Annotated in this window: 30 protein-coding genes; 25 read left to right on the top strand and 5 right to left on the bottom strand. The window is 53.9% G+C overall.

Annotated elements, in window-relative coordinates:
* Nucleotides 1–135: 135 nt before the first annotated feature.
* On the top strand, nucleotides 136–1,401 hold the full coding sequence (locus DEP07_RS17470; RefSeq protein ID WP_280649250.1) for a class I SAM-dependent methyltransferase: 1,266 nt from the start codon (nucleotides 136–138) through the stop codon (nucleotides 1,399–1,401).
* Nucleotides 1,402–1,404: 3 nt separating this feature from the next.
* Complete coding sequence (locus tag DEP07_RS17465; RefSeq protein ID WP_287102802.1) at nucleotides 1,405–3,996, top strand: metallophosphoesterase; 2,592 nt, start codon at nucleotides 1,405–1,407, stop codon at nucleotides 3,994–3,996.
* Nucleotides 3,997–4,227: 231 nt separating this feature from the next.
* On the opposite strand, the gene DEP07_RS17460 is transcribed toward DEP07_RS17465, so the two are convergent.
* Together DEP07_RS17460 and DEP07_RS17455 are read right to left on the bottom strand one after the other, a co-directional pair.
* Nucleotides 4,228–5,655 carry an alanine/glycine:cation symporter family protein gene (locus DEP07_RS17460; RefSeq protein WP_122966408.1) on the bottom strand — a complete coding sequence of 476 codons (1,428 nt, stop codon included), beginning with the start codon at nucleotides 5,653–5,655 and terminating at the stop codon, nucleotides 4,228–4,230.
* A gap of 26 nt (nucleotides 5,656–5,681) precedes the next feature.
* On the bottom strand, nucleotides 5,682–6,626 hold the full coding sequence (locus DEP07_RS17455; protein ID WP_173599825.1) for a glutaminase: 945 nt from the start codon (nucleotides 6,624–6,626) through the stop codon (nucleotides 5,682–5,684).
* 298 nt (nucleotides 6,627–6,924) lie between these two features.
* On the opposite strand from DEP07_RS17455, the gene DEP07_RS17450 reads away from it, so the two are divergent.
* Complete coding sequence (locus DEP07_RS17450; protein WP_280649252.1) at nucleotides 6,925–8,253, top strand: sensor histidine kinase; 1,329 nt, start codon at nucleotides 6,925–6,927, stop codon at nucleotides 8,251–8,253.
* Nucleotides 8,231–9,163 carry a response regulator gene (locus DEP07_RS17445; protein WP_122966518.1) on the top strand — a complete coding sequence of 311 codons (933 nt, stop codon included), beginning with the start codon at nucleotides 8,231–8,233 and terminating at the stop codon, nucleotides 9,161–9,163. Before DEP07_RS17450 ends, DEP07_RS17445 begins: the two co-directional genes overlap by 23 nt.
* A 135-nt stretch (nucleotides 9,164–9,298) precedes the next feature.
* Here DEP07_RS17445 and DEP07_RS17440 read toward each other — a convergent pair whose 3' ends face one another.
* Nucleotides 9,299–11,173 (bottom strand): sigma-54-dependent Fis family transcriptional regulator, encoded by a 1,875-nt coding sequence (locus tag DEP07_RS17440; RefSeq protein WP_122966411.1) that lies wholly within the window; start codon nucleotides 11,171–11,173, stop codon nucleotides 9,299–9,301.
* A gap of 229 nt (nucleotides 11,174–11,402) precedes the next feature.
* On the opposite strand from DEP07_RS17440, the gene DEP07_RS17435 reads away from it, so the two are divergent.
* The 14 genes from DEP07_RS17435 (at nucleotide 11,403) to DEP07_RS17370 (ending at nucleotide 43,245) form a co-directional block, all read left to right on the top strand.
* A complete protein-coding gene (locus DEP07_RS17435) occupies nucleotides 11,403–12,905 on the top strand; it encodes an aldehyde dehydrogenase family protein (protein WP_173599808.1) in 1,503 nt (500 codons plus the stop codon).
* A 40-nt stretch (nucleotides 12,906–12,945) separates the two neighbouring features.
* Complete coding sequence (locus tag DEP07_RS17430) at nucleotides 12,946–13,998, top strand: zinc-dependent alcohol dehydrogenase family protein (RefSeq protein ID WP_173599809.1); 1,053 nt, start codon at nucleotides 12,946–12,948, stop codon at nucleotides 13,996–13,998.
* A gap of 168 nt (nucleotides 13,999–14,166) precedes the next feature.
* Nucleotides 14,167–17,049, top strand: a complete 2,883-nt coding sequence (locus DEP07_RS17425; protein ID WP_173599810.1) for a PAS domain S-box protein — start codon at nucleotides 14,167–14,169, stop codon at nucleotides 17,047–17,049.
* 206 nt (nucleotides 17,050–17,255) lie between these two features.
* On the top strand, nucleotides 17,256–18,272 hold the full coding sequence (locus tag DEP07_RS17420; RefSeq protein ID WP_307723381.1) for a LacI family DNA-binding transcriptional regulator: 1,017 nt from the start codon (nucleotides 17,256–17,258) through the stop codon (nucleotides 18,270–18,272).
* Nucleotides 18,273–18,328: 56 nt separating this feature from the next.
* Complete coding sequence (locus DEP07_RS17415) at nucleotides 18,329–19,297, top strand: sugar phosphate isomerase/epimerase family protein (protein ID WP_122966415.1); 969 nt, start codon at nucleotides 18,329–18,331, stop codon at nucleotides 19,295–19,297.
* Between the two features lie 15 nt (nucleotides 19,298–19,312).
* Nucleotides 19,313–20,365, top strand: a complete 1,053-nt coding sequence (locus tag DEP07_RS17410; RefSeq protein ID WP_217021047.1) for a Gfo/Idh/MocA family protein — start codon at nucleotides 19,313–19,315, stop codon at nucleotides 20,363–20,365.
* 64 nt (nucleotides 20,366–20,429) lie between these two features.
* A complete protein-coding gene (locus DEP07_RS17405; protein ID WP_173598071.1) occupies nucleotides 20,430–21,764 on the top strand; it encodes an ABC transporter substrate-binding protein in 1,335 nt (444 codons plus the stop codon).
* Between the two features lie 144 nt (nucleotides 21,765–21,908).
* Nucleotides 21,909–23,219: a carbohydrate ABC transporter permease gene (locus tag DEP07_RS17400; RefSeq protein ID WP_122966418.1), complete on the top strand. Its 1,311-nt coding sequence runs from the start codon at nucleotides 21,909–21,911 to the stop codon at nucleotides 23,217–23,219.
* A gap of 13 nt (nucleotides 23,220–23,232) precedes the next feature.
* Nucleotides 23,233–24,060 (top strand): carbohydrate ABC transporter permease, encoded by an 828-nt coding sequence (locus DEP07_RS17395; RefSeq protein WP_122966419.1) that lies wholly within the window; start codon nucleotides 23,233–23,235, stop codon nucleotides 24,058–24,060.
* Nucleotides 24,061–24,180: 120 nt separating this feature from the next.
* A complete protein-coding gene (locus DEP07_RS17390) occupies nucleotides 24,181–24,549 on the top strand; it encodes an acyl-CoA thioesterase (RefSeq protein WP_242771258.1) in 369 nt (122 codons plus the stop codon).
* Nucleotides 24,550–24,945: 396 nt separating this feature from the next.
* The gene (locus tag DEP07_RS17385) at nucleotides 24,946–32,211 is read left to right on the top strand and encodes a SpvB/TcaC N-terminal domain-containing protein (protein WP_287102800.1); all 7,266 of its coding nucleotides are present in this window, start codon (nucleotides 24,946–24,948) and stop codon (nucleotides 32,209–32,211) included.
* Between the two features lie 24 nt (nucleotides 32,212–32,235).
* Nucleotides 32,236–40,458, top strand: coding sequence for a neuraminidase-like domain-containing protein (locus DEP07_RS17380; protein WP_287102799.1), 8,223 nt, complete (start codon nucleotides 32,236–32,238; stop codon nucleotides 40,456–40,458).
* A gap of 48 nt (nucleotides 40,459–40,506) precedes the next feature.
* On the top strand, nucleotides 40,507–42,657 hold the full coding sequence (locus tag DEP07_RS17375; RefSeq protein WP_122966423.1) for a Hint domain-containing protein: 2,151 nt from the start codon (nucleotides 40,507–40,509) through the stop codon (nucleotides 42,655–42,657).
* A 39-nt stretch (nucleotides 42,658–42,696) separates the two neighbouring features.
* Nucleotides 42,697–43,245 (top strand): hypothetical protein, encoded by a 549-nt coding sequence (locus tag DEP07_RS17370; RefSeq protein ID WP_122966424.1) that lies wholly within the window; start codon nucleotides 42,697–42,699, stop codon nucleotides 43,243–43,245.
* 130 nt (nucleotides 43,246–43,375) lie between these two features.
* Here DEP07_RS17370 and DEP07_RS17365 read toward each other — a convergent pair whose 3' ends face one another.
* Nucleotides 43,376–44,302 (bottom strand): aldo/keto reductase, encoded by a 927-nt coding sequence (locus tag DEP07_RS17365; protein WP_173598067.1) that lies wholly within the window; start codon nucleotides 44,300–44,302, stop codon nucleotides 43,376–43,378.
* A 65-nt stretch (nucleotides 44,303–44,367) separates the two neighbouring features.
* Nucleotides 44,368–45,777 (bottom strand): sigma-54 interaction domain-containing protein, encoded by a 1,410-nt coding sequence (locus DEP07_RS17360; RefSeq protein WP_217021037.1) that lies wholly within the window; start codon nucleotides 45,775–45,777, stop codon nucleotides 44,368–44,370.
* A 194-nt stretch (nucleotides 45,778–45,971) separates the two neighbouring features.
* Here DEP07_RS17360 and pdhA point away from each other — a divergent pair, with 194 nt between their 5' ends.
* The 7 genes from pdhA to DEP07_RS17325 all read left to right on the top strand — a co-directional run bounded on the left by pdhA (nucleotide 45,972) and on the right by DEP07_RS17325 (nucleotide 54,664).
* A complete protein-coding gene (gene pdhA, locus DEP07_RS17355) occupies nucleotides 45,972–47,039 on the top strand; it encodes a pyruvate dehydrogenase (acetyl-transferring) E1 component subunit alpha (protein WP_287102798.1) in 1,068 nt (355 codons plus the stop codon).
* Complete coding sequence (locus DEP07_RS17350; protein ID WP_122966428.1) at nucleotides 47,036–48,019, top strand: alpha-ketoacid dehydrogenase subunit beta; 984 nt, start codon at nucleotides 47,036–47,038, stop codon at nucleotides 48,017–48,019. Before pdhA ends, DEP07_RS17350 begins: the two co-directional genes overlap by 4 nt.
* An 18-nt stretch (nucleotides 48,020–48,037) precedes the next feature.
* On the top strand, nucleotides 48,038–49,393 hold the full coding sequence (locus tag DEP07_RS17345) for a dihydrolipoamide acetyltransferase family protein (protein ID WP_287102797.1): 1,356 nt from the start codon (nucleotides 48,038–48,040) through the stop codon (nucleotides 49,391–49,393).
* The gene (lpdA, locus tag DEP07_RS17340) at nucleotides 49,394–50,821 is read left to right on the top strand and encodes a dihydrolipoyl dehydrogenase (RefSeq protein ID WP_280649257.1); all 1,428 of its coding nucleotides are present in this window, start codon (nucleotides 49,394–49,396) and stop codon (nucleotides 50,819–50,821) included.
* 217 nt (nucleotides 50,822–51,038) lie between these two features.
* Entirely contained in the window at nucleotides 51,039–52,454 is a 1,416-nt protein-coding gene (locus tag DEP07_RS17335; RefSeq protein ID WP_173599819.1) for an FMN-binding glutamate synthase family protein, read from the top strand.
* Nucleotides 52,455–52,562: 108 nt separating this feature from the next.
* Complete coding sequence (locus DEP07_RS17330; RefSeq protein WP_173599820.1) at nucleotides 52,563–52,856, top strand: hypothetical protein; 294 nt, start codon at nucleotides 52,563–52,565, stop codon at nucleotides 52,854–52,856.
* Nucleotides 52,857–53,026: 170 nt separating this feature from the next.
* Nucleotides 53,027–54,664: an AAA family ATPase gene (locus tag DEP07_RS17325; protein WP_173599821.1), complete on the top strand. Its 1,638-nt coding sequence runs from the start codon at nucleotides 53,027–53,029 to the stop codon at nucleotides 54,662–54,664.
* The last annotated feature ends 82 nt before the right edge of the window (nucleotides 54,665–54,746 follow it).

Below are 54,746 nucleotides of genomic sequence, written 5' to 3'. Positions count from 1 at the left end.
GTCGCCCCCTCCTACTCGATTGCCTATCGCTAAAAGGAAAGGTGAATCGTAATACTTCTGCCCTGTTCACGTCCAGCCAAATAGAAGAAGATGGAAATACAACAAAGCAAGCTTGGCTGGAAGGAGAGAGAACAGATGGCTATCGTATCATTGCAATCCACCAATCCGGATTTTTCGTTTCTGATCAAAAAAAATCCGGCGACCGGACTATCGCTGCGGTCGGTGCGCAAAGGAATCGCCTACGGGTGGTACTCGGATGCTTCCCGCTACCACGTTTATTTTAAAGATGCCGACAACGAAATATCCTATAAACAGTATGAACACGAGCATTTTGAATACTTGAACCTGTCGCGCTATAACACGCCTTTGTTTCCGCTTCATGCGATTGGCGAATATTTTTCGGCACCGTTAAAATCGCGGGATGAACGGGACGTTGCAGGCTACACGCATACTTTTTTCATCAACATGGTTCATATCGAGCTGGTGCGCTACATTGCCTTTTTTCAAAACCACGTCAAAGACTTTTCCTTCGAAATCGAGCACAGGGCCGACAAAAGCTACGCGTTGACCATTCGGACGCAAAAAAGCTTGCACGACCTGCTGCAAGTGACCAGCGTGCTCTGCCTGTTTTTGGCGACGTTCGGCAAAGAGCACCTCGATATTTCCGACAGCTTGCTCGACAAATACATCAAGAGCATCCAGGCGATGGACGCGCCTTTCTATATTCGCAGCCTGTTCTCGCGAAACTTTTTGCCCAAGCGGGAGCATTATCGCAAATACAAGGCTGCTCTCGAACAGACGGATCGTTACGAGATACATCTGGAGTATGGCAACACGGGCATGCAGCGCAGAAACTTTATTGCGGGACAGCTGCCCTTTTCGCGCCCGATTTTGGATGTCGGCTGCGGCGAAGGATTTTACGCCCTTGCTTTTGCCGGGAAGCTGGCGCATTGCTATTACGCGGTCGATATTGATGAAGAGCGGCTGGAACTGGTCAACCGGAAAGCCGTGGCGAAAGAGGTCGACAATATCGTCCTGTTTCCTTCCGTCGATTCGTTTTTGCTCGAATACAATGGCGAGCAGGTCGACATCATCTTGACCGAAGTGATCGAGCACATGAGCACGAAAGAGGCGAGAGCGCTGATTTTGCAGCTTTGCCGCGAGGTCGATTTTGCAAGCTTTATCATCACGACACCGAATGCGGATTTCAATCCGTACTACGAATTGTCCGGTTTTCGGCACGACGACCACAAATGGGAGATGGGCGAGCAAGCTTTCCAGACGTGGATGAACGAGATCATGCAAACGGCTGGTGTCGAGGGCGAGTTTGTCAAAATCGGCGATCAGGTCAACGGAATGCCGACGACACAAGGTGTCATTCTCAGAAAAAGGAGGGCGTAACCGATGCGTATATCGACGAACGTCCATACGATTTTCATGCTCGTCGGCCCGACCGAATGCGGGAAGACGACATTTGCCCAGCAAGTGCTGATCCCGCAGCTTGGAATCGCGGATGCGGGGAAACGGCTGCAAGCCAATGTGGCGTACATCTCTTCGGATCAATTGCGCCAGGAACTGCTCGGGTATGCGTACGACAAGTACGATCAGGTCATGCTGGAAGCGAGTGAACAAGCGTTTCGCCTCCTGTTCGAAAAGCTGCGGCTGGTCACGTCTTTCCCGATTAACGCGCCTTTCGTGGTCGTCGACACGACGGGCCTGGCCGAAGATTTTCGCGCGCGTGTCCGGGAGATCGCGAAGGAAAATCATTACAACGTGGAAGTCATCTTATTCGATTACCACAAGCGCGAGGATTATTACGCCTCCGAGCGGTCGAAAAAGCTGATTTCGAGCCACATCCTGCGGCTGAAAAAAGAAGTGCTGCGCGCCTTGTCCAAAGAAGGGTATGCCAAAATACACCGAATCCGGGCCAAAGATTTTGCTGCGGCAGAGCGCGGGACAAATGGCGCGACTTCCTATGAGGTGCACATCGAAAACAAGGCAGACTATTTGGCTACGATTCTTGCCCCAGACAAAAAGTACATCATCGTTGGCGATGTGCATGAGTGTGTCCAAGAACTGAAAAGGCTGCTTGTCGCCTACGGATACGAGCTGGAGGACAATCGGCTTGTTCCGACAGACAAAGTCCGCGACACGCAGGTGATACTCGCTGGCGACTGGATTGATAAAGGCAAGCAAACTCGCGAGATCATCGAATTTTTGTACGACAATCAGGAGCATTTTCTGTTCGTGCTGGGCAATCACGAGCATTTTGTCTACCACTTTTTGCAAGGAAAAATCAAGGGCGCGGAGCCGACGTTGTTGGAGACGTACTTCGACTCTGTCGCCGTATTGCGCGCCGATCCGCGATTGCACGAAAAGTTCAACCAGTTGTACGCGATTTCGCAGCCGTTTTACCGCGTCCAGTCGCTTGCAGGTCCGTCCTATTACGTGACACATGCGCCATGCGCAAACAAATACATCGGCAAGCTCGACACAATTGCCGCTCGCAATCAGCGCAACATCCGGATTGACCGGACGGATGCGCTCGAACAACAACTGACCTTTTTGGCCGAAGAAGCGGTGAGCAACCATCCGTATCACTTGTTCGGACACGTAGCGGCGAAGCAGGCGTTTCGTTTGAAAAACAAAATTCATCTCGACACGGGATGCGTGCACGGAAATGCGCTGACCTCCGTCATGATCACACACAGACCGCAGTACAAAACAGAGCGCTCCACACATGCGGCGATTGCCGAAGCATTGCCGACCTTGTTCCAGGCGAAGCGGGAGGTGTCACTTGCCGAGCTTGCCAGCGAAGAAGTTCGTCGACTCGAATACTGCCTGCAACATAAAATCAATTTCATTTCCGGGACGATGCCCCCGGCAGACAAGGACGAAGCGACAGGCGAGCTGGAGTCGCTGCAAGCGGGACTGCGCTATTTTGCCGAGCGCGGGGTAAAAGAAGTGGTGCTTCAGCCTAAATACATGGGCTCGCGCTGCAATGTGTATTTGCATCGGACGATGGAGCATTGCTTCGCGGTCAGCCGCAACGGCTACAAGATCAAGCAGGTGGATTTAACCCCGATTTATGAACAGCTGCTTGCCAAATTCGCAGCGTATATGGAAGAAAATCAGGTAGAGATGCTGCTGCTCGACGGCGAATTGCTGCCATGGAGGGCAATCGGCGAAGGGCTGATCGAAAAGCAGTTCAAACCGATCGGTGCCGCTCTGCAAAGCGAGCTGACTTACTTGCAGGAGCACGGTTTTGAACAGGCGCTCCACAAGCTGATCGGGGAATACGACGCCAGCGGATTTGCAAAAGAACAGTTTCATCTCCCGAAAAACGCGTTGGCAGCCCAGTACGGCCCGACGCTGTACCAAAACTACAAGCACGTCCGCGAAATCAAAGACAGCTTGGTTCCGCTCGATCAGCACCTGGCTGCCTATGCGACTTATGAAAAGCAGCTTGTCCTGTACGGAGAGTCTGGCGAGCTTGCCTTCAAGCCGTTTGCTGTGCTCAAGTTGATTGATGCCAATGGAGAAGAGCGGCTTCCCGATGGCCGAACTTCTGAGTGGTACCGCTTTGTCAGTGAAGATGCGTGCGCCGTGATTGATCTGGACGACGCAGACAGGGCGTATGAACAAGCCGCCCGTTTTTTCCAAACGACGACACTGGAGCAGCAAATGGAAGGGATCGTCATCAAGCCCGAGCTGCCGAACGGCAAGACAGTTCCGGCGATGAAGGTGCGAAATCCCGAATATTTGTCGATCATTTACGGCTACGATTACCGTTTCCCGCACAAGTATCGAAAGCTGGTGAAACAGAAGCACGTCGGGCAAAAACTGCGCACCGCCCAAAAAGAGCACGAGCTGGGCCAAAGCATGCTGCGCGTCAAGCTGGCGGATATTTCACCAGAGAACAAAGCGTACCAGCAAACCGTGGCGACGATGCTGTTTGAAGTCGCGCAGGAAAAAGAGATCGACCCTCGTCTGTAGGGGTAGGGCGCATACGAAAAGAAGCAAGTCCGCCTTTGAACAACGAAGGAGCGACCTCCATTTTGTGGCAACGACATGGCATGCGGGCGAATCACAGGGAGAGTTGGTTTTGCCCGTTTCGCGGATTTGCCTGAGCGGATACAAAGCTTGAACGAGAAAGAGCCGGACACATGAAAAAGAAGCCTGTCACATGATCAGGCTTCTTTTTGTTAGTGGAAAATGGAAAAGAGGTTAGCTCGCGTGCTCGTTTTTCTTAGCAACAGGAGCGGCTTCCCATGCGTCCGCATTTTCCAGACCAGGGATGCTGTCTTTGTAGAACACAGGGTCTTTGCCTGCTTTTTTCTGCTCCTGATAATCGCGCAAGGCGGCAAAGGCGACTTTGGAGAGCATGAAAATCGCAATCAGGTTGACCACGACCATCAGCCCCATGAACAAGTCAGCCAAGTCCCAAACGAGTTGCACTTTGGCGACCGCTCCGAACAAAACCATTGCCAATACGCTGACACGATAGAGCATGAGCCACAATTTGCTCGTTTTCAAAAACTCGATGTTCGTTTCACCGTAGTAGTAGTTCCCGATCAACGTACTGAAAGCGAACAGGAAGACCATGACAGCGAGAGTAGCCGACGCCCAATCGCCGAGATGGATGGACAGAGCCGCTTGGGAAAGCTCGATGCCGCTCAGATCGGACTGCTTGTACGCGCCGGAAAGCAAGATGATGAAAGCCGTGCTTGTGCAAATGATCAGCGTGTCTGTCAGAACGCCGAACGCCTGAATCAGACCTTGCTTGACAGGGTGGCTCGTCGTAGCCGTAGCTGCGGCGTTCGGTGCGCTACCCATACCTGCTTCGTTGGAGAACAAACCGCGTTTGACCCCGTGCATGAGCGCAGCTCCCAGCGTACCGCCAGCAACCTGCTCCAGGCCAAAGGCACTTTTCACAATCAGGGCAATCATTTCCGGCATTTTCGTAATGTTCATCATGACGATAAACAGGGCAACGCCAATGTACAAAATCGCAAGCACGATGACGATATACTCGGACATTTTCGCGATGCGCTTCACTCCGCCGAAAATGATCGCAGCAAAGGCGATGGTCATGATCAGGCCGATCGTCAGCCGATCTGTTCCGAACGAGTTTTCAAAAGCGAGCGTAATCGTGTTGGACTGCACCGCGTTGAACACCAGACCGAAAGACAAGGTGATCAATACCGCAAACAGGGCACCCATCCACCGCTTGTTCAGTCCTTTTTCCATGTAGTAGGCAGGACCGCCGCGGAAACCGTCTTTGTCTTTGATTTTATACACTTGCGCCAGCGTGCTTTCCACGAAGGCAGAGGCAGAACCGATGATCGCAATGACCCACATCCAGAAAACCGCGCCAGGACCGCCGAGCGCTACGGCGATGGCAATTCCCGTAATGTTTCCGGTACCGACACGCGCGGCCATACTGATACAGAAAGCTTGGAAAGGAGAGATGCTGTCGGCAGACCCTTTTTTCCCTTCGCGAATCGCTTGGAGCATGTCTTTGATCATGCGGACTTGCAGGAAACGGCCTTTGAACGAGAAGAACAGACCGAGCACAACCAGCATGACGATCAGAACATAAGACCAGAAAAAATCGTTGATGGACGCTGTTACATCTAACAGAAATTGTTGCATGTTGTCACCTCGATTGGATAGATGGATTAAAAAATGCTGATATCCCACTCATGCACGATCTGCTTCAACAGGGATACACCTGCCACGCTGTTTCCGCATGAGTCGATGGCCGGGCCAAAAATGCCGATGCCGCAGCCGCCGGGAAAAGGGGATTGTGATCTCAGGTTGGGAGGAACGAGTGTCATAATCCCGCCAGACACGCCGCTTTTGGCCGGAAGCCCCACATAGGCAGCAAATTTGCCGGAAGCGTCGTACATGCCGCAAGTGAGCATCAACGCTTTTGCCAAGCGCACGACTTCTTTGGGCAAAACTTGCTCGCCGCGCAACGGGTGATAGCCGTCCAGCGCCAAAACCAGGCCGATCAGCGCGATCTGCTCCGTATTGACCTGAATGGAGCACTGTTTTAAATACACTTCCAGCGCTTCCTCGACTTCGCAATCCAGATACCCTGTGTCTTTCAGGTAATGCGCCAGCGCACGGTTTCGGTGTGAATGCATCCACTCCGAGACGAACACTTCCTCGTTAATGACAGGAGCCGAATCTGTAATATTTTGGAAAATTGCGTATAAATAGTGCAGTTTTTGTTCCGGCGTACTTCCTGGCAAAAGCGAGGAGACGGTAATGGCGCCCGCATTGATCATCGGGTTGAACGGCTTGCCTGGCTTGTGCATCTCCAGACGGATAATCGAGTTGAACGCATCTCCCGTCGGCTCCACGTCCACGCGATCGAGCACGTAAGTCATGCCGTGGTGACAGCAAGCTGCGATAAAGCTGACGACCTTGGAAATGCTCTGCATGGTGAAAGGAACTTCCCAGTCACCAGCCGTCACTTTGTTTCCGGAAGGGCCGACCATGCAAATGCCGAGCTGTGTCGGGTCTGCTCGCCGCAAAGCGGGAATGTAACTGGCGCATGCACCCTCTGAAGCTTGCTCGCGATGGTAGGCGACCCACCGTTGCAGATGTTCTGTCACCTGCTGTGCTTCCCATTTGTTTGTCGATGTTGCTGTTTGAAACAAACCCCGTTCCCCCCAAATCCTGTACTGTAAGCCTGTTTGTCAAGGAGCGAAAGCGCTTCCACGCCACGCAAAAATCGTATATTGAACACTTTAAAACCAACCTACAAAATCAAACAAAAACCAACAAAAGCTTTCACGCATTTATATAAATATTTTTTCTATACTTGTCGTTTACGTGTTTTATGGATAAGAATAGTAAGGGGAAAAAAGTGACAAACCCTACAGCAATCCAACAGGGAGGGGAAAGTGGCGCATGCATTCCCCATTAAAAAAGGATGGCTACATCCTGGCACTCATGCTGATCACGGTTCCGCTGGCAGGCGAACTGAAATTTTATCCGGTCAACGAGACGTTTCGGATCAGCTTCGGCGCGCCGACCTTTTTCTTCTTCTTGCTTTTGTTCCAGCGGCTTCCGGCGGTGTTGCCCGGGTTTTTGACCGGACTGTCTGTCGTCGGCTTTCGCTTGCTGCTTGACTCGTACACGCACAGCCCGTTTCATTTGGCTACTTCGATGCAAGAGCACTATTCGAGCTTTTTTTTCTACTTTTCGTATTCGCTGCTTTTTTATGTGATCCGAATGGAGCGGTTCCGCGAGCGGACATTGATCATCGGCGGAATCGGGATGGTCATTGAGGTCGTTGCCGATCTGGTCGAGCTGCTATCGCAGTATGTGCTGTTTCACATCGTCGTGACCTGGAGTTCGCTGCAAGAGATGTTCGTGATTGCGCTCTCGCACAGCTTCGTCGTGCTCAGCTTTCTGAATATGATCCGACTGTACGAGACGCAAGCGCGGGAGAAGCAAACCCGCGCGCAGCACGAGCATATGTTGATGCTCATTTCCAATCTGTACGAAGAGTCGATTCATCTGAAAAAGACGCTGCAAAATGCCGAGAACATCACGGTCAAGTCGTTCGAGCTGTACCAGCGCCTGCAAGCGCAAAAAGACGGGCTTGAACAAGCTTCCGTCGACTCGTTTGCGCGACAGGCGCTGATTATTGCAGGAGAAGTGCATGAAATCAAAAAAGACAACCAGCGAATTTTTGCCGGGCTGCAAAAACTGATTACCCACGAAAACCGGACGGATTTTATGGATATTCATCAGTTGGCAGACATCATCGTGCGCTCCCAGCGGAAGTACGCGAGCCTGCTCGGGAAAAACATCGAGTTTACTTGCCTGATTTCTGGAGAACACCCGCCCTATCACGTGTTTACCTTGATGTCGTTGATCAACAACATCGTCGCCAATGCCGTCGAGGCGATCCAGAATACGGGAAGCATTTTGATCCAGGTGAACCGGGACAAAGAGTTTGTCGAGATCAAAATTGCCGACGACGGCCCGGGTGTTCCGCCCAGGCGCAAAAAGCTCCTGTTCAAGCCTGGATTCACGACCAAATACGACGACAAAGGAGCACCTTCTACGGGAATCGGTCTTTCTTATGTAAAAGAGATGGTGGACGAGCTGCAAGGAGAGTTGGTTGTCGGAGACGGCGCGGCGGGAAAAGGAACGGAATTTGTCATCCGCTTGCCGATCAATCTTGTGAGGGAGAAAGAGGGAGACGATGCACTTTTACTTAATCGATGACGATGAAGCTGTGCGCCTGATGCTGACAGAAATTATCGAGGATGAGAACTTGGGGGAAGTGGTCGGGGAGGCCGAGGACGGAGCGCTCGTTGACGGTCATATGCTGACGATGAAACATGTCGACATCGTCCTGATTGATCTGCTCATGCCCGAGCGTGACGGGATTGAAACGATTCGCCAAATTCGGCCTGTCTTCAAGGGCAAGATCGTGATGATCTCGCAGATGGAGTCAAAAGATTTGATCGCCCAGGCTTACTCGCTCGGCAGCGAATACTACATTATTAAGCCAGTCAACCGGATCGAAGTGGTGACGATATTGCAAAAAGTCATCGAAAAAATCCGGCTGGAAAAATCGATTCAGGATATCCAAAAATCGCTGCATTCGGTCTTGCAACTGGATCAAGGGCTTGGCAGCCAGAACCGGGCGAGCAAAAGCGGCAAACAGTTGCGCGAGGCGGGGCAATTCCTTTTGTCCGAGCTGGGGATTGCCGGAGAGAACGGCAGCAACGATTTGCTTGACATTCTCGACTACTTGAACGAATGGGAGCAGAAGCATACGCTGAAAAGCGGCTTTCCAGCGCTCAAAGAAATTTTTGTCGCGGTTGCCCAAGCCAGACTGGGAACTGCCGCGGATGAAACACAAGTCATGAAAGTCGTCAAAGCGTCCGAGCAGCGGGTCAGAAGAGCGATCTATCAGTCCTTGAATCATTTGGCATCGCTAGGCTTGTCCGATCTGTCGAACTGGAAATTTGAAAATTACGCTTCCCAGTTTTTCGATTTTACGTTTGTGTGGAAAAAAATGGCCGAGCTGAAAAATAAAACGGCCACTGCTTCGGACATTCGCATCAACATGAAAAAATTTATTCAAGTTCTTTATGCCGAAGCCAAACGAATCCAGGCAGAAGCATAGCAAGCGTAAAGACGCAAAGCGACGGCACAAGAAGCCGTACTTGCCGTGACATGTCACGCAAAAAGCCCTGACCACTCGATCAGGGCTTTTTGCTGTCGGACAACCGGACACGCGGACTCCCGTCTCGACTGACTCTTACGTCCCGTCCTTTTCCATCAGCTTTTTCAGCTTGCGGTAGACGGTATTTCTGCCAATTCCGAGAATGCGCGCCGTCTCGGAGATGTTGCCGCCCGTCTGCAAAAATACGTCGACCATGTCGCTCTTGCCAGATTGGGTTCGTTCTTTTTGAGCATCGCTTATTTGTCCCTCGGCGGGCTTGGCAGAAAAGCTGGACAAAATGTAGGCAGGGAAGCGCTCCCGCTCAATTTTGCCTCCCTCCGACAGAAAAGCCGCTTCGCGCAGGGCGGCCGCAAGCTGACGCACGTTTCCCGGCCAACTGTAGCTCTCGATCAGCTTTTTGGCACTGGTTCCAAGCGCAAGCGGCCCTGTGCCCAACTGGGCTTCGATGCCGTGCAGCAGCAACTGGGCGAGCTGTAGCCGATCTGCACGCTCCCGCAACGGCGGCAGTGTGACCTGAACGCCTTGCAGTCGGTAAAACAAGTCAGCGCGGAAGCTGCCTTCCTGCACTTTTTGCCACAAATCGGTGTGCGTAGCCGTAATGATCCGCACATCGACGTGAATCGGCTTCGTTCCGCCTACCCGATAGACGGTGAAATCTTGCAGCACGCGCAAAAGCGCCACTTGCATCTCGGACGGCATCTCGGCTATTTCGTCGAGGAACAGTGTCCCTTGGTGAGCTTGTTCGAATTTTCCCGGCTGTCCGGTCTGTTTGGCTCCGGTAAACGCTCCCGGCTCGTAGCCGAACAGCTCGCTTTCTAGCAAACTTTTCGGAATCGCCCCGCAGTTGATCGCGACAAAAGGCTTGTCCGCACGCTCGCTTGCCAGATGAATCGCCTGGCTGACGACGTCTTTGCCTGAGCCGCTTTCGCCAAACAGCATAACCGTATATTCCGTTTTGGCTGCCCGCTTGGCAAGCCGAATGGCCGCGAGAAAGGCATCGTCTGTGCCGTATAAGTCATCAAAAGAGGTGAGACCTGTCCGATTTGCCCGGAGCGGCCTCGCCTTCGGTTTGGAGGATGGAGGGCTTGCGGCGATCTGCGGTGGACGCGTATCAAGCAGAACGGAAGCCTGCCAGTGATGTTCTCCGCCCCCTTTTGTGAGCAAGGGGAGGGAACGGGGAGTGGAAATGTCTTTTTGCCTGCCTAGCAAAGACTCGATGTCTGCTACTAGCTCTGTCACATGCACCTGTCCCAGCCGCTGTCTGTTTCCGCGCAGCAGTTGGTGCGCTTCGCGGTTGCCGCCCGTGACGATTCCGTCCTGATTGACGGCCAGCAGCGCGTGGTGCTTGGCGTTTTTCTCCGGATAGAGCGAGATGACCATCTGCCGATCGGGACGATGGATAAGCAGCCAATCTTCCACTTTGCGCGCCATCACATCGACCATGCCTAGTAAGGAAGGGTGGTACATCGCCGCATGTCCGCTAATATCGAGCACAGCTACCAGCTCGCCCTGCGGTCCGAAAATCGGGGAGGCGGCGCAATACAACATATGGTTGGAGTCAAGATAGTGGTCTTTTCCGACGACAGCCAGCGGTTTTTGTTCCACAATGACTGTCCCCGCCGAGTTGGTTCCGCGCACCTGCTCAGACCAGCAGGCGCCGTGATGGACCTGGATTTTTTCCGTGTCCTTGAGGAAGACAGGATCGCCTTTGCTCTCCAGGATGTAGCCCGACGTATCGCAGAGGGCGACGATCGAGTAGGAGCTTTTCAGCCAATAAGCCAATCGCTCCATGGTTGGGTCCATCGTTCTCATAAACTCTTCTTTTTGTTCCCTGTATTGCCGAAACTGGGTTTCTTCCAGTATGGCATCCTTTGCTGTCAACGCATTAACCCCATTGATCCGGCTTCGCTCCCACGACTTTTTCAGCAACGCATTGGTGGGTTCCAGCAAACGATTTCCCCCTCTAGCAGAGAAAATAAGACCTTCCTTTCTATATTACCACAATTTTCAAACTACAATGGGCAATGGAGCAATTGTATCGCAAAAATGGAGCAACTGTTCCAACGCAAGATTGCTAGATTCATAGAAAAGCCGCTGTTTGTAAGCGTTTTCTATTTGGCACAAAACATGCTTCTAGTAAGGGACGAATGCACATAAGCGAAAATGAGGAGGGGCTTACGTGGCGCAAACGGCAAAAATCACATTGGACCCGCGTGTCGAAGCTTTCTTGGCAGGCGGTCCGAAAAAGCTGTTCATTGGTGGGGAGTTTGTAGCGTCAGCATCGGGAAAAACGTTTGACACGATTGATCCGGCTACTGGTGAAGCGATTACGTCTGTTTATGAAGCCGATGCGATCGATGTCGATCTCGCGGTGCAAGCCGCAGAAAAAGCTTTTGCGACAGATTGGGCCAAGGTGACGCCTAGCGAACGCGGGCGGATGCTCTGGAAGCTGGCTGATTTGATGGAAGAGCATGCAGAGGCGCTCGCGCAGCTGGAGACGATCGACAACGGCAAGCCGATCACCCACGCCCGTTTCGCTGACGTAGCATTGGCGATTGATCACTTCCGCTACTATGCAGGCTGGTCGACGAAGCTGGCTGGCGAAGTGATCAACAATTCTGCCGGGCGCAACATGCTGACTTACACGCGCCGCGAGCCGATTGGCGTGGTCGGGCAGATCATTCCGTGGAACTTCCCGCTCTTGTTGGCTGCGTGGAAGCTGGGCGCGGCACTCGCTACAGGCAACGTCGTGATTTTGAAAAGCGCCGAGCAAACGCCACTGTCCGCGATCTATTTGGCGGAATTGATCCAGCAAGCGGGATTCCCCGATGGCGTCGTCAACATTATTACAGGCTACGGGCCGACAGCAGGCGCGGCGATTACGAACCATCCGCGCATTCGCAAAGTGGCTTTTACCGGATCGACGGAGGTCGGCAAGCTGATCATGCAGCAAGCGGCGGGCAATTTGAAGCGCGTGTCGCTGGAGCTGGGCGGCAAATCGCCGAACATTATTTTCCCGGACGCCGACTTTTCCAGAGCGATTCCTGGCGCGTTGATGGGTATTTTCTTCAATCAAGGCCAAGTGTGCTGCGCAGGCTCGCGCTTGTTTGTTCATAAAAAAGTGTACGACAACGTCCTGGCTGACATGACGAGCTATGCGGCCAAAATGAAGCAAGGCAACGGCCTGGACGAGTCGACAGAGATCGGGCCGCTCGTATCGAGCGAGCAATTTGAGCGGGTGACAGGCTACTTGCAAAAAGGGCATGAGGAAGGCGCGACTTCATTGACAGGCGGCGTACCGTTGGAAGGGCCGGGCTATTTCGTTCCGCCTACGATTTTTGCCGATGTCAATGAGCGCATGACGATTGCCCGGGAAGAAATTTTTGGCCCGGTTGTCGCAGCGATGCCTTTTGACGACGAGGAGCAAGTCGCAGATGTCATCCGGCGGGCGAATGATACGGAATACGGGCTGGCAGCAGGGGTGTGGACGACCGATCTGCGCAAAGCGCACAAAGTCGCGCACGCCTTGGAAGCAGGCACTGTCTGGGTCAACTGCTACAATGCGCTCGACGCTGCCGTGCCGTTTGGCGGCTACAAGCAATCCGGATACGGCCGGGAGATGGGTTCGTACGCCCTGGACTTGTATACGCAGGTGAAGGCGGTCTGGGTCAACCTCGATTAGGGCAAGGGCAAAAAACAGAGAAAACAAGGGGGAATCAAGCATGAGAGCGGCGCAAATTTTGGAGCAGCGTAAACCTTTGCGTATTGGAGAGGTGCCCGATCCGACACCAGGTTCGAAAGACGTGATCGTCCGGGTCGAAGCGTGTGGGGTTTGCCGAAGCGACTGGCACGCCTGGATGGGAGATTGGGACTGGATCGGACTCAGCCCGCAGCTGCCGATCATTCCGGGACATGAACTGGGAGGTGTCGTCGAGGCAGTCGGCAAAGAGGTGAAAAATTTCCGTCCGGGCGATCGCGTGACCACGCCTTTTCATGAAGGGTGCTCACATTGCGCCAATTGCCTCTCCGGCCATTCCAACCGTTGCGACAACCTGGCGATTTTCGGCTTTAGCTACGATGGCGCCTACGCCGAATACGTCCGCGTGCCAAACGGCGACTTCAATCTGATTCGCCTGCCAGACGAGGTAGACTCGCTGACAGCAGCCGCGATCGGTTGCCGTTACATGACGGGTTATCACGGTGTGATCCGTGGAAACGTTCAGCCGGGCAGCTGGCTGGCCGTGCACGGCGCGGGAGGAGTCGGACTGTCATCGGTTCAGGTGGCGAGCGCAGTCGGGGCGATGGTCATCGCTGTAGACGTCGATGACGCCAAGCTGGCCAAGGCAAAAGAAGAAGGCGCCGTTGCCGTCATCAATGCCAGAAAAGAAAATGTCGTGGAAGCGGTCAAGGAAATTACGAAGGGCGGGGCGCACGCCTCCATCGATGCGCTCGGCATTCGCGATACGATTCTCAATTCGGTTTTGAGTCTGAGAAAAGGCGGCAGGCACGTCCAGATCGGATTGACTACCAAGGAAGAGGGCGGCATGGTCGGATTGCCGATCGATGCGATCACCGCGATGGAACTGGAGATCGTCGGCAGCATCGGCAATCCGCATGCGGCTTACGAAGGATTGCTTACGCTGATCGCCCAAGGCAAGCTGAACCCGTCTTCGCTCGTGTCCAAGGAAGTCGCTCTCGATGACGTGTCGGGCATTTTGGAAGACATGACGAACTACAACACATTCGGCTTTAATGTGATTACGAAATTCAGATAGAACAGATGAACCAGTGCGTCTCTGAGTAGGACGAGAGACACACTGGTTCATTTTTTCTGGGGGCCAGTGTGCTTAAAAAATGTTTCATAAAAAGGAAAATTGGGGTAATTGTCGAAATATTTATCCGAATTGTTGTTCCCTCACTTTTATATCTGGAGGATGGAGATCATGAGTCAGCGGATAGCTCTGGATAGATATGCGAATCTTTCACAAGAAAGAGTCAAACTTGAACAGGAGTGGGAACGATTTGTTTCTGGAGTGAACGAAAGACCGGCCATTCGACCGCTGATGTACGAATCCTGGCAGCGCTGTCAGGAGCAAAATATCCATCCTCTGCGCACGAGAACGACGGTCAGCCTGTCCCGGGCGCAGATCGAGGCGTACTGGGAAGAAGATACGCTCCAGCATATTCTCAAGCCGCTTTTGCTGAAAATGAAAGACGCTTCGCTCGACTCGGGCCATTTGGTCACCTTCTGCAATGCCGCAGGAGACATCGTGCATTTGGACGGTGACTTGTCGCTGATGCTGAAAGCAGAAGACATGAATTTTGTCGTCGGCTCCTCCTGGGCGGAGCATCGGGCAGGGACGAACGCCATCGGAACTTCGCTCGTGACGGGGCGACCAGTACAGGTGTTTGCTGGCGAACATTTTTGCCAGGAGGTGCAAAAATGGACGTGCTCCGCCGCGCCTGTTCGCGATCCTGTCACACAGCAAATGATTGGCGTGTTCAATTTGACAGGCTTGTGGAGGGTCAACCACCCGCACTCTTTGTCAGCTGTTACCTCGGCAAAGCAAATCGTGGAAAAATATTTGCGCGGTCAACTGGAACAGGAACGTTTCCGCTTGACAGAGCGTTTCTCGCATCTCGTCTCTTCGGCTGTGACGAGTCCTTTTCTGGTACTCGATCGCGGCGGGAAGGTCATTAATGCGTCCAGTATCCTGTACGAGCAAGGGTGGGTTGATCGCCAGCAAAATTTGATCGGGGCGCCTCCTTCCGCTTTTGCCATTATCTCGAAAATGCAATGGGAGGCCGAACATGTGAGGGGAATATGGCGCTTTGAACTTATTCCGTATATATATGGCGGCAGGCCGATCGGCTCTGTCGTGTACGCAATTCCCCCGAACGACGAGTACGGCGTGCGGGAAGCGACGGCGGCGCAGCCTGTTTTTGCAGGGAGCGGAGGGGCAGATGGCTCCGCACGCGAGCCGTTGGCACCCGACTTTGCCGAAACGGCGAAACCGTTTATCCGCAGCGAGCGATTTTACCGTTCGCTGTTCGAAGACAACCCTTCGGCGATCATCTGTTACGACTTGCAAGGGAACATACTGGAGGCCAATCCGGCCGCCGAGAGATTGATCGGCTATACCGTAGAAGAACTGCAAGCGAGCAACATTATCCAACTAATCTTGCTGGATTGCGCCGAAAAAAAGCTCCATCCGTTCAGCCTGGAAGGAATGGGACGACCGCAGGAGTTTGAAATCGCTGTCAAACATAAAAATGGACACAGCATCGACGTCAGCATCAACAACTTCCCGATGTATGTAGACAACGAGATCAGCGGCTTCTACGCCATCGCCAAAGACATGACTCGCCACAAGCAGATCGAGGCGGATTTGCGTTCGACGAAGGAACAGCTTGATGTGTACCTGCGCAATACGGACGATTCGGTCGTTGTGCTCGACGTCGGCTTCCATATCGTTAAAGTCAACCGGGCGTTCGAGCAGATGTTTGGCTGGAGTGAACAGGAAGTCATCGGGGCCGAGCTGCCGACGATCCCTGACTTTTTGCAAGCGGATTTCCAGCTGCTGCAACAGGAAATTGTCCGAAATCGCCACGTGACATCGTATGAGGCGCTGCGTCAGCGAAAAGACGGGACGCTGCTCGATGTCAGCACCTTCATTTCGCCGCTGTCTGATTCAGAAGGGAACCTCATCGCCTTCGTGGCGATTCAACGGGACATAACCGAGCATAAGCGGATGGAAGCGGCCTTGATTGAAAACGAAAAGCAACTGCGAACGCTGATCAACGCCATGCCGGATTCCGTCTGCTTCAAAGACAGCGAAGGCCGCTGGATCGAGGCGAACGATTGCTGCTTGCGCGTGTTCCGCCTGGAGAACGTGCCGTATCAGGGAAAAACGGACGGGGAGCTGGCTCTGCTTTCCCCGGATTATCGCGAGGCATTGCTGCAATGCGCCGAATCGGACAAGCGGGCATGGGAAGAAGGCAAGCCCGTCCGGCTGGAAGAAGTCGTTTACCTGGACTACGGCGATGTGCGAATTTTTGATGTGAGTAAAATTCCGTTATTCGACCCGGAGGGCAAACGCACGGGCTTGGTCGTGATCAGCCGGGACATTACGGAGCTGAAAAAGACAGAAGAGCTGCTGCGCAAGTCGGAAAAGCTGTCTGTCGTCGGTCAATTGGCTGCGGGAGTCGCGCACGAAATCCGCAATCCGCTGACTTCCATTCGCGGTTTCATTCAATTTATTCAGGAAGGCCATTACAAGCAGGAGTATTTTCAAACGATCTTGTCAGAGCTGGATCGGATTCAATCGGTTGTCAACGAGTTTTTGGTGCTCGCCAAGCCGCAGGTCATCCATTTTACGCCGCGCAATCTGCCGCCTTTGCTGCATCAGGTGGTAGAGCTTTTGCAGACCGAAGCGATTTTAAACAATGTCCAGATTGTGCTGGAGATTGATCCGGTCGCCACGATGGTCAATTGCGAGGAAAATCAGTTAAAACAGGTCTTTATTAATATTTTAAAAAATGCGATCGAGGCCATGCCGTATGGCGGGCAGATCACTATTCAGCTCAAGCAGCAGGGAGAAGCTCTGTCGATTCGGATTTTGGATCAGGGAGAGGGAATAGCCGAGGAGCGAATACCGAAGCTTGGGGAACCTTTTTATACGACCAAGGAAAAGGGCACAGGTCTTGGCCTGATGATTAGCTACAAAATTATTCAAGCCCACCAAGGAACGATGAAAATTAATAGCCAGCGAAACAAGGGGACGACGGTGGAGATTCATTTGCCTGTGTGTGAACCTCTTGAATGAGCGTTTGTGTAAAGCCCGGGGGAGAAGAGATGCCTCTGGGTTTTTTGGTGCGGGCAGCGGCGTGAATAGAACCGTTTTTTCGACAAAAACCAGCAGAAAACATGCGAAAAAAGTAAAAAGACAGAATATTGACAAAGATGATACGGGATGTTAATTTTTGTTTAGGAAAACGTTTACCCGAAATGAGAGAAAGTGAGTGAGAAACCATTTCTGTCACGATAAAAGACATCGCCCAACTCGCCAACGTTTCTATCGCCACTGTCTCGCGTGTCCTGAACAACTCCAAGCCAGTCAGACCGGAGCTGCGGGAAAGAGTCCTGCGGATCGTCCAGGAGACGGGCTTTCAACCGAATGCGATAGCCAGAAGTCTCGTCAGCAAGGAAACCCGCATCATTGGAGTTATGATCCCCGACATCAACAACAACTTTTACTCCAACCTCACCTACGGCATCGACAGCGTGCTTAGCGAGGACGACTACAGCATGTTTTTGGCTATTTCCGACGAGATCGTGGACAAAGAGCTGAAGTATTTGCGGCTGTTCAAGGAAAAGCAGCTGGATGGCGTCATCATCGCGAGCGTGCATTTTTTGGAGAGCAACTTCCAGACGCTGCTCGACATGCAAGTGCCGACGGTCGTAACCGGCCATGATTTGCCCGGCTACCAAATTCCCACGGTCAACGTCAACAACGTACAGGCTGCGTACGATGCGACCGCTTACCTCATCTCGCAGGGCCATCAAAAAATTGCCTGTGTCTCCGGGCCTTTGTGGGACCCGCCGTGCGGACTGGATCGCATGGGAGGGTACCGCAAAGCGATGCGCGCACACGATTTGCCGATTCATGAAGGTTTTGTCGTCGAAGGGGATTTCACTGCCAAAAGCGGCTATGAAGCGATGCGCCGCATCTGCGAGGAGAAGGTGCGTCCCACGGCGGTGTTTGTAGCGACAGACCTGATGGCCGTCGGGGTGCTCAATTACTTGCACGATCACGGGATTCGCGTCCCGGAAGACATTTCGGTCATGGGCTTTGACAATCTGGAGCTGGCCTCCTTTACCAGACCGATGCTGACTACCGTTCACAACGACCCGTTTATGTACGGGAAGGCTGCCGCGGAGCAATTGCTCAAGCAAATCAGAAACGAGCCGGTGGAGAGGATGAGCATCGTTCCACACCACCTCGTCGTCCGGCAAAGTGTAAGCGTGATTTACGAGCGTACACCATGAATCGCCCATAGATGTGATCCAAACAGAGAGCTTGGCTCGAAAAAGGAGGGAAACGCATGAAGCTCGGCGTGTTTACTGTGTTGTTCAGCGACAAATCGTTCGAGGAAATGCTCGACCATGTGAAAGAGGCAGGATTGGAGGCAGTCGAAATCGGAACAGGTTGCTATCCAGGCAATGCGCACTGCCAGCTGGATGAGCTTTTGGAAAGTGCAGGGAAGCGCGAGGCGTATCGCAAAGCCGTAGAAGAACGCGGGCTGGTCATCAGCGCATTGAGCTGCCACGGCAACCCGCTGTCGCCAGACAAAGAATTTGCCCAGCAATCGCATGAGACGTTCGTCAAAACGGTGCAACTGGCCGAACAGCTCGAAGTCCCTGTCGTCAACTGCTTTTCCGGCACAGCAGGCGATCATGAGGGCGCGAAGTATCCGAACTGGCCTGTTGCCCCCTGGCCGAACGAATATCGGGATGTGCTGAACTGGCAGTGGAACGAAAAGCTGGTGCCGTACTGGAAGGAATGGGGCCAATACGCCCACGATCACCAGGTAAAGGTCGCGCTGGAGCTGCACGGAGGCTTTCTCGTCCACACGCCCGGGACGCTGCTGAAGCTGCGCGAACAGGTGGGAGAGGCGATTGGAGCCAATTTTGATCCGAGCCATATGTGGTGGCAAGGCATCGATCCGGTGGCGGCGATCAAAATATTGGGCAAAGAACAAGCGATTTACCATTTCCATGCCAAAGACACTTTTATCGATCAGGAAAAAGTGAACATGTACGGCCTGTTGGACATGAACTCCTATGCGAATCTGAATGAGCGGGCCTGGTACTTCCGCACAGTCGGCTACGGACACGACCAGAAGACGTGGGCAGACATGATGAGCGCCTTGCGCATGAGCGGATACGATTACGTCATCAGCATCGAGCACGAGGATGCCATCATGTCGATCGAGGAAGGCTTCCAGCGCGCCGTACAAAATTTGCAGCAGGTGATTTTGCGCGAGCCGCTCAAAAATATGTGGTGGGTGTAAAAGGAGGGAGCTTGTATGAGCACATGCAAGATCGGATTGATAGGAGCAGGCGGTATTGCCCTGGCGCATCTGGAAGCAGCCAAAGGCGAGCCGAGAGCTGAGATCGTTGCCATTGCAGATGTGTCGAAAGAAACAGCTGCAGAAAAGGCTGAGCAGTACGAAATCCCGCACGTCTTTTCCGATTACCGTCAGATGCTGTCCGAAGCGGTACTGGACGCTGTCATCGTCTGCGTGCCCAACTATTTGCACGCGCAAGCTGCGCTGGATGCATTGGCTGCGGGAAAGCACCTGCTGTGCGAAAAGCCGATGGCGATGAACAGCGGTCAGGCAGAAGCCATGATCGAAGCAGCGAAGCGAGCGGACAAAATTTTGATGGTCGCGCAAAACAACCGCTTCCGCAGCCAGGCCAAGCAGGTCAAGAGCTGGCTGGATGAAGGGAAGTTCGGCAACGTGTACCACGCGAAAACAGGCTGGGTGCGCCGCAACGGAATCCCCGGCTGGGGAAGCTGGTTTACGCAAAAAGAATTGGCAGGCGGAGGTCCGCTGATTGACATCGGGGTACATATGCTCGATTTGACCTTGTGGTTGCTTGGTCATCCCAAGCCAGTGTCGGTACTCGGCCAGACGTACGCAGAGTTCGGTCCGAAAAAGCGCGGGCTGTCCGAGTGGGGCCGGATCGATGAGAACGGCGTGTTTGACGTGGAAGACATGGCGGTTGCGATGATTACGTTTGAAAACGGCTTTTCGCTCACGCTTGATGCAAGTTGGGCGTCGCACATCGAAAAAGAAAACGTTTTCCTGCAACTGTACGGGCAAGAAGGGGGCGTATCGCTTGGCTTGCTGGATGAGCAGCTCGCTCTTTACCACGAATGGGGCGGCGTCATGGCAACGACTGAGCTATCGCCCAAACCGTGTCAGGAACGGGTCGCGCTCTTGTCCAACTTCCTCGATGCCATCGAAGGGAAAGCCGAGGCGCTGTGCACGCCGGAGCAAGCTTTGTACATTACCCGTCTGATTGAAGCGATCTATCAGTCGGCTCGCACCGGGGAGGCTGTCCGCTTTTCGTAAACGGTTGAAGTGCCTGTGAAAGCAGGCTTCAGCATTCACCAAAAGAGCATAGGGGGTTAATGGCATGAAAGTTATGAAAAGGCTTACATCAATGGGACTTACCTTGACCGTGGCACTCTCGCTGGCAGCATGCTCCTCCACTCCGCAGCAATCCGCACCCGCACAAGGACAACCTGCATCACCAGAAGCGCCGAAAACAGAGCCAGCTCCGCAGCCAGCCGCCGAAAAAGTCAAGCTCGTCTACGCTCGCGGCAAAGACGCTACCGATTCCACGAAAAAGCTCGTGGAAGCTTTTCAGAACGCTCACCCGAACATCGAGGTAGAAATCCGCGAGATGCCATCCGACACCGGACAAAGCCACGATCAGTACGTCACCATGTTCAGCGCGCAATCGTCCGAGATCGACGTGTTCGACCTGGATGTAATCTGGCCGGCTGAATTTGCCCAGGCAGGCTATTTGCTTCCGCTCGACCGCTTGATGGAACAAGACGGAATCGAGACGGGCAAATATATCAAAGGCGCGATGGACGCCGGAAATTTCGGCGGTCAGCAATGGACGATGCCCAAATTCATCGATGCCGGACTGCTCTTTTACCGCAAAGATTTGGTCAAAGAACCGCCAAAAACATGGGATGACTTGATTGCGCAAGCAAAAGCCACAAAAGGTCAGGGCGGCACGAAGTTCGGCTACTTGATGCAAGCCAAGCAGTACGAGGGACTGGTGTGCAACTTCGTTGAATTTAGCGCTGCCTACGGCGGAAAAATTCTCGACGAGCAAGGCAACGTGGCGATCAACAACCCCGCGACGATCAAAGGATTGCAAAAAATGATCGAGATCGTCAAATCCGACATCGTCCCAAGCAACATCACTACCTTTATGGAAACCGAATCGCATACCGCATTCCTCGAAGGACAATCGGCCTTCATCCGCAACTGGCCGTATCAGTTCGCCCTCGCGCAAGATCAGGCGCAATCGAAAATCGTCGACAAAGTGGCGATCGCTCCGCTCCCGGCAGGGGATGCAGGCTCTGCCGCAGCACTCGGCGGCTGGATGGGCGGCATCAACAAATTCAGCAAGCATCCGAAAGAATCGTGGGAGTTCCTCAAGTTCATGACCGGAGCCGAAGGACAAAAAATTTCGGCCGTGCACGGCGGTCTGGCTCCAACCTTGCTGCCTGTGTATGAAGACGCCGATGTGCAAAAAGCAAGCCCGCTGTTCGCCAACAAAGACTTCGTCGATGGCGTGAGCGCTGCCGTGTCCCGTCCGACTACGCCGATCTATCCGAAAATCTCCGAAGTCATCCAGATTGAAGTGTCCAAAGCGCTGGCCGGACAACAATCCGCAGAGCAAGCCGTACAAAACATGGAAGCAAAAATGAACGAACTGATGAAAAAGTAACGCGGGTCCAGCGACTTAGCGACACGCGCCAACAGGTCCAGGTGGCTTCCGGGAGAGGGGGACTGTCTCTCCCGGAAGCGAATGGGCCGCGGCAAGCAGAAGATGCCCTTGTGATTTTCAATCAGGAAAGAAGGTGGTGAACGGATGAATCGACAAAACAAAGGCTCTCTTTCGGAAAAGCAAATGGGCTATTTGCTGATTTTACCCGCACTGCTGATTATCCTCATCATCGCGATTTGGCCTGTCATGCGCTCATTCTGGATCAGTCTGCACGATATTCGGCTGAATGACCCGACAAAGACCGAAGTTCATTCCTCGTATGGGCTGGATATGGAGCGCTACGTCAGTACCTTTCCCAACCTGCTGCGCTATGTGAAAAAAGAAGCGGAGGCCGCCCAGGGACCTGCAAAAGACAAACTGGAGGCGATTCGGCAAGAGATCGAGCAAATGAATCAAGCGCTCCAGCAATCAGGCGAGATCGCGAGCCGTTACGAAGCCATCGACCAGTTGCTGCTGGAGTTCAAGCCGATTCCGAACGAACTCAAATACGTGACGTTGACAGGGGAAGCGACAGACGCGATCCGGACAACCTTGGCGCAGACGGAATCTACCCTGCTGGAAATGGGGGCAAACAAACAGCTGGCGAAGCCGGAAGGAGCCGTCGGGGTGATGGCCGGGATCACGTCCGCGATCATCGAGCCGAACTATGTAGGTTTTGCTTATTACCAGCATTTTTTGACCGACAGCCGCATGTGGGCCGCCTTGTATAATACATTCTTTTTTACGGTCGTCTCCGTGGTCATCGAGCTTGTGCTTGGCATAGCCATCGCCCTGTTGATCAATCGTCCGTTTCGCGGCCGGGGGCTGGTGCGGGCAACGGTGCTGATTCCATGGGCGATCCCGACCGTTATTTCCGCGATGATGTGGAAATTTTTGTACGACGGCCAAAACGGGATCGTGGCTCATCTGTTCGAAGTGACGGGGCTGGTATCGGATATGGGCGTGCTGCTTTCGACAAAGGCTGGCGCGATGTTTTCCGTCATTTTGGCGGACGTCTGGAAAACGACTCCGTTCATGGCTCTGCTGCTCTTCGCCGGCTTGCAGACCATCCCGCACAGCTTGTACGAAGCGGCTTCCGTCGATGGAGCGAACCGCATGCAGCAATTTTTCCGCATTACGCTGCCGATGCTCAAGTCGACGATTCTCGTGGCGCTGTTGTTCCGTACGCTCGATGCGTTTCGCGTATTCGATCTGATCTACGCGCTGACTGGCGGCGGACCTGCCAACTCCACGGAAACGATCTCGATTTACGCCTATAAAACGATGTTTGCGCAGATGAGCTTTGGGGAAGGCTCGGCGCTCGCAGTCCTTGTGTTCTTGTGCGTCGCGCTCATTTCGATCGGCTACATCAAAATTTTGGGGGCTGACCTCCTCGGTGAGGGAAACGGAAAATAAGGAGGAAAATGTCATGCAAAAAAAGGCGGGTCCTTTGTTTTACATCGGATTGCTGCTGTTTGTCTTCGTCGTGATGTTCCCGTTCTTATGGATTCTCCTCGCCGCGCTGAAGCCGCCAGGGGAGCTGTTCGGGGAGAGGGCCTTTCAGTTCATCATTCAAAATCCGACCTTGGACAACTTCGTTCGGGTATTCACGGAGCGTCCGTTTGCCAGATATTTATGGAACTCCACCGTGGTTGCGACGCTGACGACTCTGTACTCCATCACGATTGCGTCTTTTGCTGCCTATGCGATCGCCTGGCTGTCTTTTCGCGGCAAAACGATCATTCTCGGCATCGTGCTGGCCGTCTCGATGTTCCCGCAGATCGCCACGATTTCCCCGATCTTCATGTTCATGCAATCGATGGGGCTGACCAACAGCTATCTCGGCCTGATCATTCCGTACACGACTTTCGCCTTGCCGCTTGCCATCTGGAATTTGACGATCTTCTTCCGCAAAATCCCGAGCGATTTGGGCGAAGCGGCCAAAGTGGACGGAGCGAGCATTTGGCAGACGATGACGCGAGTGTTTTTTCCGCTGGCCATGCCGGGAGTATTCACGACCGCGATTCTCGTTTTTATCGCCGCCTGGAACGAATTTTTGTTCGCGCTGACGCTCAATACGCAGGAAGCGATGAAGACTGTGCCTGTAGGGATCGTCATGTTTCAAGGGATGTTCACGATTCCGTGGGGAGAGATATCGGCCGCCTCGATTATCGTTACCGTGCCGCTCGTCGTCATGGTGCTGATTTTCCAGCGCCGGATTATTTCCGGTTTGACCTCCGGGGCGGTGAAAGAATAAGCGCTGCGAAAATACGCCGCCAAAAGCCAAGCGAGCGCCCTTCGTACACGTTGCTGGCAGGATATCTCCCGCGCCGGGGCGAAATCAAACGCCTGACAGCAAGGAATGAGGGGGAGTCCGATGAATTTGTCGCCAGTTGAAATTCGCGTGCAAGCGGAAGCGATCCGCGAGGGGCATGTGAACAACGTCAAGTACATGGAGTTTTTGGAGCAAGCCCGCCAGCCGTGGTATGACTATTTTTTGCACCTGGGCTTCCGCTCTTTTGTCGCCAAGCTGCAAGCGGACTACAAGCAGGAAGCGTTTCTCGGCGACGTTCTCGTCATTCATACGGAGGTAGAGCGAGTGGGAAACACGAGCTTTGTCCTTTCCCAACGGATGTACAACCAGCGGGAAGAGCAGGTGCTGGATGCCGAGGTGACGTTTGTCGCTATCTGCGCCAAAACAGGCGAGAAAATCCGCGTGCCGGATGAGCTGCGGACAAAAGCGTAAGCAGGACGGCAGAGCAGCGCAGGAAGGGGTCCGATCCGAAAAGAATCGGGCTTTTTTGGCGTGGAAAAGGGGTTCCCACGAAGCGGCAGGCGAGAAGTGGAGCCAAAAATGAAACAGTCCGTGACAGGAAGACATGACAAGTTAGTACAAAAGTAGCTGATACGGAAAAAAGAATGTTGAAATTTGTGGAAAATTTGACTAAAATACACTTTGCGTACAAACTTTCCTCACGATTCGCTGTTGGTTTTGCCTCGTTTCGACGAAAATCAAATCTGACGGGAAGGGAGCGCGGCGCCACCACATCATCCAATCGGTGCAGCCGCGATACAAGCTATGTCGAGCACCATCAAAACGAATCAAATATCGCTTCCGAAAGGGGGAGGCGCCATTTCGGGAATGGGCGAAAAATTTCAGCAAAATGAGTTTACCGGAACCTTTTCGTTCAGCATCCCGCTCAGGCTTACTCCCAGCCGGGATTGTTCGCCCGAACTGCATCTTTCCTACAGTTCAGGGGAAGGCAACGGCATTTTTGGCCTCGGTTTCCATCTTTCCCTCCCCACAATATCACGAAAGACAGCAAAAGGCATCCCGCGCTATGACGATTCAGACATTTTTCAGCTCTCCCATGCAGATGACCTGGTTCGCCAGCCTGAACAAGGCGAGCGGCACACGGTCCGCGCAGGAGAAGACACGTATCAAGTTACGAAGTACCGCCCCCGCGTGGTCGACGCCTATGACAAAATCGAGCGCTGGGTAAATATAGCGACAGGAAGCACGCATTGGCGAGTGACCGATCGCGAACAGTTCGTCCAGCTGTTTGGAAAAACTGAACAAGCAAGAATCAGTGATCCCGATGATCCTGCCCGCATTTACCAGTGGCTGCTGGAAGAAGCATTCGACCCAAAAGGCAACCACATTTCCTATGACTACGAGTCCGACATCGTCTCCTCCAAAACCCCCGCGCACCAAGACGAGAAACGTATCCCATCAGCCAACAAGTATATCAGCCGCATACGTTACGGAAACAAAGTCCCTTATCAGGAAGGGGAGTCGCTCCCTGACGCCTATCATTTCGAAGTTGTCTTTGACTACAGCTCTTCCGCAGATGCACGCCCTCTGACTTCGTTTGCAAACAGACCGCCCGTTGCGTACCGAAGCGATTCCTTTTCCCAGTACCACGCCGGATTTGAAGTTCGGACAAGCCGCCTGTGCCGCAAAATGTGGCTGTTCCATCATTTCGAAGCCTTGGACCGCAATCCGCTTCCCGTTCAATCCTACACCTTTTCGTATGAGCAAGCATCGACTGTATCGCTGTTGTCCAGTGTCGAGCTGACAGGTTTTCGCTGGGCGAATGGCGAGTATGCGCAAGAAAGCTTGCCGCCGCTTCTGTTGAACTATTCCCGCTTTGAGCCGACAGCGCAAACGTTCCAGCCGCTGCGCGCGCTCGACCTGGCTGCTCTTCCCGCAATGGGACACGATTCTTCCGCAGAGCTGATCGATCTGTACGGCGAAGGAATCCCCGGTATTTTGTATCAGGATGAGGTTTCCGCCCTCTATCTGGAGCCGATATTGGCGCAGGACGAACAGGGAAGCGATATCGTCGCGTATGCGCGTCCGAAAGAACTGCCGACTTTCCCTGCGGCGAATCATGTACCGTCGTCCAGTCAGCAGCTGATGGATTTGGCTGGAAACGGGGAGTTGGCACTGGTCGTTGCGACACTTTCGGAAGCGGGGTACTTTGCCAGCGGGCCAAGCAAAACGTGGCGTCCATGGAAGCCGTTTGCTTCGTTTACGAACGCTTTTTTTCAGGATGGACACGCGCTCGTTGATTTGACCGGAGACGGACTGGCTGACTTGGTGCACATCGATCAGGAGACGATTACGTACTACCCGAGCAAGGGAGCGGAAGGCTTTGGCGAGCCGGTGCGTGTATGGCGAAGAAGCGATTTGCCTCTGCCCCGACAGGAAACGAAGACAGAGGCAGTCAAGTTTGCCGACATGTTCGGCAGCGGGATGCAGCATCTTGTCAAGGTTGCCAACGGCAGTGTCCAATGCTGGCCGAATTTGGGCTACGGACGCTTCGGTGAGCCTGTAAGCATGGAAAATGCTCCGTATTTTGCCGACGGACTGGACGAATCCCGGTTGTTTCTCGTCGATGTGGACGGTTCTGGTACAGCGGATTTGATCTACGCCTATCCCGATCGCATCGAAGTTTACTTGAACCAGAGCGGCCATTCCTTTCGCGAACCGTTCAGTGTCCCGTTGCCAGCCAGCTGGGACAGAATCAATCAGCTACAGTTTGCAGATGTGCATGGAAACGGCACGACTTCGCTCGTTTTCAGCGAAGAATACCCCACGACCAGACACTGGTGCTACGATTTTTGCTCTCGCCAAAAGCCGTACCTTTTGACCCGCATTGAAAACCAGTGCGGAGCAGAGACGCGCATTTCCTACCGCTCCTCCACTTATTTTTACATGAAAGACAAAGAGAATGAGTTTTTCTGGCAGCAGCATTTGCCTTTTCCCGTTCAGGTCGTCGAGAAGGTGGAGAGCATCGACTGGATATCCCAGGCGACGATGTGCACGCGGTACGCCTATCACCACGGCTACTACGACAGCGTGGAGCGGGAGTTTCGCGGCTTTGGCATGGTGGAACGGACAGACGCCGAGACACTTTCGGCAGAGGCGGAACCAACGGATGTGCCCCCTGTCTGGAGCAAAAGCTGGTATCACACGGGAGCGGTTGCCGAATCCGGCGAATTGTCCCGGCAGTTTGCCCGCGAATACTACCAGGGCGACCTGCAAGCTTATCCGCTTCCGGACAGCACACTCGTACAGGCGACAGCAGCAGGACAGCCCCCTCGCGATGTGATTGATGGCGAGACATTCCGGCAAGCCAGCCGCTCGTTGAAAGGCCAGCTTCTGCGCAGGGAAGTGTACGCGCCTGCTGCTGCGGTCGCCTTTGACGATCAGGACCCGGCTGCGCCGTACACCGTGGAGGAGATGAACTACTGCATCCGTTTGCTTCAATTGCCCGAGCGAAGCGAGTATGGCGTGTTTGCGATCGAACCGCAAGAATCGATCTCGTACCATTACGAGCGCAAGTGTGTCGATCCGCGCATCGAGCACAGCTTCGTTCTGGAAGTCGATGCGTATGGAAATGTCCTCAAGTCGTGCGCGGTTTCGTATGGACGAAGACAGGGCGCCCACACTTTTCCCGAGCAATTGACGGGAAAAGTCGTGTACGAGGAAGCGACGGTGCTAAACAGCATCGGACAAAACGTGTACCTGCCGGGAGTTCCCGTCGAGCATAAAGTGTTCCACCTGAAAAATGTGACGCTCTCCCAAGAGCGGCCCTATGTTGCCAAAAACGAGCTGCTCAGCGCGATTGCCTCCATTCGTCCGTCTGAGGCTACGCCGCTCATCGGATGGGAACGGCATTATTACTGGGACCCGATTCGCCAGGAACGCTATCCGCTGGGGGAAGTATCCGCGCAAAAACTGCTTTGCCAAACAGAGACAGCCGTTGTAACGGAACAGCAGATCGTGGAGCGATTTGCCGAGGTACTGCCAGCGTCGCAACTGAACGAGTTGCTGCAACAGGAAGGCGGCTTTTTCCCGGACGGTGATTTTTGGTGGAATCCCGGCTTGCTGGAAGTTCATTTGGGGGCGGCAGGATTTTATTTGCCGCAATTCGCCGTAGACCCGTTCGGCAATCGGACGACATATCGCTACGACTCGTCCTACTTGTTCATCGAGCAGACGACAGATGCGCTCGGAAATGCGACGAGCGTGCAAAAGCTGGATTATCAGACGATGAAGCCTGCGCAAGTCCTCGATCCAAACGGCAACTGCACAGAAGTGTTGTTCGACCCGTTCGGACGTGTGATCGCGATGTCGTACTACGGGACAGAAGGGGGAGTGGCGACAGGCTTCCAGCCGCTGTCCGCCTATGTGGAGCGCGGACGTCCCGATCTGGATCGCCTTTTGCACAGCCCTGATGGCGGTCGCTTTTATGTGCAGGGAGCGGCGTGCTACTTTGCCTACGACGACTTCGCCTGGGCAGAGCGCAAACAACCGATCGTTTCGATCCAGCTCAACGCGCAAGATTATGCATCGAGCGAATCTCGACCTGCTTTTACCCAGTTGACGTACCTCGACGGATTTGGCCGCGAGCACCAGCAGATGGTGAAGGTCGAGCCGGGAGCGGCGTACGGCCCGGACGGAAAACTTTTGCCTGACCCGGTAGAGCCGCGATGGCTGGCGACGGGACGTACTCTCTACAACAACAAGGGCAAGCCGGTAAAAGAGTACGAGCCTTACTATTCGTCCTCGTACGTCTACGTCGACGATCCGGTGCTGCGGACGTTCGGAGTTTCTTCCACGCTCACCTACGATCCGCTCGGGCGCGTCATCCGGGTCGATACGGCCAAAGGCTTTTTTACGCGGGTTCGCTTTACCGCGTGGTCCGAATGGCACGAAGACGAAAACGATACGATCCTCGAATCCCGCTATTACCAACAGCATGTGGACGACGAGGACCCTGCTTTTCAACAGGACAGGCTGGCGCTGCAAAAAGCAAGCCTGTTCGCCGGGACTCCAGTCGAAAAACAGCTCAACTGCGACGGCAAAACGATCCGCTTGATTCAAAAAACAGAAGGAATAGTTGCTCCTGACGATTTTACTGCGCTGGGCTTGTCGATCAGTCAGGCAAAAGAATTGTTCCAGGAGCTGCAAACAAAGCAATTCGTCGATTTTCGCGGGGCTTTGACTTATTTGTTCCAACCTGCGCGGGCAGGCTTCACCCTCGGACTCAGCGCTCCATACGCTTCACAGGAAGCGGCTGTGATCAGCAAGCTGTCGTCCGTTCAAAAGGCAGGCGCAGAGCTTGCGGCTTGCTACGAATGGGACGTCCGGGGGAACCAGATCAGCGGCGCTGACCCGCGCCTGGCCAAGTCCGGCGAGCGCAACTTTTTCACGCAATACGATCTGGTGGGCAACATTTTGTACAAAAAGAGCGCAGACGCCGGGGAACGCTGGCAGCTTTCAAACATGTTCGGGTACGTCATTTTGACGCGAGATGCGAACAATCAGCTTTTGCGCTACAAATACGATGCGCTAGGGCGGCTGAGCGAAACGATTCGCCAGGATGAAGGGAAGTCTTTTGTCCTGGAACGGATCGTGTACGGAGACAGCCCAGCAGCCCAGCAGGCTTTAGCAGGGGAAGATCCGGCGAAGTTCAACCTGCGCGGGCAAATTTACCAGCAGTACGACCAGGCAGGATTGGTTACGCATCACGCGTACGATCTGGGTGGCTCCATGCTTCGGGCAAGCAGACAGCTGTGCACCAGCTATCGCGAGCAGACCGACTGGGGAAGCGGGCAGGAGCCGAGCACGCTTTTGGAACCAACGGTGTACACGACTTCCTACGAGTACGATGCGTTGGCGCGTTTGACTGTCGCTACCGCTCCCAACGGGCTTGCGCAGCAATACGAATACCATTTGTCGGGGCTGTTGGACAAGCTGCTGGTCAAACAAACTCCAGAATCGCCAGCCGAGCCGTATGTGGCAGGCATTTCCTACGACGCAAAAGGCCAGCGCACCCGCATTCAATACGGAAACGATGTAGTGACCAAATACGAGTACGAGCCTGCGACATTCCGTTTGCTTCGCGCGATCAGCACGCGGCAGGCGGACCGCAAGCTGATGCAGGACATTGTCTACACGTATGATCCCGTTGGCAATATCGCATGCGTAACGGATCAGGCGCTGTCCACTGTTTTTGCCAATCAGCAAGTGGTAAAACCGCAGTCTGTCTACACGTACGACGCTCTCTACCGCTTGATCGAAGGGACAGGCCGTGAACATCCGGGCATGTCGCCGCAAACGGAGTCTGCCGGGGCTTTTGCCGATAGCGGCTTTGTCCCGCTGTCAAACGTACCGCTGAACGACCAGCAGCAACTGCGCAACTACACTCGCCGCTTCACGTACGACGCTGCCGGAAACTTGTTCTTGACCAAGCATCTGACCGGGACTGATTCCGGCTCGTGGACACGGCAAATGACTGTTTCGGAACGCTCCAATCGGGCAGTCGAAACCGAACTGTTGTCCGCCAGTGCGACTGGGCTTCCGCTGACAGCCGAGCAAATCGATGACTTTTTCGACCGAAACGGCAATGCCATCCGCATGGTCGGGATCGACGAGATCGCCTGGAACGAACGGAACAACATTCGCCAGGTGACGGTCATCGCGCGGGAATCCGGCTTTTCGGACAGCGAGTATTACGTGTATGACAGCGGCGGAACCCGCATTCGCAAAGTGACAGAGCGCTATGCGAACAACAACACAGTCGTGCACAGAGAAGAAACGATATACATGGGAACTTTTGAAATCAGGCGCACGCTGCAAGGAAGCCAGCTAAAAGAAGAAAAGCACACGCAAAAAATCATGGACGGGCAGCATTGCATCGCCGTCTGCCTCTCCTGGACAGAAGGTCTTCCATCCGACGTGACCAGCAATCCGCAAATCCGCTTCCAACTGGAAAATCATTTAGGCTCGGCCGTGCTGGAGACGGATGCATCCGGCAAAATCATCAGCCTGGAAGAATATTACCCGTACGGCGGCACGTCACTCATCGCAGGCACCAGCCTGCAAGAAGTAAAGCGGAAGCTGTATCGCTACGGCGGAAAAGAAAGAGATTCGCTCACTGGCTTTTATTACTACGGCGCCCGCTACTTTGCGCCGTGGCTGGGCAGGTGGATCAATCCCGATCCGGCGGGGGAAGTCGACGGCTTGAATTTGTTCGTATTCGCCCAAAACAACCCGTTGGTCTTCCGCGATGCAGGGGGCTACGTGTCGATCAAACAGGCCAAAAAGAATGCAAACGGCGGCAAATCGAAACCGAAAAAGAAAAAGCTTTCGGTCAAACGGGACACCGACAAATACTTCCGCTTTTCCGGGCGGCCCGATTTCGACTCGGCGGGGAAAAAGATCAAGCTGAAAAAGGAACAGGATCGCCGCCACGTCATTGGCTACGACGATGTGATCAGACCGTCCTACGAGCGCATCATCAACCTGGTGATCAAAAATGCAGGGAAAGAGAAGTTCATCAAGTGGCAGATGAAACGCTATCAAAAATATAAAATCACCCGCGCTCCCAAGGAATCCGCACCAGTGGAGAAGCATTTGACTTTTGGTTTAACCAAGCTGAACAGTACGCCAGGCAACCTGAATCCAGAAAACGCTCACGAAAACCAGGCGATCGAAAAAGTGCGGGAACAGGCGCTTCTCGTAGAGGAAAGACTGGGGAAAGCTTTTTCGGAGTCCATCCCGACTTTGGACGAAGTGAAAACGATCATGAAGACGGGCTTCAAGCTCAGCGACGGCGGCACGCCGATCAAGGACTATGCCGATTCGGTGCGCAAGTTCGTGCACAAGCGGATTGACGAGGCGACAGATGTGATTCAACTGAGCAGAATCTTGCATGAGACCAAAGTATCGACGGGCGTTGATTTGAATAAAGGAAGCGGCACCAAAGAACAAACTTCCTTCGCCTTGAGCTATATCGAGAAGGTGACGGAGGCGAGCGATCCGAACAGCACGATGACCGATGAGGAACGTCTGGATGTGGTCTGGTCGTTGCGGGCTATTCCGAAGAATTAAAAAACAGGGAATGAGGAGAATCGTATGAATGACCAATCGTTTTCCCCCATTGACAGTCCTTCTCTCGCACGCTTTTTTGCACAAAACCCGGATATACACGCAGCGACTTTTCCCTTTCATAAAGAAGAGGCTGTCGCGCAGCTGAACTGGGAGGGGATCGACCGGCAGGAAGCCATTCCGGAACTCCGTGCCTATCAGCGGCTGCTGCAAATTTACCCAGATCCACAGGTGGCGAAACTGTTGCTGCAAACAGATGTCACGGATGCGCCGCCACCCGTCCTGCTAAAAAGCGCCGCGGCTGACTCGGCCCGCTCCGAGCGATTTGATTCTGCGCACAAGATCACTTCGCTCAGCCGGGAGCATTTTCTCGCCAAAGTCGGGCCGCAACTGGGCGAGTCCGGCCCGCAAAAAGCGGGAGAAATCTACGATAACGCAGCGCATATCCGCAATCAGACGATGCACGTGTGGGCGAATCTGGTTCAGTTGCAAGCGCCGCACTATCAGGCGCTTTCGGTGAACGCGACTTCTCCCGATATTTTGGACCATTACACCTCTTTGCCGAGTTACGACGAGCTGTTCGGCAGCTTGAACTATTGCGAGTGCCAGGATTGCCAATCGATTTTTGGGCCAGCCGCCTACTTCGTCGATTTGATGCGGGTGATCGAACAGTACGTGACCAAGCCGAATGCAAAAGAGATCGACAAGGGGATGTCCCTGCTGGAACGTCGAGCCGATTTGGCAAAGATCGAGCTGACGTGCGAGAACACGAACAAGACGATGCCGTACTTGACGATCGTCAACGAGCGTCTGGAGGAAGCGGTACAAGAGGCGTGGGGAGGTCAGGACAAACTGTACCCGTCACTGGCGAAGGCGAGCTATCCGTCCGCGTTGCCTTTCCATTTGCCGCTGGCGAAAATCCGGATTTACTTGCAGCGACTGTCCGTTCAACTGGAAGCTGTGTATCGCACTTTGCCTTCCCAGCCAAAAGATGTCGCAGCCCATACGCTGGGCTTGTCGCCAGAAGAGTGGCAGCTGATTGCCACAAGCGAAAGCGACGTGCAAAAGCTCCAGACGTACTTTGGTGTCAGCGATCTGGCTCAGTTGACAGACGCTTCGGTTTTTTGCAAAAAGACCGGATTGAAAGTGACCGACCTGCGGCAGTTGCTGGAACAAGACCTCTCGGCAGACGAACAGAAAGCCGGGATTGCCAATAACTTTTTTATTAACCGCGATCTCGCAGCACCTGTTGCCCTAGTGCTCGCCGAAGATTCCTCGCAACTGCAAAACCTCGTTCCAAAGGCGCTGGACCGCATTCATCGCTTTTTGCGCCTGACCCGCAAGCTTGGGTGGAGCTACGCTGAGCTGGATTGGGTTTTGCATGTGCTCAACCCGGATACGGTGGCGCTCGATGAGGCGGCCTTGATCGGGATCGCTGCCATCGAGAAGCTGAGCAGAGACACGGGCTTGTCTGTCCTGACAGCATGCGCTCTGCTCTACGACTTGAAGACATACGGCGATGCTTTATTTGATCAGGTTTACAACGGGAGCGGAATGAGCGTCTACCATCCAAAAGATGCAGGCAGCGAAAACTATCGCTGGAACCAACTGTACAAACAAGACGCAGCGGTATGGAAAATCGGGGCGACGGACGAAGCAAATCGCAAGCAGGCGGGGCGGATTGCGGGCGGTTTGGGGCTTCAGCAGGACGATCTCAGCGCACTGGCAGAAGCTTTGTTTGGAGCAAGCGCGGAAGTAAGCCTGACCGTCGCCAATCTGTCCAAGCTGTACCAGCACGTCAAGCTCGCGGCGCTGCTGAAGCTGCCTGTAGCCCAGTACATCAAGTTCCGCCAGCTGACAGGCACTTCTTTCGCGGAACGGCAATCAGCCGCACAAATTCCTGATTTGCTTGGACAAGCCAGCCAGCTGCGCCGGATGAATCTGCAAGTGTACGAGCTGGACTACGTTATGAACGCGGTCACAAGCCCGTTTGTGCAAGTTGCGTATCAGGACAAAGATGTCGACCCGTGGCTGAAAAATCTGCCTGCTCTGACGGCGAGCACGGCGGAAGATGCCGACCAGCAAAAGAAAGAGCAGGAAGAAAAAATCAGGCAGCAAATCGCTTCTTTCCTCAGTGCGCGAACGGAGCAGATCGATCACTTGCTGCATCTGGCCGGGCGCCAAGAGGTAGCCGATCTTTTCTTGAGCGAGAAAAACAAAAAGGAAGCTGTGCAACTGTTGCAGCTGCTGTCTCGCTGGCTGTTGCTGACGCGAAAACTGCGACTGACCAACGACGAGCTGGACAATCTCGGTGACGCCAAAGCGGCGTATGGCATTGCCGATGTCAGCGCATTAACGCTGAAAAACATACTCGATCTGGGCAGATGGAAAGAGCTTCGAGCAAGCTTTGCGGATACGACTGGCAATCTGTTTGCCTTCATGAGCGCTGCGAGTGATGAACAACGGGCAAGCGCGCTGGCTGATCTGACGGGACGGCCGTTGGGACAGATTTCCCGCCTTCTCGGTTTGTTTGCTGCGGCAGGCAACCGGGTTGACCAATTGGCAGCAACGAGCCGCGCCATCGACCTTTTGGGAGCAACAGGCGCAGACCCTGAGTTTCTTTTGCACCTGCAAAGTGTTTGCACAAAAGGCGTGGACGAAGCATGGGACGATTATGAAAAGACAGCAGATGACCTGCTTGCGCTGGTGCGAGCGCGACTGGCGGTTGCCAACTGGGACGAATGCTTCGCCCAGATCGACGGGGAAATCCAGGAGCAGAAACGCACCGTGCTGATCGCAACGGCATTGGTGGAGCTTCCGAAAACGCCGGAGCGTGCCTGGATTACCAATTCGCGCAGGCTGTACGAGTATTTGCTGATCGACGTGGAGATGGGTGGGACGACACGCATCTCCTACATCAAAGAGGCGCTGAATGCAGCGCAACTGTATTTGAGTCGTTGCCGCGAGCTGCTGGAGCCGGGCATTGTCCACTGGAACATCCCCGACCCGTGGTGGGAGTGGCTGCTGAACTATCGGACATGGGAAGCGAACCGCAAAATTTTCCTCTATCCCGAAAATTACCTCGATCCGGCTTATCGCAAAAGCAAAACGAGCCTGTTTGAAGAGCTGGAAAATACGCTCAAGCAGGGCGAAGTGAACGCGCAAACCGTCGAGCAGGCTTTTACGAAATACTTGGATCGGTTTGCCGAACTGGCCAAGCTGAAGTACGTCGATGCGTATTACGGACATATCGTCGGGGCAGACAAGACCGAGTCGAACCAACTGTTCCTCGTGGCGCGAACCGAAACGCAGCCGTACAAGTATTACTACCTTATTCGCAATCAGGATACGACCTGGTCAGAGTGGCAGGAGATGGACGTCACGATCAGCGCAGAGACGGTCACGCTCGTCCACGCGTTCAACCGACTGTTCGTCTTTTGGGTCGAGCAAAAGAAGTTTGACAAAAACAACGGCAATGAATCGGCGAAAAAAGCGACAAAAGCCGCAATCAAGTACAGCTTTTACAACTTCAGCGGCAAATGGGTCCAACCCCAGACGCTCGCCGACGACATCATCATCAACGTAGAAGGCAGCGCCTATCAGAAAAAGTATGAGAGCTTGCTGCCCGGCTCGTTGTTTGCGCCCAACCAGATCGCCTGGCAAAAAGTGTACCCGCTCACGATTCAGAAGGATCAGTTCTGGGTACCGGGCGCAGGGACAAATTCGTTTGAAAAAGTCATTCTGCTTTACGGGCCGATGCTCGATTTGGAAGCCAGCCCAGCTCTGAACAAGGTCGATGCACCTGACCGTTCCGATGAAACGACCCAGCAGTTTGAGAGTGAACTGTACCAGACGCTGCGCTACTTCTCTCAGGCAAAATCGCTCTCTTACGACGGCTTGCTTCCGTTGCAGAAGCCGATCGTGATCAACGACGACTTGCAGGTCGGCTTTTTGGCCAATCCGAACGAGTTCCTGCTGTTTGCCAAAGATTCGGACCAAAGCACGCCACAAGTGCGGACCGAAATTGATCGCAGCGCGGGACGGCTCAATCTGATCCAGACGAACCAGCTTGTGTATGACAACGATTTGGCCGAGCAAATAACCGTTCCTTCGCCTGTGCTTCGTCCTGTGCGCCTGACGGCAAACTCGTTCGTGTCCAGCGAGGTCGGTATTGAAAGCGCAGGCTCCACCGCGATTTTCAACCAGTTGGTGGCAGAGGGCTACGTGACAAAAGACGGCTCGATCGATCTGTCGATTCCGTTTGATGACGTCGCTTCGTCACTGGAGCAAATACTGGACGGGCAGCCTGGCAAAGAAGACAAGCTGTCGGCTTGCATCAAAGTCGTCGGCAGGGCAGTGGGCACGCCATGGCTGTCTACCGCGATGCGCAACAAAGATTACGGCTTGTTCCCGGTCAAAAATCACCCGTCTGCCTTTGTGTTCCGCGGAGACAAAGAATTTATCCTGCTGTTGGACGGCGAGCAGCAAACGAGTGCCATCAATCGCTCTCTCTTGAACAACGATACGCTGTTTACGCCTGATTCCTTTGTCTCGGCAGCAGTGGGCATTGAGAAAACAGGGGCACAAGCGATCTATCAAGCATTGATTACATCCGGTTTCCTGGATGCGCGCGGTCGCCTGGATGAACAGACAGAGCTTGAGGACTTGACCGAATTTTTGCAGACGCAATTGGCTATTGAAGATCAGATGTACGCCGTGCGCAACATCCTGATGCACCGCCCGGTTTTCAGCAAAGACGACTTCATCGCCGCCGCTCCCATCGATATCCAGCAAAGCGGTTCAGAGCTGATTTTCCAGCAGCTGATCGCCGCCGGGTATTTGGACAAGACAGGCCGCCTGGATGCCGATACGGATTTTTACGAGCTGGAAGAGAGCGTCGCAGATATTTTTCAAGGCCAGCTCAATCCGGACAAAAAAACCCGCTATGTGGTCGATACGCTGTATCAGCGTTCTTTTCCGACGACGGTCGGGTATCTCAATACCGATCCGGCTATCGGCGGCATATACCGCTTCCGGTTCGAAGCGATCCGCCTGACGACAGCTGCCGTGCATCGGTTGAGCAGCAGGCTGTTTACGGGAGGAGTCGACGCCTTGTTGAGTCTGTCTTCCCAGCAAATTCCGCTGGAGCAAGAGCTGCCTTTTGAACGCTTCCAGTTTTCGGAAAGCTGGGTCGCGGCACCGGAAGCGCTCGACGGCGCGCAAGTGGACTTTTCCGGGGCATACGGTCCGTATTATTGGGAGCTGTTCTTCCACGCGCCTTTGTACATCGCCAATTTGCTGAAGACGAACCAGCAGTTCCAGGAAGCGGCGAAATGGTATCAATTCATTTTCAATCCGACCGTTCCCGTGCAGCCGCTGCAAACCGACTCGTTCCAAAGCTCTACGTTGGGATTGCGCGATTCGCAGCGCATTTACCGGGTGTTAGTCGATCAAAAAATCATTACGGCAGATGGGCAAGTCAGTGCGACGTACAACCGCAAGACCAATCTCGCCAAAATTTTGCCGTTTTTAAAAGACAGCCAGGTGACGACGGTCAAAAACATCTTGTGCAACCATCAGCTAAGCAGTCTCGTCGCCCGCTTCTGGCAGTTCCAGCCGTTCCGCAACCGCACGCTGGAAGCTTTGCGCGAGCAGCTTGGCAATCCGAACGAAATCAAGGCGTACAATGATGATCCGTTTGATCCGCATGCGATTGCCCGACTGCGCAACGGCGCCTATGAAAAAGCGGTGGTCATGCAATACATCGACAACTTGTTGCAGTGGGGAGACTCGCAGTTTGCCCAGTACACGTGGGAATCGATCATTGCAGCTACGATGCATTACGTGTACGCCTACAACCTGCTCGGAGAAAGACCGCAAAATCTCGGGAAATGCCCGGATGCCGCGCCGCTTACCTTTGCGGAAATCTACAGTCGTTACCAGGAAAACATTCCGCAGTTTTTGATTGAGCTGGAGCACGATCAGGACAAGACGGATTCGCTGTTTGCTTTTGCGCCGATCAATGCGCTGGACACGTATTTCTGCGTGCCGGAAAACAAACAATTCAGCGGGTATTGGGACTTGGTGGAGGATCGTTTGTACAAAATTCGCCACGGGCTTAATCTGCAAGGCATTCCGCAGCCGCTCGCCCTGTTTGAACCGCCGCTTGATCCGATGCAGCTCGTGCGTGCGGCCAGTGCCGGACAGGATGTGCTCAGCGCTTTGACGCAGTCCCGGGCGGAAATTCCGTTTTACCGCTTCAGCTATCTGCTAGAGAGAGCGAAAAGCATGACTTCCACGCTGATTCAGCTGGGGAGTACCTTGCTGTCGACGCTGGAGAAAAAAGACGCCGAATCGCTCGCGCTGTTGCGCTCTGCCCAGGAAAAGCAACTGCTCAATCTGACCACGATGATCAAAGAGAAGCAGATCGAGGAGCTGAGCGAAATCATCGCTTCGCTTGAACAGAGCAAAGAAGGAGCGAAAACCCGGTTCGATCATTACTCGCGACTGTTTAATGAAAACCTGAACGCCCTGGAAGTAACCGACCTGACACTGCGCAGCACAGCGATTTACCAGCAAATCGCCGGAGTTGCCCTGAAAGGCTTGAGTATTCCCGGCTTCCTCGCTCCGAAAATTTTCGGACTGGCGAACGGCAACATGCAGTTTGGGGATGCGATCAATGCGGGGGCGCAAGTGGCGGACGGAACGGCGCAAATTCTCGACCATATGGCAGGCTTGATGAGCACGGGCGCGCAATACATGCGGCGCAGGGAAGAGTGGGCGTTGCAGCGCGATGTGGCATCCTACGAAATCGCCCAGATGGACAAGCAAATCGCAGGCTCGAAAATTCGCCAGGACATGCTCCGCCGGGAACTGGAGATTCACCAAAAAGGAATCGAGCAGGCCAAAGATTACGAGGATTACTTGAAGGCGAAATTCACCAACGAAGAGCTGTACCAATGGATGGTGGGACGCCTGTCCTCGGTCTATTTCCAAACGTATCGCATCGCGCTCGATATGGCGATCTCTGCCCAAAAGTCGTTCCAGTACGAATTGAATCGCAACGACCAGTTTTTGCAGTTTGATTATTGGGACAGCCTGCACCGGGGCTTGACCGCAGGCGAAGGCTTGCAGCTCTCGCTTGCGCAAATGGAAAAGGCGTATATGGAGCAAAACTCGCGCGATTACGAGATCGAAAAGACGATTTCGTTGCTCCATCTCGATCCGGAAGCGTTTTTGGCCTTCAAGGATGGCTCGAAAGGCGGCAAGAAAGGCGAGCTGACTTTTACGCTGTCGGAAAAGCTGTTTGATTTCGACTTCCCCGGCCACTACAGCCGCAAAATCAAATCGATTTCCGTGACGATTCCGGCGATTGTCGGTCCGTACCAAAATGTGAACGCCACTTTGACTCAAAACAGCTACCAAATTGTCCGCGATGCGAAGCCAGGTGCCGTCCAGCACTTGATCGATCCAAATCAGCCTGCGCCAACCGACGGCTCGCTTATTTTCGGCACGTCGCCTTACCAGCGAATCGCCCTGTCGCGGGGGATGAACGATCCAGGCTTGTTCATGCTTGACTGGCGGGATGAGCGGTACTTGCCTTTCGAAGGCACCGGAGCCGTATCCAACTGGACGCTGAGCTTGCCGCCCGAGACAAACCGGATTGATTTCGGCAGCATTTCCGACATTTTGCTGAAAATCCAATACACAGCCAAGGACGGCGGTCAAGACTTTGCCAACCAGGTGAAGAGCATGCTTGCGAGCCAGCAGCCGCCTTACCCGTATACGCCAGCCAAGATTATCGATTTGAAGCAAGCTTTCCCGGGTGACTGGTCGCGTTTTTGGACAAGTCCGCCGCAAGCGGGCGTCAAGAGCATCCGTTTTGCGCTCGCCGATGCCGTCATTTTGCCGAACTTGAAAGATGTGCGCTTTTTATCGGCGGCTGTCTTTTTGCAAACGCCAGACGGCAAGCTGATCGCGGACAAGGATAGTTCGACGCATTTCTTGCAATTGCAAATCGGCGACGAAGCTGCGAAGCCGATTCCAATCGCGAACAATTACGGTTCAGTCGATCTGTCCGATGTTCCGCTGTCGGCGTCTTCTGCCCAACTTCAATTCCACCTCGCTGAGCTGCCGGATGGCCTTGTTACTACCGATGCGGCGAGCGGAGAAAGGGAGGTGGATCGAAACAGCTTGCTCGGCATCGTCGTGATTTTTACGTACCAGTCCAATGTTTTTGCAACGAAGTAAGCGAGCGTAACAAGATGTTTTTGCGATGAAAAAGGAGGAAACAAACAGATGGCATGGGAAAATTGTCTGGAAAATTTGCGGGTATCACTGGCTCCGAAACAAGTTTTGGACATGGATACGATCGATTGGAAACAGGTCAATCAAGATGCTTTGGACAACGACGGCTTTAAAAAAGGCGATCCGTACTATCTCGCCTGCCAGGGCCGCCATTGCACGGAGAACGTCAACCAGACTCCTCAGGAGCACGCTTTGTGCCAGTGCAAGGACATCAATGGCAAGCCGTTGCCGGATTGCAAACCGCCAAGCTTTTTGTATCCGTTCAACGCGTCCGTGTGCGTGAACATCGAGACAAAAGAATTTAACTCCAAAAGCGGACGTTCTTGCACGAAGCAAGGAGATAGCTGGTATCAGCTGACGTGCTATTGCTGCTGCTCGTGCTTTGCGTACGGCACACAAATCGGCATCCCGGAAGGCTCCAAGGCAATCGAGCAGTTCAGCATCGGCGATCAGGTGCTGACGGCAAACGTAACGGCTCATGGTGACGGTGTGAATCTGAGCTGGACTCCGGCAACGGTGTCGTTCAGCAGCGGAACCGGGCCGGACGGCTATCAGCCGACGATGGTATTCATCCGCCACGGCGGCGCAGGCTCGATCATCGTGACGCCTGACCATCTGTTCTTGATGCCAAACGGAAAGCTGAAACGCGCGAACCGACTGGTGCCGGGAGTTGATTTCCTCGTTTCCGCGGAAGGCGTGCCTGTGGAAATCAACGAAGTCAGCCTGGGAGAGTACCGCGGAGGCGTCCACCACATCGCGACAGACAAGGAGTTTAGCGGAGAAATCAGCGGTCACCTGCTGATCTCGGAAGGTATCGTTTCCGGCGATTTCAACTTGCAAATTCACGCGGCCGCCTTGAAAGAAGCCTTTTTCGTGGACGATCACGACGAGCTTCCAACGATTGGCCAACCAGAATACGAGCAAACGAACACAGAGCTGTTGAGCGACGAGTACACGAGCTTCCTGCTCATGGCTGGTGACGATGACGAGAAAAAAATCGTTCCGCATACCCGCAAGTTTTATGTACACGGCAAACATACGACAGTCATCCCGAATGACGCGGCATCGTATTTGAGCCAGGCGCAAGCAGTAGACGTCGGCAATCATGCACCGAAGTACGACTTCTCGGAAGTGGGCATCGGCTATGCGACTGTCTCCTATGCCTTGAAGCTGTTCCAAGGCTTCTATCCGGACATCGTCTTCCATCACGATGTGGGCCGCATGGAAACAAACGCGTATGCTTTCGAACAGTACGGCAAACAAGTGGTTGTCATCACAGGCGGAATGACGAGAATCAAGGGGTTTGGGCTGGAAGGAATCGTTACGATTCTCGCGCACATGATCGCCCGTCTGCAAAAAATCCAGCCGCAAGACGAGCTGGGCTACACGTCTGTCGCGATGGCGGATTACTACAGCACCAGCGTGCTGCGCAACGTCTTCTTCGGCAATATGTACGTGACGACTTTCGAGAGCGGAATCAAGCAAATCGCCGAGCTGGTGCTCGACAGCATCGATGAAGAAAATGACGCATACGAGGGAGATCCGTTCGCGCCTACCCGCGAAGTGCGGATCGATTCCATCACAGCCGGAAATACGATGAATTTCCCGCCGGAAGAAGCAGGCGGCCCTGTTCTCGAAGGACTGGAAGTCACGGCGGCAACTGCGGTACTGCCTGTTTTGACACCGCGTCACTTCGTTACGGATGACATCTCCGAGGAGATGGCCGAAGAGGTGTATCAGTCGCTTGTTGCGGCCAAGGTGCTCAGCGAAGAGGGCGAGCTGACAGCCGAAGTATCGGTCGACACGGATTTGTCCGCTTTGTTCAGCGAGCAGTCGGAAGGTTTGAAACGATTGTTGACGGAAGAAGTCCGCTACATTTTGCTGCATGCGACGTCGACGGTTTCCGTTACGTTCAACTTGCCGCTGTCTACCGGAACGGCATTCGATCCGAAGGCGTTTTTGATCAGCCCGGAAGCCAAAGTGAAATTCGTCCGTTTGGGCGAGGATACAAACACACTGCTGATCTCCGCTTCCTTGCAAAAAGAGGTGGAGTACACGATTACGGTTCCACGGATTCTCAAATCGGATAATGGCTCTACGCTGAACCCAGACAAGAAAACGGCGACATTCACTCTGGCCTAACCCGGCATCGAGAATGAAAGAAGACGGAGGAGAGGAATTATGGGAGCAATCGAGGAACTCCGTGAGCACCAGGGAACAGTAGCGGACAAGTGCCGGGAAATGGGCGAACTGCTCGGACTGTCCGAGCCGGTTTCCGAGCTAGTTTTGCAAGCTGCGCTACACGACTCATCGTACGCCCACAACTTGCTGGCGACTCGACGGAACGCTGCCTTTTTGCAATACTTGCTAGCCAATCCTCCTGCTGTGCCCAAGCAGCAGGAGGTGGAAGCGAAGACTTCGCTGCAACTGGTCAAGAAAGCATCGGAGGCTATGTGGAAATGGGCCAAGACCGGCTTTTCCACGGTCGATGAAGCTGTGTTGCAAAAGCGGTACAACACCTGCATGCAATGCCCGAACCTCCAGGATCAAACGGAGCAAATCGTCTACAAAGTCTTTTCCGGCACCAAGCAAGCAGAAGAAAAAATATGTAGTTTATGCGGATGCGTGGTAGCAAACAAAGTGCGCTTGCCCACCGAAGCTTGTCCGGATCGTCATCCGCATTTGCCTGGCGTCAACCGCTGGGAAGAACCGATCGAACAAAGAGGTTAGTTGTTGAAAAAGCGAACAGCGGTAGTCCATTTTGTTGCGATAGCAAGGCGAAAGGAAGCGAAAAGGCACTCTATGCGGAGTGCCTTTTTGATCGTGCGGTTTTCATGCTTTTCTTGTGTTTTCTCGTGCCTTACGGAATGAGATTGCCCGCTGCTTTGTAGATGCGGTACCATTCTTCTCTGGTCAAGGTCAAGTCTGCGCCTTTGCACGCATCTTTCAGCCTTTGGACATTGGTCGTTCCGAGCACTACCTGAATCTTGGCCGGATGGCGCGTAATCCACGCTACGGCGACAGCGGTATTTGTCACCTCGTATTTTTCTGCAATGTTGTCGATTACTTTGTTCAGTTCAGGGAACCGGATCAGATCGCCGAGAAACGGACCGTCGAACATCCCGTGCTGGAACGGCGACCACGCTTGCATCGTCATGTCGTGCAAGCGGCAGTATTCGAGAATGCTGCTGTCGCGGTTAAGCGATTGGTCTGTCTTCATATTCAGGGAGATGCCCGAATCAATCAAAGGCGTGTGCACGATGCTGAACTGAATCTGGTTGACGACCAGCTTTTGCGGTATGTACTTTTGCAACAGTTGAATTTGCGCAGGATTGTGGTTGGACACTCCGAAGTGTCTTACTTTTCCCTGGGTTTGCAACTGCTCAAACGCTTCTGCGACTTCTTCTGGCTCCATGAGCGGATCAGGACGATGGAGGAGGAGGATATCCAAATATTCCGTTTTCAATCGACGCAAAATGCCGTCGACGGACGCAAGAATATGCTCTTTGGAAAAATCGTAGTAATTTTCTTTGGAACGGATGCCGCATTTGCTCTGCAAAATCATGTTCTCGCGGATCGACGGGTTCATCTGGATCGCTTCGGCAAAATGCTCCTCACAGCGGCCTTGCCCGTAAATATCTGCGTGGTCAAAAATATTGATGCCTTCTTCAAGCGCTGTGCGGATCAACTTTTCCGCATCGGGGAGGGAAAGCTGCGTCAGCCGCATGTTGCCCATGATCATGCTGGATGCGTGCAGTTCGGTATGTTTGATCGGATAAACCTTCACTCGGATTCCTCCATCCATGTTGTGTTCTTTACTCATTTCGGCAAAGTGCCCTGTTGTACCTACCGCTATTTGATTCCCAGCCCGCGTTTTTTGCGGACAAGCGTAGAGATGTTCACGCCCAGCTTATCGGCACATTCTTGCATCGTACTGGATTCATGCAAAATTCGCTGGATGTACTCCCGCTCAAACCGTTCGACCGCTTCTTTGAGCGGAAGAGCTTCTTCCATTTTGGCGAGATGCAAGGGGAGCGCGCTATGCTGCGAGCTGCGGATCGAGGCGGGAAGCTGGTCGTACGTAATCCGTCCGTTTTCACACATATGGTAGGAACGCTCGACTACGTTTTTCAGCTCCCGGACGTTTCCTGGCCAGTCGTAATCGACCAGCGCTTCGAGCGCATCTGTTTCCAGACGAATTTCCAGCTGGTATTTCCACTCCAGCTTTTTTAAATAGTAGAAAATGAGGGCGGGAATATCCTCTCGCCGTTCCCGCAGGGGAGGGATGGTCAGCGACAGCACGTTCAGCCGGTAATACAAATCTTGGCGAAACGTCTTCTGCTCGACCATCGCCTCCAGATCGCTGTTGGTCGCCGCGATGATCCGCATATTGACCTGCCGCTGCGTTTTTCCTCCAAGCCGTCTGATTTTGCCGTCCTGCAACACGTTGAGCAGCTTGACTTGCAAGGGAAACGGCAAGTCTCCGACCTCGTCGAGAAAAATCGTGCCGCTGTGCGCCAGTTCGAACAGACCTTCCTTCGCTTGGCTCGCCCCGGTGAACGCTCCTTTTTCATATCCAAACAACTCTGATTCCAGCAAATGATCGGGAATGGCTCCGCAGTTGATCTTGATAAACTCTCCCGGACGTCCGCTCTCCATATGAATGTAATTCGCCAGCACATCTTTGCCGACGCCAGACTCGCCGAGCAACAGAACAGGCGAATCGTTCGCCGCAAACCGATTGGCGAGCGAAATAATCCGATGCATCATGCTGCTGCGGTAAATGATTTGCCCGCCAGAGTCGAGATCGCTCTGAATCTGCTCCAGGGCGCGCTGAAAAGAAGAGTTGATTTGCCGTGTTTCCTCCAGCTCCTGTTGCAGCATGTTCAACTCGGTAATATCGCGGACATTGCCGACGACGAACAGCAGCTCCTGATTTTGATCGAGCAGCGGCGTCGCCGTGTTGATGGCGGTGCGCCCATTTCCGTAGTGGATGACGACGCTGTGCGTCTGCTTCGTTGAGATCGCTCTGGCGGCTGAAGAGTCCGGCACCATGTGCATTTCTTTTTGCTCGATATAGCTGAAGTTGTTCAGGATGTCAGCGGGAATGCCGGTGATGTTCAAATACGCGTCATTGTACAGCAGCACGTAGCCGTTGCGGTCGCATATCGCCAAGCCGTCATGAGACGTTTTGAAAATCGTGGTGATCAGCTGGACAAGCTCTGTGTTGTCGCTTCCCTGAAAAAATTTGGTCTGATACATGGTGATGGTGTTCCCCCTTGGGCGGTGCTTGCGGCTTGTATACGAAATAATCAGAATTGATCATCTGTGCGCAAAAATGCATATGCAAAAATGATCATCGGCATCTTTTGGTCTGATGAAACCGCTTTCAGTCACTTGGCACGCAACTTGCTCATACATGATGGTGAACGATGCAGAAAGTGAGGGATGTTTGCATGACTTCATTATATCAGGTATTGGCTCCTACGGGAGAGTTGACGCAAGACATCGAAGGGCGACTGGATGAATCCGTGATGATAAAGATGTATGAAAATATGGTGCTGGTGCGCTTGTTTGACCGCAAGTCGATCAATTTGCAGCGCCAGGGCCGGATGGGGACGTACGCCCCTTTTGAAGGACAAGAAGCTTCACAGGTCGGAAGCGCGTTGGCACTTACACCGGGCGACTGGCTGTTTCCTACTTATCGCGATCATGCGGCAGCAATCGTGCACGGGCAATCGATGGCGCGCGTGTTTTTGTACTGGATGGGTCATATGGAAGGCAGCATCAGTCCACAAGGCTTGAACGTCATGCCGCCCTGTGTCCCAATCGCCACGCAAATGATTCATGCGGTCGGAACGGCGTGGGCGAGCAAGCTGCAAAACGAGCAGCATGTCAGCCTCGCTTACTTTGGCGATGGAGCGACTTCGGAAGGCGACTTCCATGAGGCGTTGAACTTCGCGGGTGTTTTCAAAACGCCGACGATCTTTTTCTGCCAAAACAACGGCTATGCGATCAGCGTGCCTTTTTCCCAGCAATCGGCTTCGAAAACGATCGCCCAGCGTGCCGCCGCTTACGATATTCCCGGCGTGCGCATCGACGGCAACGATGTGTTTGCCGTCTGGCTGACGATGAAAGAAGCGATGGAACGCGCCCTGAACGGCGAAGGACCGACGTTGATCGAAGCGATCACGTACCGTTACGGCGCTCACACGACTGCAGACGATCCGAAAAAATACCGCGATCAGGAAAAATTGGCGGAGGAGTGGCGCACGGAGCGCGATCCGATCCAGCGTTTGCGTGCGTTCCTCGTCCAGCGCGGACTGTGGAGCGATGCACAGGAGGCACAGCTGGTCGCCCGGGCGAATGAGCAGATCGATGCAGCATTGGCGGAAGCAGAGAGCTACCCGAAATCGCGGCCGGAAGACATGTTCAAGCACGTGTACGCAGAGCCGACATGGATGGCGGAAGAGCAGGAGGGCGAGCTTGTGAAGCCAGCGAAAAAGGAGGACATCCCGGCATGATTCGCAAATTGACGATGATTCAAGCGATTACCGAAGCGATGGACCAAAAGCTCGCGGAAGACTCACGCGTCATGCTGCTTGGCGAGGATGTCGGCGTGAATGGCGGCGTTTTTCGCGCGACGGAAGATTTGATTCACAAGTATGGAGCCAATCGGGTCGTGGACACGCCGCTGTCGGAAGCTGGCATTATCGGGGCGGCGATCGGGATGGCGATGAACGGACTGATTCCGATTGTCGAGATTCAGTTTTTGGCTTTTATTTATCCGGGTTTTGAGCAAATCGTCTCCCACGCTGCCCGCATGCGCTACCGGACGCGCGGACAGTATCATGTGCCGATGGTGATTCGCACCCCGTACGGAGCAGGCATTCGCGGCCCCGAGCTGCACTCGGAAAGCGTCGAGACTTTTTTTGCCCACGTACCGGGTCTGAAAGTCGTTGCGCCGAGCACGCCGTATGATGCAAAAGGACTTTTGATCGCTGCCATCGAAGATCCCGACCCGGTTATTTTTTTGGAGCCGACCAAGCTGTACCGGGCGTTTAAAGAAGAAGTGCCGGAAGAAATGTACCGCGTGCCGATCGGCAAGGCGAAAGTGGTGCGCGAAGGGACAGATATCTCGATTTTTGCCTGGGGAGCCATGCTGCGCGTAGCAGAGGAAGCAGCCAAACAGCTCGAACGCGAGCAAGGAGCGAGCTGTGAAGTCGTCGACCTGCGAACCATCTATCCGCTGGATCGGGATGCGATCGTCGCCTCGCTGAAAAAGACCGGGCGTGCCGTCGTCGTCCACGAGGCGCACAAGACAGCGGGCATGGGGGCAGAGATCATTTCGATCATCAACGATGAAGCGCTAATTTATTTGAAAGCGCCTGTGAAGCGGATTACCGGCTTTGACGTGCCTGTTCCGCAGTTCAGCATCGAGGACGATTATTTGCCGACGCCAGCGCGCGTCAAGAGCGGTATTGTGGAAACGCTTACGTTTTAGCGTAAAGGAGCGAGGGACATGGTGGAGTTTAAGCTCCCGGATGTGGGAGAAGGCATGCATGAAGGCGAAATTTTGAAAGTGCTGGTGCGCGCTGGCGACTCTGTGGTGCAGGATCAGCCTGTCATTGAAGTGCAAACGGATAAAGTCAACGCAGAGCTGTCCGCTCCGGCAACCGGAGTCGTCCAGGAAATTCGCATTGCGGAGGGCGATACGGTTGAGGTGGGAACGGTGCTCCTCGTCATCGATACAGGCATTGCTGCGGGGGAAGTGAAGCAGGAGTCGACCGGAAATGCGCCAGCCGCGCCGGAACAAGCTGCAACCCCGGTCGTACCATCCCGGCATAGCGCACGTCGTTCCTTGGCTACGCCATATGTGCGGCAGTTGGCGAGAGAAATGAAAATCGACATCGAACAAGTAGTCGGCACAGGTCCGGCGGGGCGCGTAACGGAAGAAGATTTGCGCTTGTTCGCCAGTGCCGGGCAAAAGCGTGCCTTGCAGGAAGTGTCTGCGACGTCGTTTGCAGTGTCGACTCCCAAGGGAACAACAGCTCGCGAGGCGGAAGTTGTGGCGACTGCCAGCACTAGCACTACCGATACAGCACCAGCAGCGGAAAAAGGGACTGCACTGGGGAGCAAGGAAGCTTTTGCCGCGATGCCGGGAGAAAGTGCAAACAGCATCGAGCGAATCCCGCTCAAAGGCATTCGCAAAAAAATTGCCGAGCACATGGTCAAATCGGTCACGATCATTCCACACGTCACTTCCGTCGATGAACTGGAAATGGATCAGTTGCTGGCTCTGCGGGAAAAGCTGAAACCGCACGCGGAGAAAAAAGAAGTCAAGCTGACGTTCCTGCCGTTTTTTATCAAGGCACTGGTCATTGCGCTCAAAGAATATCCGGTGATGAATGCTTCCATCGACGATGCCACGAACGAAATTTTGCTGAAGCGCTTTTACCATATCGGCATCGCTACCGATACGCCGGACGGACTGATCGTGCCTGTGATCAAGGACGCGGACAAGAAGTCGATTTTTCAACTGGCAAAAGAAATCAAACACCTCGCCGAACTCGCCCGGGAAGGCAAACTGACGCTTGCGCAAATTACAGGCGGAACGTTTACGATCAGCAATGTCGGACCTGTAGGCGGGCTGCAGGCAACGCCGATTATCAATCATCCGGAAGTGGCGATTTTGGCCTTGCACAAAATGGAGAAGCGCTGGGTCGTGCGCGAGGATGAAGGCGTGATTCGCCAGATGATGAACATGTCGCTGTCTTTTGACCATCGCCTGATCGATGGAGTGACAGCCGTTCGCTTCACGAACCGGATCAAGGAGTTGCTCGAAGACCCAAATTTGTTGTTTGCGGAGATGGTCTAGATGGTAGTCGGAGAAATCGCAATCGAAACAGACGTAGTCGTGATCGGAGGCGGACCGGGCGGGTATGCAGCTGCAATTCGCCTGGGTCAGTTGGGGCAATCGGTCGTGTTGATTGAAAAAGAAGCGTTGGGCGGGGTGTGCCTGAACCGGGGCTGCATTCCCTCGAAAGCACTGATTCACGCCGCAAGCGAATTTCATAAGCTGGCTGGGTTGGGAAAGCTGGGCATCAGGCTGCCGGAAGGAAACGCTTCGTTTCAGCTGGCTGACTGGCATACATGGAAAGAGTCTGTCGTTTCTCAATTGAGCCAGGGTGTGGAGCAGCTGTGCAAGGCAAATGGAGTGACCGTCGTCAAAGGCTCCGCGACTTTTCTCTCAGCGGATCGGATCGGCGTCGAGACGGGGGGAGACTTCGAGACGTACAAATTCCGGCAGGCGATCATCGCGACAGGATCACGGCCGTTTGTACCGCAGTCTTTGGCCACAGATCACGAGTCGATCCTCGATTCCAGCGACCTGTTGAACTTGCAGGAATTGCCCGGGACGCTTGCGATCATCGGCGGCGGCTACATCGGGATGGAGCTGGGCATGGCGTATGCCAAACTGGGAACAAAAGTAACAGTCGTGGAAGCCGCCAACAGCATTTTGCCACAAACGGCTTCGCATCTGACCCAGGAAGTGCGCAAACAAGCGAAACAGTTGGGAATCACCTTGAAAACGGCGACAAAAGTCGAGAGCATGTCGCGCGGAGATGGTGGTGTGACCGTAGCGCTTTTCTCGGAAGCAAACGGTCGCGAAGAACTGACCGTCGACAAAGCAGGCGTCACCATCGGACGAGTGCCTAATACGGGCGAAATCGGGCTTGGACAGGCAGGCGTCAACGTCGACGAAAGAGGCCATATTCCCGTCGATGCTTTTTGCCGGACGAACCAGCCGCACATTTTTGCCATCGGCGATGTAACTCCTGGGCCTGCTTTGGCGCATCGCGCGTCCAAACAAGGCATCGTCGCTGCCGAGGTGATCGCGGACTTGCCAAGCAGCATGGATTCGCCGTACGTCCCGTATGTCATTTTTACAGACCCGCCGATTGCAGGCGTAGGCTTGACGCGAGCAGAGGCGGAAGGATTGGGCCATCGTGTCAAGGCTGCTTCCTTCCCGTATCGGGCAAACGGCAAGGCGCTGACTTTGGGGGAACGAGAAGGCTTTGCAGAGGTGATCGTCGAGGAAGACACGCATTTGCTGTTGGGGATGCACGTAGTAGGGGCCGATGCGCCCAATCTGATCGGGGAAGGCGTCCTGGCGCTAGAGCTGGCAGCGCGAGTCGAGGATTTGGCTTTAACGATTCACCCGCATCCGACTTTGAGCGAGGTGTGGCTGGAAGCAGCAGAAGCCGTCCTCGGGCACGCCATCCATATGGTCAACAAAAAATAGGGGAAGACAACCTCCTTCGCTCAGCAACGGGCGGGGAGGTTTTTTGCTGCTATTCATGGGTTTCCCCCGCTTGGAACAGCTCAACAAGCCAGCTGCCAGGCTGAGAGTGACACTCCCGTCTACTTTTGCGAGGGTCAAAAGTATATGTTTTCCAATCCTAAAGCAGACTAAGGAAGAAACGGTTTTTTCGACTAGCGGAACAGAGGGGGTGACCACAATGGAGAAATGGATGACGATTGGCATCGGGGCAAGCATGGGAGCGTTCCTCGCCCTCGTTTTGTTGGCGGTGGTCGCGTTTGCCTGTTCGAGAACGGTGATCAGCTGGGTAGTCGGCCGCTTTACGAAAAGGCTGATGAACGATCGCTACCCGGAAAACATTTGGGAAATCGTTTCCGCGCTGACCAAAATCTCTCCCGCGAAAGTGCTGGAAAACAGTTTGCGCGCATCGGAAGGAATCGCCATCGAAAGGCCGTTCGGCAGCCCGCGAAAGTTTCTGAATTACGACGGTCTCGTTTTTTCTCCGGCGCAATTGGCTGTCCTGCCTGCTCACGAGGATGCACAAGTCGATACGCAGCTTACGATCGGCCCGATGGCAAAGAAGCCGTTGACCTTGCAAATCCCGCTTTTGTCTGGCGGTTTGGGATACGGGGTTGGCGTCTCGGAAAAGGCGAAAATCGCCATCGCCAAGGGCACGGCTGCGGTAGGGACGGTGACGAATACGGGAGAAGGCGGATTCTTACCCGAAGAAAGAGAAAACGCAAAATATTTGATCTATCAATATCACTCGGCGACGTGGTCGAAAAGCCCGGAGATTCTTCGGCAAGCGGATGCCATTGAAATTCGGATGGGCCAAGGCGCTACGGCTGGAGCGGCTACGTTTATCCCCAGTTGGGAGCTGAAAGGCAAGGCCAGTCAAATCATGGAGCTTCCGGATGTAGAATATGCCGTCATTCCGTCCAAGCATAAGGAGGTTCAGCAGCCACAAGACTTGCGCAAACTTGTCGACCAGCTGCGTTCCTTGACGGAAGGCGTACCGATCGGGGTGAAGATGTGCGCCAGCGCCAAAATGGAAGCCGACCTGGAAGTCGCGATTTCCGCCGGGGTGGATTTTATCAGTCTCGACGGAGGACAAGCCGGATACAAGGGAAATGCGCCGATCCTTCAGGATGATGTTGGCTTGCCGACGATTTATGCCGTGACGCGTGCGGTTCGCTACTTGCAACAGCGCAAGGTCAAGGACAAAATCACGCTATTGAGCGGAGGCGGTTACGCTACGCCGGGGGAGTGCCTCAAAGCGATGGCATTGGGGGTCGACGGGGTTTACTTCGGAACCGCGCTGCTCTGGGCGATGACGCACGATCAAGTGATAAAAGTCGTTCCGTGGGAGCCGCCTACCCAGCTGCTCTTTTATTCCGGCCGCTTTCAAAAGGAGTTCAACGTGCAAGAAGGAGCCAAGTATTTGGAGAACTTTTTCCGTTCTTTTATCGATGAAATGTGGATCGCGACCCTCGCCCTCGGCAAAACGTCGTTTCGTCAGGTGAGCATCGAGGATTTGGCCGCTCTGGACAGCATGACCAGCAAAGTCACACGCATTCCGCTCGCTTGCTACCCGCGTGTCCACCGCAGCCGTTAAATGAGACAAAAATAGTGGCTGAATCCAGTCAACAAGGCTGCAAATTTATGGCAGAGGCCCCCTCACCCGAGCGTAACCAAGGCATAGTATGTAGCAAGGAGGTGAGGCATGATGACCTTTACATTTGCTGACTGGATGATTTATACGATATGGGCCATTTTTGGACTCATGATGATCGATTTTCTCATCGTCCTGTTCCGTTCGTTCTGGGCAGGCTCGGTCAACCCGTCCTTTGTCTTGGGCTATTTGAAGGACATTCTTTATTATGTATTGCCATTAAACATTATCGTTTCCATGATTGTCATCGACCCGACCGGGTATATTCTTGTCGTTTGGTACTTCATCTGCGGCTTGGCTGTCATTGTGAAGTACCTGCTTGACATTATCAAACGATTTGCATAAGCAACAGGTTGGCCTTCCATCCCGGTGGGCTGTTCGTTCTTTTTGAAACACGACCTTGATAGTGAGAGAAGAGGAGCGTCAAAGAGTACGATCGGTTTCCTTCTGGCTGGATAGACCTCCTTGCGACTTTCTAACAAAAATTCAAAATTTTCCGTAAAGGAAGTAGGTCCATGAGAAACTATCAATGGATCAAGTGGCGGAAAGTCCTCCTCTGGGTAGCAGCCATCGCCTTTTTAACGATCGTGTTGTACACAGGAGGGCCGACTTACTGGTCAATCGCATTGGGCATCCTTGGCTTGCTGTTTCAATTGCTGTTTGCCGTTATGTTCATCATCATCCAGTTCGTTGCCCTGTTCTGGTTTTTGGCGCGTGGGCGGACGTATTGGATTTTGCCAGGGGAAACAGGAGCGACGTGGAATGACTATCGCGGCAATCCGGAAATTGTGGAAAATGCTGAGCGAATCGTTACCTTGCTAAAGGGTGTGAAGGAATTTAAGGAAATGGGGGGCGAAGCGATCCGCGGTCTTTTGCTGTGCGGCCCACCGGGTACGGGCAAATCGTATCTCGCGCAGGTCATTGCCAACGAGGCCCAGGTTCCGTTTGCCTACGCCTCGGCCCCCAGTTTTCAAAACATGTTTTTCGGTGTCGGCAACCTGAAAGTCATGGGATTGTACAGAAAAGCGCGCAAACGCGCCAGGGAGTACGGCGCCTGCATCATCTTCATCGACGAGATCGACGCGATCGGCATGCAGCGCCAAGGGGGAATGGGCGGAGGCGGGATGCTGGGGATGGGCGGCACAGGCTTGTTGAATGAGCTGCTTTTGCAAATGGACCCGCCCAACCTCGACAGCTCGAAAATCGCCAAATTTTTGCGCTCCCTCGGTCTGCGCCGCAAAAAGGCTGAGCGCCCCGCCGTCATGACGATTGCCGCCACAAACTTGCCGGACGTGCTCGATTCCGCGCTGTTGCGGCCCGGCCGTTTTGACAGACAACTGTGGGTCGACACTCCGGACTACAATGGACGGATCGATATTTTCGAATATTATTTGGAAAAGGTGAAGCACGACGAATCTCTCAGCCCGGAACGTGCTGCATTGGATACAATTGGCTACAGTCCTGCCCAGATCAAGCATATCGTCAATGAATCGGTCGTCATCGCCCACCAGCGTGGAGCGCAAAGCGCCAGCTACGACGACTTCCGGGTCGCCATGGAAACGTACGAGTGGGGATTGAAACAGCCGCTGCGCTCCATGAGTGAGGACGAAAAACGAAACGTAGCGTACCACGAGGCAGGTCATGCCGTCGCGCAATATTTGCTCAAGCCGCACGAACGGGTCTGGAAGGTGACGATCATTCGCCGCGGCGGCGCTCTTGGCCTTGCCGCCACCAAACCGACGCATGAGCGGTACAATCGCAGCGACAGCGAAATTTTGGCCGCGATTCAGGTGTGCCTCGCTGCCAGAGCCGTCGAAGAAGAGTTTCTCGGCAAAAAATTGAACGGAGTCATCTCTGATTTGCAGCAAGCGACCGAGCTGGCAGGCGCTTATCTCGGCATGGTCGGCATGGGCGACGAGTTGTTCAGCTGGCTCGCTACAGGTGCCCGGCAGGAGGCGCTCAAAACACTTCGGCCGAAAATCAACGAACTGCTGCATGAACAAATGAAACAGGTGAAGCAATTGGTGCGTCAATACGCCGATTTCGTGCACGCCATCGCGGAGGAGCTGTTGAAGCGAGGCGACCTGACCGGAGAAGAAATCGAGGAACTGTACGTGCAGTTGTACGGCGACAAGCGGCCTGCTTTGTCGTAAACTTTCATCCATGTGCCTTCGGGCCGTATCGAACCGCCAGTCACTTCGGTGTCTTGGCGGTTTTTTTGGTGCGCCCAGCATG

It is taken from the genome of Brevibacillus sp., from assembly GCF_003521185.1.
GTDB classification, from domain to species: domain Bacteria; phylum Bacillota; class Bacilli; order Brevibacillales; family Brevibacillaceae; genus Brevibacillus; species Brevibacillus parabrevis.
Note: the sequence above shows the minus strand (reverse complement) of the source record. Positions and strands in the feature narration are given on the sequence as shown.

Bases quoted from the DNA above. Each gene is read 5' to 3' on its own strand.
- DEP07_RS17470 (WP_280649250.1), top strand. From the start codon at position 136: ATGGCTATCGTATCATTGCAATCCACCAATCCGGATTTTTCGTTTCTG.
- DEP07_RS17465 (WP_287102802.1), top strand. From the start codon at position 1,405: ATGCGTATATCGACGAACGTCCATACGATTTTCATGCTCGTCGGCCCG.
- DEP07_RS17460 (WP_122966408.1), bottom strand. From the start codon at position 5,655: ATGCAACAATTTCTGTTAGATGTAACAGCGTCCATCAACGATTTTTTC.
- DEP07_RS17450 (WP_280649252.1), top strand. From the start codon at position 6,925: ATGCATTCCCCATTAAAAAAGGATGGCTACATCCTGGCACTCATGCTG.
- DEP07_RS17445 (WP_122966518.1), top strand. From the start codon at position 8,231: ATGCACTTTTACTTAATCGATGACGATGAAGCTGTGCGCCTGATGCTG.
- DEP07_RS17430 (WP_173599809.1), top strand. From the start codon at position 12,946: ATGAGAGCGGCGCAAATTTTGGAGCAGCGTAAACCTTTGCGTATTGGA.
- DEP07_RS17425 (WP_173599810.1), top strand. From the start codon at position 14,167: ATGAGTCAGCGGATAGCTCTGGATAGATATGCGAATCTTTCACAAGAA.
- DEP07_RS17415 (WP_122966415.1), top strand. From the start codon at position 18,329: ATGAAGCTCGGCGTGTTTACTGTGTTGTTCAGCGACAAATCGTTCGAG.
- DEP07_RS17410 (WP_217021047.1), top strand. From the start codon at position 19,313: ATGAGCACATGCAAGATCGGATTGATAGGAGCAGGCGGTATTGCCCTG.
- DEP07_RS17405 (WP_173598071.1), top strand. From the start codon at position 20,430: ATGAAAGTTATGAAAAGGCTTACATCAATGGGACTTACCTTGACCGTG.
- DEP07_RS17400 (WP_122966418.1), top strand. From the start codon at position 21,909: ATGAATCGACAAAACAAAGGCTCTCTTTCGGAAAAGCAAATGGGCTAT.
- DEP07_RS17395 (WP_122966419.1), top strand. From the start codon at position 23,233: ATGCAAAAAAAGGCGGGTCCTTTGTTTTACATCGGATTGCTGCTGTTT.
- DEP07_RS17390 (WP_242771258.1), top strand. From the start codon at position 24,181: ATGAATTTGTCGCCAGTTGAAATTCGCGTGCAAGCGGAAGCGATCCGC.
- DEP07_RS17385 (WP_287102800.1), top strand. From the start codon at position 24,946: ATGGGCGAAAAATTTCAGCAAAATGAGTTTACCGGAACCTTTTCGTTC.
- DEP07_RS17380 (WP_287102799.1), top strand. From the start codon at position 32,236: ATGAATGACCAATCGTTTTCCCCCATTGACAGTCCTTCTCTCGCACGC.
- DEP07_RS17375 (WP_122966423.1), top strand. From the start codon at position 40,507: ATGGCATGGGAAAATTGTCTGGAAAATTTGCGGGTATCACTGGCTCCG.
- DEP07_RS17370 (WP_122966424.1), top strand. From the start codon at position 42,697: ATGGGAGCAATCGAGGAACTCCGTGAGCACCAGGGAACAGTAGCGGAC.
- DEP07_RS17360 (WP_217021037.1), bottom strand. From the start codon at position 45,777: ATGTATCAGACCAAATTTTTTCAGGGAAGCGACAACACAGAGCTTGTC.
- pdhA (WP_287102798.1), top strand. From the start codon at position 45,972: ATGACTTCATTATATCAGGTATTGGCTCCTACGGGAGAGTTGACGCAA.
- DEP07_RS17350 (WP_122966428.1), top strand. From the start codon at position 47,036: ATGATTCGCAAATTGACGATGATTCAAGCGATTACCGAAGCGATGGAC.
- DEP07_RS17345 (WP_287102797.1), top strand. From the start codon at position 48,038: ATGGTGGAGTTTAAGCTCCCGGATGTGGGAGAAGGCATGCATGAAGGC.
- lpdA (WP_280649257.1), top strand. From the start codon at position 49,394: ATGGTAGTCGGAGAAATCGCAATCGAAACAGACGTAGTCGTGATCGGA.
- DEP07_RS17335 (WP_173599819.1), top strand. From the start codon at position 51,039: ATGGAGAAATGGATGACGATTGGCATCGGGGCAAGCATGGGAGCGTTC.
- DEP07_RS17330 (WP_173599820.1), top strand. From the start codon at position 52,563: ATGATGACCTTTACATTTGCTGACTGGATGATTTATACGATATGGGCC.
- DEP07_RS17325 (WP_173599821.1), top strand. From the start codon at position 53,027: ATGAGAAACTATCAATGGATCAAGTGGCGGAAAGTCCTCCTCTGGGTA.